The 57,671-nt window shown below is 42.5% G+C and carries 49 protein-coding genes (1 of these 49 running past the window's edge); 18 read left to right on the forward strand and 31 right to left on the reverse strand.

Translation table 11 applies throughout. The annotated features are described in order from the left end of the window. Together AC1DQW_RS17880 and mnmE are read right to left on the reverse strand one after the other, a co-directional pair. Window positions 1–1,085: ligand-binding sensor domain-containing protein (locus AC1DQW_RS17880; RefSeq protein WP_477455327.1), on the reverse strand; the 1,085-nt coding region annotated here is incomplete at its 3' end. A gap of 421 nt (window positions 1,086–1,506) precedes the next feature. Next, the gene (gene mnmE, locus AC1DQW_RS17885) at window positions 1,507–2,940 is read right to left on the reverse strand and encodes a tRNA uridine-5-carboxymethylaminomethyl(34) synthesis GTPase MnmE (RefSeq protein WP_477455328.1); all 1,434 of its coding nucleotides are present in this window, start codon (window positions 2,938–2,940) and stop codon (window positions 1,507–1,509) included. 143 nt (window positions 2,941–3,083) lie between these two features. Between mnmE and AC1DQW_RS17890 the strand changes: the two genes are divergently transcribed. From AC1DQW_RS17890 to AC1DQW_RS17905, 4 genes are all read left to right on the forward strand, one after another. Next, complete coding sequence (locus AC1DQW_RS17890) at window positions 3,084–4,142, forward strand: nucleoid-associated protein (protein WP_477455329.1); 1,059 nt, start codon at window positions 3,084–3,086, stop codon at window positions 4,140–4,142. Between the two features lie 46 nt (window positions 4,143–4,188). After that, window positions 4,189–4,392 (forward strand): hypothetical protein, encoded by a 204-nt coding sequence (locus tag AC1DQW_RS17895; protein ID WP_477455330.1) that lies wholly within the window; start codon window positions 4,189–4,191, stop codon window positions 4,390–4,392. A gap of 27 nt (window positions 4,393–4,419) precedes the next feature. Further along, window positions 4,420–4,866, forward strand: a complete 447-nt coding sequence (locus AC1DQW_RS17900) for a PIN domain-containing protein (protein WP_477455331.1) — start codon at window positions 4,420–4,422, stop codon at window positions 4,864–4,866. A gap of 129 nt (window positions 4,867–4,995) precedes the next feature. Continuing rightward, window positions 4,996–5,280, forward strand: a complete 285-nt coding sequence (locus AC1DQW_RS17905; RefSeq protein WP_477407112.1) for a hypothetical protein — start codon at window positions 4,996–4,998, stop codon at window positions 5,278–5,280. 68 nt (window positions 5,281–5,348) lie between these two features. Here the strand turns inward: AC1DQW_RS17905 and AC1DQW_RS17910 are convergent, their stop codons facing one another. From AC1DQW_RS17910 to proS, 4 genes are all read right to left on the reverse strand, one after another. Next, window positions 5,349–7,349, reverse strand: coding sequence for a KUP/HAK/KT family potassium transporter (locus tag AC1DQW_RS17910; RefSeq protein WP_477455332.1), 2,001 nt, complete (start codon window positions 7,347–7,349; stop codon window positions 5,349–5,351). Window positions 7,350–7,789: 440 nt separating this feature from the next. After that, complete coding sequence (locus AC1DQW_RS17915) at window positions 7,790–8,620, reverse strand: TIGR02757 family protein (protein WP_477455333.1); 831 nt, start codon at window positions 8,618–8,620, stop codon at window positions 7,790–7,792. A 102-nt stretch (window positions 8,621–8,722) separates the two neighbouring features. Beyond that, complete coding sequence (locus tag AC1DQW_RS17920) at window positions 8,723–9,862, reverse strand: cystathionine gamma-synthase (protein ID WP_477455334.1); 1,140 nt, start codon at window positions 9,860–9,862, stop codon at window positions 8,723–8,725. An 84-nt stretch (window positions 9,863–9,946) separates the two neighbouring features. Further along, the gene (proS, locus tag AC1DQW_RS17925) at window positions 9,947–11,419 is read right to left on the reverse strand and encodes a proline--tRNA ligase (protein ID WP_477455335.1); all 1,473 of its coding nucleotides are present in this window, start codon (window positions 11,417–11,419) and stop codon (window positions 9,947–9,949) included. A gap of 97 nt (window positions 11,420–11,516) precedes the next feature. Here proS and AC1DQW_RS17930 point away from each other — a divergent pair, with 97 nt between their 5' ends. Further along, entirely contained in the window at window positions 11,517–12,443 is a 927-nt protein-coding gene (locus AC1DQW_RS17930) for a hypothetical protein (protein WP_477455336.1), read from the forward strand. A gap of 18 nt (window positions 12,444–12,461) precedes the next feature. Continuing rightward, window positions 12,462–13,940, forward strand: coding sequence for an OmpP1/FadL family transporter (locus tag AC1DQW_RS17935; protein ID WP_477455337.1), 1,479 nt, complete (start codon window positions 12,462–12,464; stop codon window positions 13,938–13,940). Between the two features lie 87 nt (window positions 13,941–14,027). On the opposite strand, the gene AC1DQW_RS17940 is transcribed toward AC1DQW_RS17935, so the two are convergent. The 3 genes from AC1DQW_RS17940 to AC1DQW_RS17950 all read right to left on the reverse strand — a co-directional run bounded on the left by AC1DQW_RS17940 (window position 14,028) and on the right by AC1DQW_RS17950 (window position 18,247). After that, window positions 14,028–14,711, reverse strand: a complete 684-nt coding sequence (locus AC1DQW_RS17940) for a hypothetical protein (protein WP_477455338.1) — start codon at window positions 14,709–14,711, stop codon at window positions 14,028–14,030. Then, window positions 14,708–17,437 carry an MBG domain-containing protein gene (locus AC1DQW_RS17945; protein WP_477455339.1) on the reverse strand — a complete coding sequence of 910 codons (2,730 nt, stop codon included), beginning with the start codon at window positions 17,435–17,437 and terminating at the stop codon, window positions 14,708–14,710. Before AC1DQW_RS17945 ends, AC1DQW_RS17940 begins: the two co-directional genes overlap by 4 nt. Before the next feature lie 276 nt (window positions 17,438–17,713). Beyond that, complete coding sequence (locus AC1DQW_RS17950; RefSeq protein WP_477455340.1) at window positions 17,714–18,247, reverse strand: lipocalin family protein; 534 nt, start codon at window positions 18,245–18,247, stop codon at window positions 17,714–17,716. A gap of 105 nt (window positions 18,248–18,352) precedes the next feature. On the opposite strand from AC1DQW_RS17950, the gene AC1DQW_RS17955 reads away from it, so the two are divergent. Further along, the gene (locus AC1DQW_RS17955) at window positions 18,353–19,174 is read left to right on the forward strand and encodes an SDR family oxidoreductase (RefSeq protein WP_477455341.1); all 822 of its coding nucleotides are present in this window, start codon (window positions 18,353–18,355) and stop codon (window positions 19,172–19,174) included. A gap of 79 nt (window positions 19,175–19,253) precedes the next feature. Here AC1DQW_RS17955 and ftcD read toward each other — a convergent pair whose 3' ends face one another. The 5 genes from ftcD to AC1DQW_RS17980 all read right to left on the reverse strand — a co-directional run bounded on the left by ftcD (window position 19,254) and on the right by AC1DQW_RS17980 (window position 26,139). Continuing rightward, window positions 19,254–20,942, reverse strand: a complete 1,689-nt coding sequence (gene ftcD / locus AC1DQW_RS17960; RefSeq protein ID WP_477455342.1) for a glutamate formimidoyltransferase — start codon at window positions 20,940–20,942, stop codon at window positions 19,254–19,256. A 66-nt stretch (window positions 20,943–21,008) separates the two neighbouring features. After that, complete coding sequence (gene hutI / locus AC1DQW_RS17965; RefSeq protein WP_477455343.1) at window positions 21,009–22,238, reverse strand: imidazolonepropionase; 1,230 nt, start codon at window positions 22,236–22,238, stop codon at window positions 21,009–21,011. A 188-nt stretch (window positions 22,239–22,426) separates the two neighbouring features. Further along, window positions 22,427–24,100, reverse strand: a complete 1,674-nt coding sequence (gene hutU, locus AC1DQW_RS17970) for a urocanate hydratase (RefSeq protein WP_477455344.1) — start codon at window positions 24,098–24,100, stop codon at window positions 22,427–22,429. Next, entirely contained in the window at window positions 24,078–25,637 is a 1,560-nt protein-coding gene (gene hutH / locus AC1DQW_RS17975; RefSeq protein ID WP_477455345.1) for a histidine ammonia-lyase, read from the reverse strand. Before hutH ends, hutU begins: the two co-directional genes overlap by 23 nt. Beyond that, window positions 25,630–26,139 (reverse strand): MarR family winged helix-turn-helix transcriptional regulator, encoded by a 510-nt coding sequence (locus tag AC1DQW_RS17980; RefSeq protein WP_477455346.1) that lies wholly within the window; start codon window positions 26,137–26,139, stop codon window positions 25,630–25,632. Before AC1DQW_RS17980 ends, hutH begins: the two co-directional genes overlap by 8 nt. A gap of 237 nt (window positions 26,140–26,376) precedes the next feature. On the opposite strand from AC1DQW_RS17980, the gene AC1DQW_RS17985 reads away from it, so the two are divergent. The 3 genes from AC1DQW_RS17985 to AC1DQW_RS17995 are packed head-to-tail and all read left to right on the forward strand — an operon-like array spanning window position 26,377 to window position 27,438. After that, window positions 26,377–26,619 carry a DUF6364 family protein gene (locus tag AC1DQW_RS17985; RefSeq protein ID WP_477455347.1) on the forward strand — a complete coding sequence of 81 codons (243 nt, stop codon included), beginning with the start codon at window positions 26,377–26,379 and terminating at the stop codon, window positions 26,617–26,619. Further along, entirely contained in the window at window positions 26,609–27,031 is a 423-nt protein-coding gene (locus AC1DQW_RS17990) for a type II toxin-antitoxin system VapC family toxin (protein ID WP_477455348.1), read from the forward strand. The genes AC1DQW_RS17985 and AC1DQW_RS17990 overlap by 11 nt, the downstream gene beginning before the upstream one ends. Further along, a complete protein-coding gene (locus AC1DQW_RS17995; protein ID WP_477455349.1) occupies window positions 27,031–27,438 on the forward strand; it encodes a DUF2251 domain-containing protein in 408 nt (135 codons plus the stop codon). The genes AC1DQW_RS17990 and AC1DQW_RS17995 overlap by 1 nt, the downstream gene beginning before the upstream one ends. Window positions 27,439–27,445: 7 nt before the next feature. Here AC1DQW_RS17995 and AC1DQW_RS18000 read toward each other — a convergent pair whose 3' ends face one another. Continuing rightward, a complete protein-coding gene (locus AC1DQW_RS18000) occupies window positions 27,446–27,958 on the reverse strand; it encodes a YdeI/OmpD-associated family protein (RefSeq protein WP_477455350.1) in 513 nt (170 codons plus the stop codon). 167 nt (window positions 27,959–28,125) lie between these two features. Between AC1DQW_RS18000 and AC1DQW_RS18005 the strand changes: the two genes are divergently transcribed. Beyond that, on the forward strand, window positions 28,126–28,554 hold the full coding sequence (locus AC1DQW_RS18005) for a nuclear transport factor 2 family protein (protein WP_477413389.1): 429 nt from the start codon (window positions 28,126–28,128) through the stop codon (window positions 28,552–28,554). 257 nt (window positions 28,555–28,811) lie between these two features. Here AC1DQW_RS18005 and AC1DQW_RS18010 read toward each other — a convergent pair whose 3' ends face one another. From AC1DQW_RS18010 to AC1DQW_RS18020, 3 genes are all read right to left on the reverse strand, one after another. Then, window positions 28,812–29,300 carry a cytidine deaminase gene (locus tag AC1DQW_RS18010; protein WP_477455351.1) on the reverse strand — a complete coding sequence of 163 codons (489 nt, stop codon included), beginning with the start codon at window positions 29,298–29,300 and terminating at the stop codon, window positions 28,812–28,814. Between the two features lie 241 nt (window positions 29,301–29,541). Then, window positions 29,542–31,437 (reverse strand): DNA topoisomerase IV subunit B, encoded by a 1,896-nt coding sequence (locus AC1DQW_RS18015; RefSeq protein WP_477455352.1) that lies wholly within the window; start codon window positions 31,435–31,437, stop codon window positions 29,542–29,544. Window positions 31,438–31,541: 104 nt separating this feature from the next. Then, entirely contained in the window at window positions 31,542–32,201 is a 660-nt protein-coding gene (locus tag AC1DQW_RS18020; protein ID WP_477413395.1) for a hypothetical protein, read from the reverse strand. A gap of 312 nt (window positions 32,202–32,513) precedes the next feature. On the opposite strand from AC1DQW_RS18020, the gene AC1DQW_RS18025 reads away from it, so the two are divergent. Then, window positions 32,514–32,807: a GNAT family N-acetyltransferase gene (locus tag AC1DQW_RS18025; RefSeq protein ID WP_477455353.1), complete on the forward strand. Its 294-nt coding sequence runs from the start codon at window positions 32,514–32,516 to the stop codon at window positions 32,805–32,807. 75 nt (window positions 32,808–32,882) lie between these two features. Further along, window positions 32,883–33,677, forward strand: a complete 795-nt coding sequence (locus AC1DQW_RS18030) for a class I SAM-dependent methyltransferase (protein WP_477455354.1) — start codon at window positions 32,883–32,885, stop codon at window positions 33,675–33,677. Between the two features lie 69 nt (window positions 33,678–33,746). Here AC1DQW_RS18030 and AC1DQW_RS18035 read toward each other — a convergent pair whose 3' ends face one another. The 3 genes from AC1DQW_RS18035 to AC1DQW_RS18045 form a co-directional block, all read right to left on the reverse strand. Then, the gene (locus AC1DQW_RS18035; RefSeq protein ID WP_477455355.1) at window positions 33,747–35,921 is read right to left on the reverse strand and encodes a carbohydrate binding family 9 domain-containing protein; all 2,175 of its coding nucleotides are present in this window, start codon (window positions 35,919–35,921) and stop codon (window positions 33,747–33,749) included. A gap of 93 nt (window positions 35,922–36,014) precedes the next feature. Then, window positions 36,015–38,429, reverse strand: a complete 2,415-nt coding sequence (locus AC1DQW_RS18040) for a glycoside hydrolase family 31 protein (RefSeq protein ID WP_477455356.1) — start codon at window positions 38,427–38,429, stop codon at window positions 36,015–36,017. 222 nt (window positions 38,430–38,651) lie between these two features. Further along, on the reverse strand, window positions 38,652–39,263 hold the full coding sequence (locus tag AC1DQW_RS18045) for a class I SAM-dependent methyltransferase (RefSeq protein ID WP_477455357.1): 612 nt from the start codon (window positions 39,261–39,263) through the stop codon (window positions 38,652–38,654). A 115-nt stretch (window positions 39,264–39,378) separates the two neighbouring features. On the opposite strand from AC1DQW_RS18045, the gene AC1DQW_RS18050 reads away from it, so the two are divergent. Together AC1DQW_RS18050 and AC1DQW_RS18055 are read left to right on the forward strand one after the other, a co-directional pair. Continuing rightward, window positions 39,379–39,738 (forward strand): MmcQ/YjbR family DNA-binding protein, encoded by a 360-nt coding sequence (locus AC1DQW_RS18050; protein ID WP_477455358.1) that lies wholly within the window; start codon window positions 39,379–39,381, stop codon window positions 39,736–39,738. 84 nt (window positions 39,739–39,822) lie between these two features. After that, a complete protein-coding gene (locus AC1DQW_RS18055; protein ID WP_477455359.1) occupies window positions 39,823–41,904 on the forward strand; it encodes a TonB-dependent receptor in 2,082 nt (693 codons plus the stop codon). Window positions 41,905–42,053: 149 nt separating this feature from the next. Here the strand turns inward: AC1DQW_RS18055 and rodA are convergent, their stop codons facing one another. The 6 genes from rodA to purH all read right to left on the reverse strand — a co-directional run bounded on the left by rodA (window position 42,054) and on the right by purH (window position 49,701). Next, a complete protein-coding gene (gene rodA / locus AC1DQW_RS18060) occupies window positions 42,054–43,322 on the reverse strand; it encodes a rod shape-determining protein RodA (protein WP_477455360.1) in 1,269 nt (422 codons plus the stop codon). 1 nt (window position 43,323) lies between these two features. Continuing rightward, window positions 43,324–45,336 carry a penicillin-binding protein 2 gene (mrdA, locus tag AC1DQW_RS18065; protein ID WP_477455361.1) on the reverse strand — a complete coding sequence of 671 codons (2,013 nt, stop codon included), beginning with the start codon at window positions 45,334–45,336 and terminating at the stop codon, window positions 43,324–43,326. After that, window positions 45,333–45,851 carry a rod shape-determining protein MreD gene (mreD, locus tag AC1DQW_RS18070; protein WP_477455362.1) on the reverse strand — a complete coding sequence of 173 codons (519 nt, stop codon included), beginning with the start codon at window positions 45,849–45,851 and terminating at the stop codon, window positions 45,333–45,335. The genes mrdA and mreD overlap by 4 nt, the downstream gene beginning before the upstream one ends. Then, window positions 45,851–46,675, reverse strand: a complete 825-nt coding sequence (gene mreC / locus AC1DQW_RS18075) for a rod shape-determining protein MreC (protein WP_477404691.1) — start codon at window positions 46,673–46,675, stop codon at window positions 45,851–45,853. Before mreC ends, mreD begins: the two co-directional genes overlap by 1 nt. Before the next feature lie 95 nt (window positions 46,676–46,770). Further along, entirely contained in the window at window positions 46,771–47,793 is a 1,023-nt protein-coding gene (locus AC1DQW_RS18080) for a rod shape-determining protein (RefSeq protein WP_090651245.1), read from the reverse strand. A gap of 378 nt (window positions 47,794–48,171) precedes the next feature. Further along, complete coding sequence (gene purH / locus AC1DQW_RS18085; protein ID WP_477455363.1) at window positions 48,172–49,701, reverse strand: bifunctional phosphoribosylaminoimidazolecarboxamide formyltransferase/IMP cyclohydrolase; 1,530 nt, start codon at window positions 49,699–49,701, stop codon at window positions 48,172–48,174. Between the two features lie 286 nt (window positions 49,702–49,987). Between purH and fabG the strand changes: the two genes are divergently transcribed. The 3 genes from fabG (at window position 49,988) to AC1DQW_RS18100 (ending at window position 53,590) form a co-directional block, all read left to right on the forward strand. Then, window positions 49,988–50,731, forward strand: coding sequence for a 3-oxoacyl-[acyl-carrier-protein] reductase (fabG, locus tag AC1DQW_RS18090; RefSeq protein ID WP_477406067.1), 744 nt, complete (start codon window positions 49,988–49,990; stop codon window positions 50,729–50,731). A gap of 253 nt (window positions 50,732–50,984) precedes the next feature. Beyond that, the gene (locus tag AC1DQW_RS18095; protein ID WP_477455364.1) at window positions 50,985–53,069 is read left to right on the forward strand and encodes a hypothetical protein; all 2,085 of its coding nucleotides are present in this window, start codon (window positions 50,985–50,987) and stop codon (window positions 53,067–53,069) included. Between the two features lie 92 nt (window positions 53,070–53,161). Continuing rightward, on the forward strand, window positions 53,162–53,590 hold the full coding sequence (locus tag AC1DQW_RS18100; protein WP_477455365.1) for an endonuclease domain-containing protein: 429 nt from the start codon (window positions 53,162–53,164) through the stop codon (window positions 53,588–53,590). Window positions 53,591–53,719: 129 nt separating this feature from the next. Here AC1DQW_RS18100 and AC1DQW_RS18105 read toward each other — a convergent pair whose 3' ends face one another. The 4 genes from AC1DQW_RS18105 to eno form a co-directional block, all read right to left on the reverse strand. After that, on the reverse strand, window positions 53,720–54,043 hold the full coding sequence (locus tag AC1DQW_RS18105) for an FtsB family cell division protein (protein WP_477455366.1): 324 nt from the start codon (window positions 54,041–54,043) through the stop codon (window positions 53,720–53,722). Window positions 54,044–54,169: 126 nt separating this feature from the next. After that, window positions 54,170–55,498 carry a DEAD/DEAH box helicase gene (locus AC1DQW_RS18110; RefSeq protein WP_477455367.1) on the reverse strand — a complete coding sequence of 443 codons (1,329 nt, stop codon included), beginning with the start codon at window positions 55,496–55,498 and terminating at the stop codon, window positions 54,170–54,172. Window positions 55,499–55,711: 213 nt separating this feature from the next. Further along, on the reverse strand, window positions 55,712–56,242 hold the full coding sequence (gene lspA, locus AC1DQW_RS18115; RefSeq protein WP_477455368.1) for a signal peptidase II: 531 nt from the start codon (window positions 56,240–56,242) through the stop codon (window positions 55,712–55,714). 138 nt (window positions 56,243–56,380) lie between these two features. After that, window positions 56,381–57,671: the 3' portion of a phosphopyruvate hydratase gene (gene eno, locus AC1DQW_RS18120; RefSeq protein ID WP_477413424.1), read on the reverse strand. Its footprint extends 5 nt past the window's final position; 1,291 of the gene's 1,296 nt are visible here — the last part of the coding sequence; the start codon falls outside the window, past its right edge; it ends in the stop codon at window positions 56,381–56,383.

Raw genomic sequence — 57,671 nt, forward strand, 5'->3', positions numbered from 1 at the left:
TCTAAATGCCTGAAAAGCGGGAACTTGATAATATTTTTATGATAATAACTTATTCCCTTTTTATTAGTACCGGCCCATATAATACCTAAGTTATCCTTATAGAGTGTTGCGGTGTTTTGCCTTAATGAGGTAGGGTCATCTCCCTTATTTAGCAGATAGGTGATTGTCGCATTCTTTTTATCCAGCACATTTACCCCCCCATGGTCAGTTGCGATCCATATCAAGCCATCATTAGCCTGAACAATGTTGGTAATAAGGTTCGTTTTTAACTTTATCCCGGCTGATTCTTTATCAATATGCCTGAAAGTCCCTGTTGAAGGCTGGTAATAAAATAGGCCCAAATCATTGTACGGCAAGTAAAACCATAAATCACCATGGCGGTCGACGAGCAGTGCATAACGATCTTTCTTATTATTAGTTACCCTGTTAAATATGCTGGTGCGATAGCTGATCCTGTTAAGTTTAACATCAAGCATCTCCACCATTCCGTCAGTATAAACTATCCAAATATTGCCTTTAACGTCAGACGTGATATCCGCAATGGAACCTGGGTATAACGAGCCCCCCCCGTTAACACTGTGAAAATAACGCGTCGTCTTTTTGCTTATGGCGTTATATCTGTAAATGCCCGAATCGGCATATAAAAACCAAAAGTCTGCAGCGCTGCTGCGTTCAATTTTTTGAGGATCATTAACGGGTAGCTTCAAAGGACGTGACAATAATGACATATCATTATTAAACCGTTCTGTTTCCGGATCATAGAAACAGAAGCCGGGGGGAGTTGATATCCATAATTTTTTATCAGGGCCTTCAAAAATGCTTCTTATATAATCGAAATTAATAGAATTTTTGTTACTTGCGTCGTGCCTGAATACTTTAAAGTTATAACCGTCATACCTGTTGAGACCGGAAGAAGTACCAAACCACATAAACCCCTCAGAATCCTTAAAAATGCTGGTGATCTGACTGTGCGACAGCCCGTTACTTATATCAAGGTGCGAAAAACGGTATTGATTGCTTTGCGCAAAATTGTTCGTGTAAGCAAAAAACAACACTGAAACGACAATATAAAGTTTTAAATGCATTAAAATTTAGTTGAGATCTTCGAAATCGGGACCCTGGCCCTCAGCAAGCCGGTACACTTAGATAGTATAAAAGTAAGATAAAATCGTAAAAGTGGCAATTCCTTATCTACCAAGCGTTACTTCCCCCTCATTTTTGCGGCATTTTGTATTGATTAGTGCTATTTAGTGCCATTTAATCATTTATAGTCACAATGATTAAGATTGATTAAAAATGAGGAACAAATAGTAATGTGAGGAACAAATAGTAATGTGAGGAACAAATAAGGAACAACAAAAACGAATTTCAGTAACAAAATACGAAAATATACCGATCAGTCTTATTTGTAATTGCCTGAATACATGATGCTTAAGGAAAAGCAAATGGGATTTTTATTTTCTAAAATAAATTTACAAATACTCGATTATCAGTTATTTACGTCAGCTACTTACCGATACAAAACTTACTAAATATATTTTCCAGCAAATCATCGGTAGTAACCACGCCAGTAATCTCGCCCAGGTAGTGAAGGGCCTGCTTAATATCCATCGACAGAAAATCGGAAGTAATACTGCCGTCAATACCGCCTAAAACCCTTACCAGCGACTCTTCGGTTTTTTGAAGCGCCTCCAGGTGGCGAATATTGGTTACCAAGGTTTCGTCGCCGCTGAGCTGATCTTTGATGGCAGTGGTATAGATCTTGTTTTTAAGGTCGTCTATATGGAGTTTTTCTTTGGCTGAGACGAAGATAGTCTGAGTGTCTGGAAGTCCAGATGTCCGGAAGAACCCATCTATCCCTTCTAATTTTCCCTCTTTCGGACTTCCCGCACTTATTAAGTCCATTTTATTAGCCACCATAAGCATACCTACACCTGGCTTTTGCAGGCTTTCAAGGTCACTTTTAAGTTCTTCGAGGGTAATTAATTCAGCATCAAAAACATAGATCAACAGGGCCGACTGGCTTATCTTCTCCATGGTGCGCTGTACCCCTATTTGCTCAATTGCATCTGTAGCCTCGCGGATGCCAGCCGTATCTATCAATCTAAAATTGATGCCCTGTATATTCAGCACCTCCTCAATGGTATCCCGCGTAGTGCCAGGGATATGGCTTACAATGGCCCGTTCCTCGTTCAATAAGGCATTCAGCAGGGTCGATTTGCCTGCGTTCGGCCTGCCTGCTATAACGGTATTTACACCGTTCTTGATGGCATTACCGAGCTCGAAAGATTGGATCAGCCTGCCTACTATTTTGGTGATCTCATGGATCAGGCCTTTCAGTTGGTCGCGGTTGGCAAACTCAACATCCTCTTCGGCAAAGTCAAGTTCCAGCTCAATCAGCGAAGCAAAATTTACCAGTTGTTCGCGCAGGGTTTGCAACTGGGTACTAAAACCGCCCCTCAGTTGCTGCAAAGCCACCTGTTGCGATGCTTTGGAGTTGGAGGCAATCAGATCGGCAACAGCCTCGGCCTGGGATAAATCGAGCTGGCCGTTGAGAAAAGCCCTTAACGTAAACTCACCAGGCTTTGCAGAACGTGCCCCTTTTTTGATGAGCAACTTAATGATACTTTCAATAATATAACCCGAAGCATGGCAGGAAATTTCAACCACATTCTCGCGGGTGTATGACCGTGGCGCCACAAACAAGGAGGCCAGCACCTCATCCAAAACCAAATCGCCATCCACAATATGGCCGAAATGAATGGTATGTGAAGCTTGCTTAGTTAAATCCTTACCCTTCCAAACGCTGTTGGCTATGGCAATGGCATCGAACCCCGAAAGGCGGATCACCGCAATAGCGCCCATTCCGTTTGGGGTGGCAAGGGCAACGATAGTATCTTCGGAGTTGTGAGTTGTGAGTTGTGAGTTGTGAGTGTCCATAGTCGATGGTCAATAGTCCATAGCAAAAGGACTAAGGCACAAAAGTCGCAATTTAAGATCAATCTTCCTATCATCCTTTTGTAACCTAACTATAGACCATCGTCCATGGTCTATGGACTAAAAAAACTACCTTTGTCCCTATTATGGTAACTTTTTTTGAAGCTTCGCTCGATACTATTTCGGTACATCATGTTGGCAATCCATTGCAGGATGAGATGTACTCCTTGTCAGATAATCCGCTGGAATTGAAGGATGATATTATCCCCAATTTGTTGATGCAATACTTTTTAAAACCTTTTGAAAAAGCCAACGAGGTTTACCACCTGATGCACAGCAGCGGCGATCTCGCCCTTAACGAACTGCACAACTTTGCCACACAGGTATTTGAGGATAAAGAAAAGTTTCATGAGGCATCTGAAAAGATTGCCAAACACCTGTACAAAGTAACCACCCACCCCAACATCAAAGGCGGCGAACTTTATGTGGTGTACTTTAACAAGGTACAAATTGAAGGAAACCCACTGGATGCTATCGGCATTTTTAAATCAGAGAATAAAGAGACCTACCTGAAAGTTTACCCGGATAAGGGTGGTTTCCAGGTTGATTATGAGCAGGATGCCATCAACATCAACAAACTGGATAAAGGTGTTTTGATCTTTAATATCGAAAAAGAGAACGGTTATAAAGTAGTTGTTGTTGATAAAACCAATGGCGGACAAGATGCTGCCGTGTATTGGAAAGACGAGTTTTTACAACTCAGGATCCGTAACGACAGCTATAACCAAACCAGCAATACCCTGGGTATCTACAAAAATTTTGTTACCCAAAAGCTCGACGACCAGTTTGAAATGAGCAAGGCCGATAAAATTGACCTGCTTAACAAATCTATGAAGTATTTTAAGGAGAAAGAAACCTTTGATATGGACGAATTTGCCGGCGAAGTAATAGGCAACCCCGAAGCCATCGAATCGTTCAAAAATTTCAAGAACCAGTACGAGCAGGAGTTCGACAGCCCCATTGCCAACACCTTCGAAATTTCAGGCAATGCCGTAAAAAAGCAAGCCCGCGATTATAAAAGTGTACTAAAGCTTGATAAAAACTTCCACATCTATATCCACGGCGACAAAGAGCTCATTGAAAAAGGCTTCGACGACGGCAAGGCGATGAACTTTTACAAGGTTTATTTTAAGGAAGAAGCGTAGAGAATATAATCCCTATTTTAAGTATATTTGGATAAAGGAAAATAAAATGATCATTGAAAGAAACAGCAAAGAAGTCATCATAAGATTACCAGCCTCGGTTAATACTGATGACCTGCAGGATTTTATTGATTATGCCCGCTATAAAGAACTTACCTCAAAAAGCAAGGCTACCCAAAAAGAAATTGACGAACTGGCCAAAATTATTAATAAAGATTGGTGGGCAGAAAACAGAAAGCGCTTTATTAAATAACTATTAACTGTCATTCTTTATCTGATAATGAAAGTTGTAGTTGATACCAATATTATATTTAGTGCCCTCTTAAATCCAGGAAGTAAAATTGGAAAGATTGTTATTAATTCTAAAAATCACCTTCAATTTTATACTTGTGATTTCTTAAAAACCGAGCTTTTAAAACATCGTAATAAGTTACTTAAGCTCACTAAACTTTCTACTCGAGAACTTGAGGAATTAGAATTTTTAATCACCAAGCGTATTACATTTGTAAACGAAGGTTTACTACCTGTAAAAATTATTATGGCTACAGAAAAAGTGTTAGAAGATATCGATTTAAACGATACTCCTTTTGTTGCTTTAACTAAACACATCAAAGCAAAACTTTGGACCGGCGATAAAGAGTTGACTATAGGTCTTCAATCAAAAAAATTTATCGACACACTAACAACCAACGATCTATCTGATCTATTGGATAAATTGGAAGCGTAGAGACATATGTATAATTCAAAATCGTGAAGGTTTATCAAAAAATATCCTATCTGATAAACCTTTTTTATTGTTTTAAGTCCTACCTGCAACATTCAAACAATTTTTAGTTAACCAAATCACAACATCTAAATGAAAAGATCATTTATTATTTTATCCCTTCTATTTATCATTACAAGCTGTAAAGTCCCCAATTATGCAATTGGAATGGGCGAAAAAGAATTTACAGCTTCTCAAAAATACAATTTAGACTTAGTTGAGGCATCCCGGGGAAGATCCGTTTATAAAAGGGCTGTTGAAACTGATGGTAAAAGAGTAATCGCCAACATGTACTATTATTTTGCAGATGGCAAATTAGTACGCGCGGAACGTGTTGAATGCCCGCCGGAGATTATTATTGAACAAAGAAAAAGCTAAACGCATTAATTGCGTTATTACCAGGCTTACAGCATATGGTATTCTGTAAGCCTGGTTTATTTAAAGAGCTAATCCACCTCAACCAAACTACCTGCTCCGTAAGTAACCGCGTCTATCCTCTTCAAATGTAAATTAGTAACCGGTTTCACCACCAGTGGTATTTTTTCTATCCGGGTTTCGCTGGTATCCAGGCCGAAGGCTTTGGCTTCTGACTGGGCCAGTTTTTTGATGGCGAAATAACTGTTGAGGATAAAGCCTTCGCTTACACTGAACAGGTTGTTATAACTCAGGAATTTCTCCATGATCACAAACCTGAAATCGGCTGGGATCTTATATTCGTGAAGCGATGGGTAGTTACTTGTAATATCAATTTCCTGGCGCTTCACCATATCCTCTACTACATTGCGGAACAGCACGTTCACCCGCGGCTGGATCCTGAACCCTAAACGGTATTCAATGCGGATAACCTTGCCGGGCTCAATCTGGTCTACACTGTATTCCATAGTATAAGGTTCGGCGGTAGTTTCAATATGCACAAACCAGTAAGTATCGGCACGTTTGGGGCGACGGCTCATGATAGAGTAAATGATTTTTTCTTCTATTTGCTTACTGTTATTGGCTTTTGTTAAATAAATAAGGTGCGTGGCATATTTGTTAACAGTAGTATCAGCACTAAGTGCATTCAGCAGGGGCAGCTTTTCTTTGATATCAATAAAATTAAGGAAACGATTATTGATCTTGCGGGCCCTGAACCAGATGTACATAGTAAAGATCAACCCAACCTCGAAGCCTACAAAGAACAGTCTCTTTAATATTTTAACCGCGTTGGCTACAAAAAACGAGAACTCAACCGTTAAAAACACGCACAGTACAATGGTTACCAGCCACACGGGCCAGTGCTTTACGTAGCGCATAAAATAGTACATTAAAATGGTTGTGCTCAGCATGGCAATAGTGATGCTGAAACCATAAGCAGCCGTCATGGCGCTGGATGTGCGAAAATACAGCGAAACCAAAATACAGCCAACGCACAGGATCCAGTTAATACTGGGGATATAGATCTGTCCGCGAATGTTTGATGGATATTTGATAGTGATCCTTGGCCAGAAATTCATACTCACCGCCTCGCTGATGAGCGTAAACGAGCCGCTGATTAAAGCCTGGCTGGCAATGATGGTAGCCATGGTAGCCAGCGCAATACTCGGGATCAGGAACTGGTGGGGCACTATCTCGAAGAAAGGATTTACCCCGGTAAAATTCTTGGTTGGTGCCTGTGACAATACCCATGCGCCCTGCCCAAGATAGTTGAGGACAAGTGTGACTTTAACAAAGATCCAGCTTACCTGGATGTTTTTGCGGCCGCAATGACCAAGATCGGAGTATAATGCCTCGGCACCGGTAGTACACAAAAACACCGCGCCTAACAGCCAGAAACCCTGGGGGTGATCCATTAGTAAACGCGCCCCATAATAAGGGTTCAGGGCTTTAAATATACCGGGAGAATGTATCACCTGGATACCACCTAAAATGCCCAGCATCAAAAACCAAATTAGCATAATGGGGCCAAAAGCCGAGCCAACCACTTTGGTACCAAACTGCTGAAAAAAGAAAAGCAGGATGATTATGGCAATCACAATTAATAAAATAAGGTTATTACCCGGGATGATAACATCCGAAAAGTAGGGCACCAGGTTCAATCCCTCAATAGCCGATGTTACCGATATAGGCGGGGTAATTATACCATCGGCAAGCAAGGTACCTGCACCAATGATAGCCGGGATAGCCAGCCATTTGCCATAGCGCCTTACCAGGGCATACAGGGAGAAAATCCCGCCTTCGCCCTTGTTATCGGCCTGCAGGGTTATTACAATGTACTTAAAGGTTGTTTGCAGGGTAAGTGTCCAGAAGATACAGGAGATAGAGCCTAAAACAAGGGAGGAGTTAACCTTACCGCCCTCAACCAGCAGGGTTTGAAAAACGTAAAGGGGAGATGTACCGATATCGCCAAAAATGATACCGAGGGTAACTATCATACCCGCGAAAGTGATGTGCTTAACGTGCGAATTCATTTAATTAAGATAAAAATCAGGGGATTTGCAATGCGGTGATCCGGCTGCTTCAGAGAACATTGCCAGCCATACTGGTTTTTGGCAGCCGCAACAGGAAATAATATCACCATAAACTAATTTTACTAATAAATCCGCATGGCCAAAATACATGCCGACGATAGTCTTAATTTACTAATTAGCTATTTTACAAATACTTACCTGTTTTAAAGCAAATATAGTTGAGATGATAAAACCTATCATTTTGATAGGTTTTATCATTTTGATAGGAAAGAAGGGAAAGGCATGTTCAAGATATTTTTTACGAAATTGACCTAAAAACTACAGGATTATGCCGAATTTATTTCGGCATCCACATACAAAGTGCACAACATAATGGCTACCCTGTCTTGTCAGATCCTGAAACAAGTTCAGGATGACTTCAGTATAATGAAAATCAAACCCTAAAACTGTACGCCCCAGCGCTCTTCAATCCCCAGCCCAAACAATGCAAAATCATACTTTACGGGATCAAGCGGATCAAATTGTTTTAGCCTTTCGGTTAGTTCAACGGCGGTTTGCCAATCGGTTTGTTTGCGGGTGATGAGGAGGAGTTTGCGGGACACCCGATCCACATGCAGATCAAGAGGGCAAATCAGGTCTGCAGGTTTAATGCGGTTCCAGATGCCGAAATCTACACCATTATCGTCCTTGCGAACCATCCAGCGTAAAAACATATTGAGCCTTTTACAGGTTGATTTTTGTGAGGGCGAGGATACGTGTTTTTTGGTGCGATGCGGGTAATCGGGCAGAGAGAAAAAATACGAACGAAAGTAATTTAGATGATCTTTGGCCTCCCATCCACCTAAAAGGGGAGCTTTTTGATTTGCCTCCTGTTGTTCCCCCTTCAGGGGGTTAGGGGGCTTGGGAATAAAGGCATCTTCCAACGAGTCGAACCGTTCATAATGATATCTGAAAAAGCTAATGAAGTACAGCGTATCAATATCATTAAAGGTACGGTGCTTAAAGCTAAGGAGCTTTTTAAGATCGGGTTCTTCGTGGTTGATAATGAAATCGTAGGGCGCACCATCCATCAGGGTGATGAGTTCCCTGCATTTTTTGATAATGGTAACCCGCTGTCCCCAGGCCAGGGTAGCCGCCCAAAAACCCATGATCTCAATATCCTGCTTTTTGCTGAATGAGTGCGGGATAACTATAGGATCGTTCTCAATAAACTCCGGACGGTTGTATTGGGCGACTTTAGCATCGAGAAAGGATTGGAGGTTTTCGATCATTACATATAAAAAACGTCATTGCGAGGCACGAAGCAATCCCCGATTTGCTAAGTGGACTTGCATGTAGGGGATTGCTTCGTGCCTCGCAATGACGGGTAGGTTTTAACTCAATGCCTGACGAAGGTCTTCCAACAGATCCTCTATATCCTCTACCCCTACGCTTAAACGCAGCAGGTTATCAACCACACCGGCTTTTTCACGTTCGGCTTTGGGGATAGATCCGTGGGTCATGCTTACAGGGTGGTTGATCAGGGATTCCACACCGCCTAATGACTCAGCTAAAGCAAATACTTTAAATGATGATGCTATGCGGAATGTTTCCTGCAAATCAGCACCTTTTAGCACGATAGATATCATACCGCCAAAATCGCGCATCTGTTTTTTGGCAACTTCGTGATTTGGATGATCAGTAAAGCCCGGCCAGTAAATCTTTTCTACTTTGGGATGTGTTTTTAGGAATTCGGCTATCTGGCGGCCATTTTCGCAATGGGCCTTCATACGCAGGTGCAGGGTTTTTATGCCACGCAGCACCAGGAAGCTGTCCATAGGGCCAGGCGTTGCACCGCAGGCATTGTAAATGAACCAGAGCCTTTTGTACAATTCCTCATCGTTCATCATCAGGGCGCCCATTACCACGTCGCTATGCCCACCGATGTACTTGGTTACGGAGTGCATTACCAGGTTGGCACCCAAATCAATAGGATTTTGCAGGTATGGCGAAGCAAAGGTATTATCTACCACAAAAAGCAAATTTTTCTCTTTGGTTATTTTGCCTATAGCCTCAATATCCACAATTTGCATGGTTGGGTTTGTAGGCGTTTCTATCCAAACCAGTTTGGTATATGAGTTGGTATACTCGGCAACAATCTCGGGATCAGACAGATCCAGAAAATGAAACTTGATGCCATAGTTAGCATAAATCTTTGTAAAAATGCGGTACGAACCACCATACAGGTCATTACCGGTAATCACCTCATCGCCCGGCGATAACAATTTCATTACGGCATCGGTTGCACCCATTCCGCTTGAAAAAGCCAGGCCGAATTTGGCATTCTCCAATGCGGCCAAACAATCCTCAAGCGCTTTGCGGGTAGGATTGGTGCCACGCGAGTACTCATAGCCCTTATTATCACCCGGCGATTTTTGCCAGTAGGTGGATGTCTGGTATATCGGCGTCATGATAGCGCCTGTAGTTGGATCGGGCTCCTGCCCTGCGTGTATTGCTTTAGTTGCGAATTTCATTTCAGTTGCGTGTTATGTGTTGCGGGTTGCGGGTTACTTGTTACGCTTTTCACCCGCAACACGCAACCGGCAACACGCACCTAATTAATATGCCCGTGCAAACAAAACCCTCTGCGTCGACGGCTTGCCCGTCAAAATGCATTTCCCCTCTTCCTGTTTGTTATCCAAAGGTATGCAACGGATTGTCGCTTTAGTTTCCTCTTTTATCTTTTGTTCGGTTTCGGCTGTGCCATCCCAGTGGGCGCTCAGGAAACCTGGCTGCTCATCCAGCAGTCGTTTAAACTCCTCGTAGGTATCAACCTCGGTGGTGTTCCCCGCGCGGAAATCGAAAGCTTTTTTGTAGATATTGTTTTGAATTTCTTCTAATAAAGCTTCAATATATTGGGTCAAACCTACCTGGTTAACAGTCTCTTTGGTTTTTGTATCACGGCGGGCCAGTTCCACTGTTCCGTTTGTCATGTCGCGGCTGCCAATGGCAACGCGCAATGGAACGCCTTTCAACTCGTACTCGGCAAATTTCGCTCCGGGGCGGTGGGTATCGCGATTATCAAATTTCACAGAAATACCTTTACCCTTCAGTTCCTTTTTTAAAGTATCTACATAGGCAGATATATTATCCAATTCTTCCTGATGCTTGTAAATAGGCACAACTACAACTTGTATAGGGGCCAGTTTTGGTGGCAGTACCAGGCCGGCATCATCACTGTGAGCCATAATCAGCGCTCCTATTAAACGGGTAGATACCCCCCATGAGGTTGCCCAAACATGTTCAATTTTATTTTCTTTATTGGTAAATTTCACATCAAACGCCTTGGCAAAATTTTGCCCCAAAAAATGCGATGTACCGGCTTGCAGGGCTTTACCATCCTGCATTAATGCCTCAATGCAATAAGTGTCCAAAGCACCGGCAAAACGCTCATTGGGGGTTTTACGGCCTTTTACTACAGGGAGGGCCATCCAGTTCTCGGCAAAATCGGCATAAACGTTAAGCATCTGCTCGGTTTCGGCTATAGCTTCTTCTGCTGTGGCATGGGCAGTGTGGCCTTCCTGCCATAAAAACTCGCTGGTGCGTAAAAACAAACGGGTACGCATTTCCCAGCGCATTACGTTGGCCCATTGGTTAACCAGGATAGGCAGGTCGCGGTATGATTGAATCCAGCCTTTGTAGGTGTTCCAGATAATGGTTTCGGATGTTGGGCGAATGATAAGCTCTTCTTCCAGTTTGGCATCCTCATCAACTATAATATTTCCGTCACCATCGTTTTTAAGGCGATAGTGCGTTACAACAGCGCATTCCTTGGCAAAACCCTCAACATGGCTGGCTTCTTTACTAAAAAATGATTTGGGTATCAACAGCGGAAAATAGGCATTGCTATGCCCAGTATCTTTAAACATTCCGTCAAGCACGGCCTGGATCTTTTCCCATATAGAGTAACCATAGGGTTTAATGATCATACAGCCCCTAACCGGCGAATATTCGGCCATGTCAGATTTAATTACTAAGTCGTTAAACCATTGCGAATAATCTTCGTCTTTACTAATAACACCTTTGCTCATATTGATTGAATAGAATTTGACTTTGCAATTATTGTATATTGCGCTCAAATTTATAAATTTAAAACTTATTCGAACCCGAACTTTTACAAACCTGAATATGAAACGGAACATTGCAATAGGAATTTTTTTCTTCAGTGCCTTTGCACTGAGTTCCTGCTCTACCCAAAAACTCGCTACCACCGCCAATACCGACGACGTTTATTTTTCAAATGCCAAAGCCGGTGATGAGCCTATTTACGCTACTCAGCCTGTTTACAATCAAAATGATGCCGATAATCAGCAACAGGAAGAAGATAGCGATGATTACTTTTACTATGATGATTATGCATCGCGCATAAACCGTTTCAGTTATTACTCTCCGTTTAGTTATTATGATAATTTATATTACGGTTACAGCAATCCATATTATAACGGCGGCTTTAGCTTAGGCTTTAATTACGGCCCGTATGGCTATGGTTACTCACCATACGCTTATGGCGGCGGCTTTGGCGGCTGGGGTTTAGGATATGGTTATGGTGGCTGGGGATTAGGTTTTGGCTCCGGATACGGCTATGGCGGCTGGGGATTAGGATATGGGTATGGTGGCTATGGTGGTTTATACGGCTGCGCCTTTTATGGCGGCGGGTATGGGTATCCAGCCTATGTATCATCGGGTACGCCGCGTCCTGTACGCGGTACGGGTAGCCCTTTAAGCGGGCGTGGTTCGGTAAGTGCTTATGGTCGCGGTACACGTATTGGCGGTCCGGCATCAAATTCAAGTTCAAGAACAGGCATAGGTTATATACCTGGTGGCCGGGCAAACCGGACTACCGATGGCATAACCCGCGGTAATTCGAATAACAATAATAACAGTTACTCCCGCGATTCGCGCCCGGTAAGGCAACAGGATACCAGGCCGGCAACGCAAAGTGTTGATCGTTCACAACCTACTCCATCATCTCCATCAAACTCGGGCAGCGGCTCAAGAAGCAGCGGCGGAAGCAGTAGCAGCGGCGGTGGTGGCGGCAGACCAGTTAGACCATAATTTTATCAGCATATATCTATGAAAATTAAATATTTACTAAGTGTAATTGCTATAGTAGCATTTACTGAAGATAGTTTTGCGCAGTATTCGCAGGATGCTATACGCTTCAGCACCTTTCAAACCGGGTCAACATCACGTATTAAGGCAGTAGGCAATGCAGGAACAGCTGTAGGCGGCGACTTAAGCTCGATAAGCGGCAACCCCGCAGGCCTGGGATTTTTTACCCACTCGGAGGTAAGCATAACGCCCGAGTATAATGGCTCAAAGGTAAATTCTACTTACCTTGGCCAGTTTGGTACCGACAGCAAGAATAACCTGAATTTTAGTAATGCTTCGGTGGCAATTTACCAGCGGTTAAATACACCAAAGGGCCGCGATAAAACAAAAGGATGGGTAAGTATTAATTATGGAGCCGCTTACAGCCGTACCAATAATTTTTACGAAAACATAACTTACGGCGGTAAAAACGCATCCAACTCGATAGGTAATTATTATGCCGATATTGCCAATGCAAATGGCCAGGTAAGCGAGGGCGGACTTGATGATTGGGCTTATCAGCAAAACCTGATTGATAGTTATAGTACTACAGGAGGCGGGTCTGAATACCGCAGAAATGCATTTGGCACCGTAGACCAGTTAAGCAATACTATACGCTCGGGCGGGCAATCAGAAGTAAACCTTGCTTTTGGAGCCAATTACAGCAATAAACTGTATTTAGGTTTAGGTGTATCATTATCAGATATAAGGTATAACTCATACAGTGTATTTAACGAAACAGGCAATGCAAACATACTTGTAAATAATATCGGCACCGATGTAGGCTTTAATTCGGGGTTTGTGCAGGATCAGATCACCAAGGGATCTGGCGGTAATGTTAAGTTGGGTTTAATTTACAAACCGGTTAATGCCCTGCGCCTGGGTGTTACAGTTACCTCGCCAACATTTTATACTATCGACGACTCCTACGATGAAAGCCTTTCAACCAAATTCAATAACGGAAGCAACTTTAGTAATGGTCCGCAGGATTATTCTTTATCCTACAACATGCGTACGCCATTTAAATTTACTGGTGGCGCTGCCATATTTATTGGTAAATACGGTTTTATTTCTGGCGATATAGATTACATTGATTATACTACCACCCACATCAGCAGCAACGACAGCTATACCGCCGATTTTGACAACGGTAATATTAAAGCGCTTTACCGCTCAACCGTAAACGCCCGCGTGGGAGCCGAAGCCCGTTTAAACAGCATGTTTTACCTGCGTGGCGGCTACAGCATACAAGGTAGCCCGCTTAAACAAAATGGCAGCGATATTAAAACCATAACCGGCGGCGTTGGCGTAAGGTTTGGCAGTTACTATGTAGATGCTACTTATGCACATTTAAGCGGCAACCAAACAGTTTACCCTTATGAGATAGGCGCGGCAAGCCCATCGGCAGCTCTTAAAAAGACAAATAACAATGCTTTCCTTACTTTAGGGTATGCATTTTAACGAACAGCAATAATTATAACAAAAGCGCCGCCGCATTATAAAATATGCAGGCGGCGTTTCATTTTTAAAATGACTTTAGATTACATCCTATTTCTGAACGAAAAAATTATAAGTGCCCGAGTCGGAGATATTGCCGTTTGCATCTATGGTAACCACGCGCCAGTAATAGGTAGTATTTGCTCCAACTGTTACATCATTCAAAAAACTATCAGTAATATGGTTTCTGAACAAAGTGGGGTTGTTTGATGGGCCGAAATACACATCGTAAGCAACGATATTTGAACTTACCGAACTTCCCTTCCACGTTAGATTTACTTTAATAGTACCCGAACTCATGATAGCGCCAAACGCGGGCGCGGTAATTTCTGCGGGGAAAGGTGCATAAGTAACAATCCCTGCACCAGCGTTGTAAAATTTCCAGGTATCGCTTTTGCTTACAACTGATGACTTATTTGATTTAGAGCTGATGTACCAGGAGTACGGTGTGTTACGAAGCAGTTTTGCCGTTGCATTAGTTGCTGATACGGTTTGGGTAGTTGCTGCTTTTGTTAAAAGATTGGTTATCGTTAAATCATACTTGTCTGTATTTTGCGATGAATTCCATGAAAAAGAAACCGAACTTTCTGTAGCCGACAATACTGTTCCCGTAAGACAGGGCTGATCTTTTAAAGGCGCAGATAAAGTTGCAATGCCCGGTGGGGGTGTGGGTTCTTTTTTTCCGCATGATACAATAGCCAATATTGTTATTAAACTTAAAATACGCTTGATCATTTTTTTACAATTTTATATCCGGATTTATTATTATCGAGGTTTAAATTAAGGTAGTATACCCCATTTGGAAAGCCCGACATATCAAACTGCATCACGCCCGACTGATTTGTATATTTACTATTAAGCATCGTTTTGCCACTCATTGTGTTAACTATGTTTACGCCTATGTTATTAACAGTTTGGTTACCAATATTCACGTTAAGCACATTTTGAAATGGATTGGGAAATGGAATAATTTTATCGGCCACTACAATAACTTTTTCTACTACGCCCTGGCATAAGTTATCGGTAGTGATACTTAATTTATTGTATCCTGCGGCAAGCGGTAAGCTTATTTGCTTTTCAGTTGTGTTATAGGTCATACTGTTTAACACTATCCTGAAAGAAGTTCCGCCATCCAACTGTAAATTCAGGTTATTTAGCTTTTGATCAACCGTTGAATAAACCGACAGGTCCTTAGGTTCGGTAACCTTTAACTGGAAACATTGGCTGTATATTTCACCGTCGACCGAAAAACAAATACTGTAGTTACCCGGCGAAAGATTGTTTATAGAAAGTGAATCGGTAAAAGGATAGGATTTGTTAATGTTATTGCCCGAAAAAGCTGCAGAATATTTGAGCCGCTGCTGCGCAGCTATGTGAATAGATCCATTATTGCTGCCTTTACAGGTTGCACCGGCAATACTTATTTTAAAGTTACCAGGTGGCAGCTGCAACTGCGATAAAACACTGGTATACAATGAATACGTGGTGTAATTATTAGCAGTAATTGCTACCGAATATCCTCCCGTTTTTGTAGCTACATAGGTACTGGCCGTGGCCCCGCTGATGTTTTTTCCATCTGCGGCCCATTGGTAAGTATAACCGGTAGTTGGGGAAGCCGATAGAGTAACACTGCCCCCGTTAACAATAGTAGTTGAACCCGTGGCTGCAATAACAGGTACAGGGGCCACAATAAGCTTACCGGCAACATAGTTAAACGAATAATTTTTAGCATCGGCTCCTTTTACCGTTATGGGATAAGTACCGGCTGCCGAACCCGAAGTAGCTGTTGTACTAATGGATGGCCTGGTAATTAATACAGTTGTATCCTCGGCATAAACAAAGCCTTTGTAATTGGCCGTTAAAGGCGGATTATCTTTTAGCGCTGTTTTTATTTTATCATCGGCAGTAACGGTTAAAACCGCTTTATTAACCGTTAAAGGCTGACTAACCGGCGTAGCGGCCTTATAATTGCTATTTCCATCCTGATTGGCGGTGATAGTAGTGGTGCCTGCGCCGGTAATATGAATTTTGTTGCTCACAATAGTTGCAACAGCAGGATTGCTGCTGCTGTATTTTATGGCAATCAGCGTATCGGTACTTGTTGCCGGTGGCGCATAATCAACATTGCCATAGCTAAGCGGCGATAGCTTATTAAACGTAATGGTTTGGGTAGCAATACCAACACTGATATTAATTTTATTGTTTGCCGAGCCACTATTATTATAGGCTGTTATTACATAATCTTTGGCGGCGGTAACCGTTGTGGGAGTTCCAACAATTGTGCCTGTACTATCAATACTTAAACCAGCGGGCAGGCGGGGGCTCACAGTATAGCCATTAACAGCTACTTTCCGAATCCGGTCGTTACCCTGATCGGCAATCAACAGGTTGTTCTGCCCGTCAAAGGTTAAACCCATACTTCCCCTATAGCTGCTTAAAGTATCGGTAGCATCGTTAAAAGTTCTGTATGAGCCACCAGAAAATGGATGCGACCCTATTTGTTTACCATTACCATCAAACTGTATTATACCAAAATCCTCTACAGTTGACAGGTATACCCGGTTTAAGTTATCAACAGCAATACCGTAAGGTGATGTATAGGTAGTATCAGTAAAATTGCTAACCCAGCCCGGATTACCAGGAATAACCTTCCTTATACAGTTATTCCCCTGATCGGCTACATATATTACTCCATTCTTATCAACCGCGACGCTGTACGGTATTTTAAAAGTTGCTCTTGTGGTAATTCCGTCTGCACGTCCGGGCGCACCTGTACCGGCTATAGTAGTTACATCTCCCCGTGGCGAAATCCTCCTTATCTTGTTATTATAAGTATCTGCTACTATGATATCGCCCGATAGCGGATCGAAAACTAAGCTATAGGGAAGGTTAAAGCGTGCTGATGTACCGTTTGCATCTTTATTTCCATAGTTCACACTACCGGCAAACGTACTTACGAAACCGGTTGGTGTAATCTTCCTGATCATGTTATTGCCAAAATCAGCTACATACACGTTATCGTTTTTATCTACTGTTACTCCTGTAGGATAATTAAATCTCGCAGCGGTATCCTGTCCGTTTTTTGCGTCTTTTTTTGGGTTCCCGGCAAATGTACTTACCAAACCTTTAGCCGAGATCTTCCTGATCATATTTAAATTGGCATCTGCCACATACATATTTCCTTTACTGTCAAAAGCAACGCTTACCGGGTTTTCAAAACGGGCATATTTGGCCAGGGTGTCTTTATAGCCATAAAAACCGCTCCCGGCCAGGGTACTTACTTTTGAATAAACCTCATCGGGGATAGGGCCACCGGTACTTTTAGGGGCTACCGGACTTATTTTAGTACCAACAGTAAATTTTTGCGGAGTGGCATAACTGAAAGCCGGAATTTGGGCATAACTATTTTTTGAAAAAATAAGCAGTATTACAAAAGTTACTAAAAAGTAAATTTTCTTCATATTATCGGTTTAGGAATTTACAAGAAAAGTTTGAGTTAAAATTTTATGGAAAAATATCCAAAAAAACCATAACTATCAAATGGTTAAACAGAATGTTTTAAACATATTAAATGCGTATATTTTAATTGGTCAAATTATTTATCGGTTATCATTAATCAAAATTACAATACAGCCTTATTAAAATATCCGGGTACAATGTGCTGTACAATTAAAACAACAATGGCCTAATCGTTCCCCGATTAAGCCATTGTTGTTTGTTTATTTAATATAAGCCCGTTATATCCCCGAAAGGTCTCCTATCTGCTCGGTTTTTGCCAGCCGCCTGATGTCAAATCCCTTATTTGCGGCCCTTACCAAAAGCTGGTTGTAAGTTTGCTCGTCCAAAGTTGGGCGCCGGCTCATGATCCAAAGTAACTTACGATTGGGGTGCCCTACTACCGCATAGCTGTAATCTTTTGCCAAATCAACTATCCAGTACTTACTTTTGCAAAGCCAGGAAAACTGAACGGCCAGCTTCGAGTTTGTTCCTTTATCGGTTACAAAGGCTTTACCTTCGGTTACCTTAAGCTTGTCGTTTTTTATAGTGCGGTTTTTTACTATTACGCTGCCATCTTTGTTTAGTCCGTAAGTTGCCGAAGTACATGAGCCAGCCTTTTCAAAAGGTTGAGGGAACGCGGCTATCTCGAACCAGGTACCCAGGTACTTTTTCAGGTCGACATAGTTAACGGTTTCCAATGGTTTTTCCCTGGCTTGCAATGCTAACGCAGCTAAGCCCAGTACAACAGAAGTTGCCAAAATCTCTTTCTTCATGTAACCATAACGATTAGCACCTCCAAAAAGTTTAACCTATAAGCACATATTTAGCCCTCATATCTCCCTCAAATAATTAATTACCTTTGTCCCAAAGCATTAAAATTGGATATAATAGCCACATTTCTCGATAAAAAAGTTGTCAGCATATTAGGCTGTGGCTGGTACGGACTGGCACTGGCCAAGGCACTGATCAATGATGGCATGAGGGTAAAAGGATCAACCACATCGCCCTTCAAATTAGCGTCGCTTTTAGCTGATGGTATCGAACCTTACCTGGTGGATTTTTCCGTAGGTAGTGAAACCTGTGATGCCGGATTTTTTGAGTGTGATATACTTTTAATTGCTATCCCGCCTAAAACACGATCGGGCGAAGGAGCAAATTTTATTTATAAGATACAACAGATCATTAATGCCATAAAACAGCATGGTGTTAAAAATGTAGTGTTCATCAGCTCAACAGGAGTTTATGCCGATCTGAACGGTGAAGTAGATGAAAATACCGATCCTCAGCCCAATACCGAAGCCGGTAAAATATTATTCGCTGCCGAAAACCTTTTCAGGGATGAAGAAGTATTTAAAACCACCATTATCCGTTTTGCCGGATTGATAGGGCCTGGCCGTAACCCCGGCAGATTTTTTGCAGGTAAAAAAGGTATCCCCAATGGTAGGGCACCGGTTAACTTAGTACACCTGGATGATTGTATTGGGTTAACGAGGGCAATTATTGATAAAGATGCTTTTGGGTACCTATTCAATGGCTGCTCACCAGATCATCCTGCAAAATCAGATTTTTATACAAACGCTGCTTTAAATTCAGGATTTGAAAAACCGGAATTTATTGCAGAATTAAAGGAATGGAAGATTGTTAAAAGTGTGAATGCAGAGATGGTACTGAAATATCAATTTAACGCCGGTATTCAATAGAAAATTTTGCGTTAAGGTAAAAAGGTTGACTGTTCCACCGTTCCGGTGGAACACCCCAGGCGATGATATAACGCAGATGCTATAACCCTATCTTCCCATTCACCAATTCGATGATCTCGCCTTCCAGCGCAATGGCTTTTCGTTCAATCTCCTTACCCCGGTAAATTATATCTACCACATAATCTTTATCCTTATAACCCGAAGCGTTGATCTTTACATTCATGAAAGCGCCCAATACCGCTGTACGCGCACAAAGTGCAGCCACACCTGCATCGGTTATGGAATTAGGATTACCTGTCAGCACCATTGCTTTTATTACTTCCATACTGTTCAACACTGCCTGCATCACTTTAAAAGGAATCTCGATAGCGTACCTGGTAGCCTCCTGGATCATCTGATCCCTTGCTGCCTTTTCCTCATCGGTTGATTTGGGCAGACCGAATGATTCCATGATCTTATTAAAGGCCGCGGTATCCAGGTCGACCAAACCCAATAGCTCATTTTTGTATTGCTCGGCTTTCTCCGCCCAGTCGCTAAATTCCATCCAGCGACTATCCCAACCTTTTTTGTGTGAACTGAGGTTGGCTACCATCCCAGCCAAAGAAGCGCCCAAAGATCCTACATAAGCAGAGATAGAACCACCACCCGGGGCAGGGGTTTCACTGGCAGTTTCATCGGCAAAATCACTGAGGCTCATACTAATGAGCTTGCTATCAGCCTTATCTTTCAATAGATATTCAATAATGCGTTCTCCGGGAATAAACGGACCAAGCTCATCCAGCCCCATTGATTTTATGGCGATCCTGATCAGTTCCTTTTCGCTTACCCCAACAGAACGTTGTTGCTTGCGCAGGAAGTACTTACCGGCATCCAGCATAGCTTTCAAAGGAATCAAACCCACCAGTTCGCTGCCCGTAACGCGGATACCGCGCTCATTGGCTTTGGTGCAAACCTCGTCGAAAGCTTTATGTACAGGGGTTACCTCAATATTAGTGAGATTCATGGAGATTTGCGCTATACCATATTCTTCTATATACCAACCAATAGCTTTTACCGCTTTTAATGAGCCGGGGACAGATTTAGGCTTACCGTTCTCGTCCGTTATAATTTTACCGGTAACCGGGTCGCCCTCGCGCAAAACACGGCCGGCCTCGCGTACATCAAAAGCAATGGCGTTTGCCCTGCGGGTTGACGTAGTATTGAGGTTTACATTATAAGCCACCAGGAAATCGCGGGCGCCTATCACCGTTGCACCACGCTGAACATCATTCTCTGCCGGACCAAAATCGGGTGCCCACTCCGGCAGTTTTATCTTCTTGAAAAAGCCTTCATACTCCCCTGCCCTTATTACCGACAGGTTACTCCGGCTTTTATTGGGTTGTGCATTCTCATACAAATAAACCGGGATCTGCAACTCCTCACCTACCCGTTTTGCCAGTTGCCTGACGTACTCCGCAGTCTCCTCCATGCTGATATTACTGATCGGTATCAGCGGACAAACGTCCGTAGCACCCATTCTTGGATGTTCGCCCTTTTGCTTGCTCATGTCAATCAGCTCACCGGCTTTTTTAATAGCGCGGAATGCAGCTTCAATCACATTTGAAGGCTCGCCCACAAACGTCACCACTGTACGGTTGGTGGCTTTACCGGGATCGACGTTCAGTAGTCTCACCCCATCAACCGATTCCACCTCATTGGTGATCTGTTTAATGATATCAAGGTTTACGCCTTCGCTAAAATTGGGTACGCATTCTATTAGTTGGTTCATTAGTTCACTCTTTTATTAGTTCATTGGTATTAGCGGCGAGGCCACAAATGCAGAGAGACATTACATTCATCTGTCAACATTTCCTTCCGCCCATACCATTACAGGTTTTAATTTGCCTTGCTGGTATAATATTTCCCGGTAATCATCGCATGGGTAAGCCTGCATATCGGCAAGTTTACCTTTGCTTAAAACACCACGGTCGTTTAGTTTCAGGGCCTGCGCCGCACGGGCGATTAGTCCTGCAAAAACCTCGGCAGCACACAGCTTTTCGGCAGCAGCCATTACCGCGGCTTGCAACAACAAATCGCCCATTGGCGCCGAGCCGGGATTCCAGTCGCTGGCTATGGCAAGGCAGGCACCGGCATCTAACAGTTTTCGGGCAGGTGCATAACGCATCCCCAAACCCAGCGACGCGCCGGGTAAAGTTACAGCTACGGTCTCAGAGTTAGCCAATAATTTTATCTCATAATCGCTGCTGGCCTCTAAATGGTCTGCCGAAGCTGCACGTGCTTTGACAGCCACTTCGCTGCCACCTGTTGTAAATTGGTCTGCATGAACAGTTAGCTCAAACCCCATTTGTTTGGCTTTAGCCAGGTAGTTTAATGCATCGCTTGTGTTAAACGCGCTTTGTTCTATAAAAATATCAACCCGGTTACTTAAACCTTGTTGTTTTATAACAGGCAGCAGATCATGTAAAACATGGTTTAAATAATCCTGGTGATTACCTTTAAAATCTTTAGGTAACATATGCGCCGCGAGGCATGTGGATATGAGGCTTGCATTGGTTTTATCGGCTGCGGCTTTTATCGCCCGTAACTGTTTTAATTCCGCATCAATACTTAGGCCGTAGCCTGTTTTAACCTCGATGGTGGTCACTCCTTCGGCTAAATGGCGTTGTACCCGTTTTACCAGCAGCGCCGTTAGTGTAGCCTCATCAGCCGCGCGGGTTTGGGTAACCGAATCCCAGATACCACCGCCCAATTGTGCTATTTCCAAATAGGTTTTACCACTGTTACGCATGGCGTAGTCTTTTGCCCGGCTACCGGCAAAACAAATGTGTGTATGGCAGTCAATGAAGCCGGGAAGTAACACGTAAGGCCCCGTAATTTCTTCTATTTGTGCCGATGGATAGTTTGACCGCAGTTTATTGAAATCATCAACAGTTATGATCAGTCCATCCTCAACCAATACACCTCCTTGCTGGATGATGTGCAATTGCTCGTCCTTTAAAGCACCCTTTAATGGCAGCCCTGTTAAAGGAAGTATTTGCGTGAACGGACCTATTAGTTTTTTCATATTAGCTTGTTTCGTCTATTGCACTCGTCATTGTGAGAGCTAAAATCCCCGGACTCTGAAGGATGAATGACAAATCGGCGAAAGACTTAGCAGTTTTGAATTACTTCGTAAGTCTGGAATTCTCCAACTTGCCATAGGTAGGTACACAGCAATGACGAGTTTTATAAAAGCTTTAAGCTTTCGGCTTCCTACCACACCTTCAACCCAAACTTATCTGCCCACTCCTCTGCTTTATCATACCCCGCATCGGCGTGGCGGAAGATTCCCAAAGCAGGGTCGTTATATAAAACACGTTTTAAGCAGGTGGCGGCGCGTTCGGTACCATCAGCCAGTACTACCATACCGGCGTGCTGCGAGTAGCCCATACCTACCCCACCGCCGTGGTGAAACGAGATCCAGGTGGCACCACCCGATGCATTGGCCATCAGGTTGAGGAGCGGCCAGTCGGATACGGCATCCGATCCATCCTTCATCGATTCGGTTTCGCGGTTAGGCGATGCTACCGAGCCGCAATCCAGATGGTCGCGGCCTATTACTATCGGACCTTTTACTTTGCCGCTTGAAACCAGGTCATTAAATATCAGCCCGGCTTTTTCACGCTCGCCCATGCCCAGCCAGCAAATGCGGGCGGGCAATCCCTGGAACGAGATCTTTTCCTGCGCCTTTTTGAGCCAGGTAAGCAATGGTTTATTTTCGGGGAATGCTTCCATCAAGGCCCTGTCGGTTGTATAAATATCTTCCGGATCGCCCGACAAAGCTACCCACCTGAACGGTCCCTTACCTTCACAAAACAAGGGGCGGATATAAGCCGGTGTAAAACCCGGAAAGTTAAATGCATCCTGCTCGCCGCCTTGTTTGGCAAACTCGCGCAGGTTATTACCGTAATCAAAAGTTACGGCGCCTTTCTTTTGCAGATGGAGCATAAAGCCAACATGCCTGGCCATGCTTTTTAACGACAGGCGCTTATATTCGGCAGCATCGCTTTTTCGCAAAGCCGCTGCTTCATCTAAAGATAAACCATTCGGAATATATCCATTCAGCGGATCATGTGCCGATGTCTGGTCGGTTAAAATATCAGGGATAATATTATCATTCAATAATCTTTCCAACAGATCGCCGGCATCGCTTACCAGCCCTACAGATAACGTTTCTTTTTTGCTGATTGCTTCTTTTACCCAGGTGATAGCCTCATCATACGAATAGGTCATGCGATCGATGTATTGGGTATCCACCCGTTTCTGGATCCGGGTTGCATCTACATCTGCACCTAAAAAAACACCGCCCGCCATAGTTGCCGCCAATGGCTGAGCGCCACCCATGCCGCCCAAACCGGCGCTTACAATGAGTTTACCCGTAAGGTCGCCATTAAAATGTTGGTTGCCGCACTCTACAAATGTTTCATAGGTGCCCTGTAAAATACCTTGCGTACCTATATAGATCCAGCTGCCTGCGGTCATTTGCCCGTACATCATCAAGCCTTTGGCGCGTAATTCATTAAAATGCTCCCAATTGGCCCACGCAGGCACCAGGTTACTGTTGGCTATCAAAACACGTGGCGCTTCGGGGTGACTCCGGATGATACCTACCGGTTTGCCCGACTGCACCAACAACGAATGATGTTCATCCAGCTCCAGCAGCAGCTCAATGATTTTCCTCAGCGACTCCGGGTTACGGGCCGCCTGGCCAATGCCACCGTAAACCACCAATTCATCGGGATTTTCGGCTACCTGGCCATCAAGGTTATTAAGCAGCATCCTTAACGGCGCCTCCGTTTGCCAGCTTTTGGCGTGCAGCTGCATGCCACGCGGTGCCTTATACACCGGGTGGCTGGCATAGGTTTTAATAAATTCCGAACTCGTCATGACTGAGGTTTATATGATTATTAATGGCTGCATTATTGGCCGTAGCCAAAAATGAACCATCGGTAATGATTTGATATAACTGGTTGATGTCATCCGCGAACACACGATCGTCCTGTATAAATGGCACGTGCTGCCTCACGTATTTATGAAGCGCCTCTATAACCGGGGTCGATTTTAACGGTCTTCGGAAATCCATAGCCTGCGATGCGTAAAGCAATTCGATGGCCTGGATATATTCAATATTATCAATAACCATATGTAGCTTACGTCCGCTGATGGAACCCATAGATACATGATCCTCCTGCCCCAATGAAGTAGGCACACTATCGGCGCTGGCCGGGAAGCACAGGGTTTTATTTTCGGTAACCAGCGCGGCAGTAGTATACTGGGGTATCATTAGGCCCGAATTTAGCCCGGCATCATGGGTGAGCAATTTGGGTAAACCGTAACGGCCTTCGCTCATGAGATAGCAGCGCCTATCTGCAATATTACCCAGCTCGGCAGCGGCAACAGTGGCATAATCAAGCGGCAGGGCCAATGGCTGCCCGTGAAAATTACCCCCGCTGATGGTATCATCGGCACTAAAAATAACGGGATTATCGGTAACAGAGTTCAACTCAATTTCGGTGAGTTCTTTTAAATGAAGCCATGCATTACGGGATGCTCCATGCACCTGTGGCATACAACGTAACGAGTATGGGTCCTGCACCCTATTGCAATTTAAATGCGATGTATTGATCTCTGATCCGTTTAATAAAGTAAACAGGCGTTTTGCTACCATCTGGATACCCTTGAACGGCCTAAGCGCATGGATACGTGAATCAAATGGCCTTGTAGACCCCATCAGGCCTTCTAATGACATAGCACCTATCAGGTCGGCCCGATTCAATGCATCATCAAGCCTTTGCACCGCTTTTATAGCAAAAGCTAGTATAAACTGTGTACCATTAATTAATGCAAGCCCCTCTTTAGGGCCTAATACCAATGGCGACAAATTGTAATTTTTTAATACCTGCGCGGCGGGCTTTCTTTCGCCTTGCTCATAAACCTCACCCAAACCAATTAATGGTAAAAATAAGTGCGCCAGTGGAGCCAGATCGCCTGAAGCACCTACAGAACCTTTTTCGGGAACGATGGGGATAATATCATTATCGATATGCCAGATGATGCGATCTAATGTTGCAGGTGCCACGCCAGAGAAACCTTGGGCCAATGCCTGAACTTTGGTGATCAGCATCAACTTAGCAATTTCCTGCGGGATGGGTTTGCCTACACCAACGCTATGGCTTTTGAGGATATTACTTTGAAGCAGGCTGGTATCAGCCTCAGAAATGTGCGTATCACACAGCGGACCAAAACCCGTATTGATCCCGTAAACCGGCTTTTGGGCATGTACAATTTTTGCTACCTCGCCCCATGAGGCACGAATAGCCTTATCGGCATCAGCACTAATAACACCTTTGATTTTACCGGCTGCAAGATCAAGGCAAATACCGATAGTTAAATGGTTGCTGCCATAATTGAATGTACTATTCATGATTGGCGGATTTTAGTTCGGTTACTAATTTTTCGCTAATACGTTCTGAAAGGTTAACCGATCGAAATGTTTTTTCGAGCGCAGTTATGGCTGGAAGTAATTGTTTCGATGATGGATCATTGTCGATGAGTTCGGTCATAGCCTTACTGATCGCCTCCCACATAGGCAGAATCCGGGCTAATAACTTACGGCCGCTATCGGTTAAAGTTACCAGCTGCCTGCGGCCATCATCGGCACAGGTGGCACTGGTAACCAGTCCGCGGTTTTTTAAATTGGTAATAAGCTGACTGGCCGCCGGGTGCGAAACCTCGATCTGCTCGCTTAGTTCCTTTATAGATAAAGCATCATTCTTCGACAATAAATAAAACACCGGGAACCAGCTGGCATCAAAATCAATCCCCTCATTTTGGTAGGCACGGTTAATTTCGGCTAAAAAAGCTTCACTCAATCGCCTTAACCTACTACCCAATACCAAATAACCCAGGCTTTGATATAAATTCATAGTGCAATTTATATAAGTGCTTATATAAATCCAAATGTTTTGGGAAAGAAATTTTCAGGGATTAAAAAAGACAGGTGAAAACATTCGCATTAAACTAAAAACCAGCCCAATAAAACTTGCGAAGCCAATACCGCGCCAAATGAAACCCATTTATTGAAAAGATATTAACGCCCTATAAACAGGTATTTTTAATTCGACATCATACGCACCTATTTAAAATATGCGTATATTTACTTTATGAAAACAAGACTTAATTTGACGATAGAAGAGAGTTTGCTGGAAAAGACAAAAATATATGCCCAAAAACAGCACATCAGTATTTCTGAGTTAGTGGAGGGCTATTTTAAAAATTTGACCAAAGTTCCAAAACAAAAAAATATTGTTGATCTTGTTGAGCAACTCTCTCCACCAGATATTGACCCAAATGCAGATTTAAAAGAACTTTATTACCAAAATCAGGCAAAAAAATATGGCATCTAAAATATTTCTGGATGCCAACATACTGCTCGACTTTATCCTTAAACGTGAAGATCATTACAAAGAGGCTGCACAAGTTATGAACTTGGTTGTAAATAACAAGGTTCAAGCATTTATCACATCATCGGTTTTACATATTGCAGGTTACTGGATTGGTAAGGCCTACGGCAATGTTAAAGCAAAAGAACTCCTTTTAACTTTGTTAATTGATGTTGAAGTTATTGATATTCCGCACCAGGTTGTACTATCTGCTTTGCACTCTAAAATCGACGATATTGAAGATGCTCTTCAATACTATACGGCAATTCATCACAAGTTAAACTACTTTATATCCCGGGACAAAACACTGAAAAAAGACAGTATTACTGTATTGCCTGTTTATATGCCCCATGAATTTTTAAGCATTTTTATTTAATGATTTTAGAAGTAGAAGAAGAATTTATTGTTGGCGAGGACACGTTTTTGGATAGTGTAACGCCCGCAAAATCTCATGGCGTTGTTTTTGAAGATGACTTAACTACAGGATATTTTTACGCGATAGGAAAACTGCCCGGCCAGGAAATTCTTGATGCCCTGCATATTTACAATGTTGCCGATGTAACCTATAAAGCCAGGCACTGTAATATTAAAATAGCATGGACGGATGACTGGCAGTTTGCTTCCTTATTAATTAATAACTACTGCCACGCCATATTTGATTTTAAAAACAAAACAGGCTATTCGCGCAATGCTTTCCCGCCCAGTAATGGCAAATGGAAAACTAACAATGAACGAACCGTGTTGACGGACGAATTAATAGAGGATTTGCTGATGGGGAAATAAGCTTCCCTCACTCCCTTGCCCGCTTCAATTCCCGCAGCATCATCGCGTAATCCATCCGCCTTACCATAGCGTTTATGGTACTGGCAATCCTGTTGGCACGGGTGGCATCGGCTTTGGCGCTATCTATCCATTTAATAAAGTAACCGCGGTGGCTTTCGGCCAGGCTGTAAAAAAAGGCTTCACCTTCGGGTTCGTATTCAAAGCATTCCAATAGGTCGGCAGGTATGGTAAATTTAAAGTCGTCATCAGGTTCCAATTGTACTTTGAGCATGGCACCCCGGCCTTTGTGCAGCAATTTGCATATCTCGCGCTTTAGCGCCATTATAAAGTTGCCTTCACCCATAGGCATCAACGCCATACCACGAACCTGCAGGTTATCCAGTTTACCCTTTACCCTGAAAGATTTTTTATTCCCTGGTTTCATTTCCTGGGCTATATCGGCCGGGATTTCAATATAGGTCCACCCCGTTTTTTCGCCCTGTTCAGCAAATTGCAAAATAATGGTATTAAAGTCGACCATATTATGTGTTTATGATATTTCTGTTGCTAAATATTTAATAAAAAATACCAATTGTTAAATGTTTGTTAAATCGTATAAATCCATTGATTCTCCTGTAACGAATGGAATACTGCTGCTGTCTTATAGATATAAATTAAGAAATAAATAACCTCAAAAACAACAACGATATGAAAACCTTAAAATCAATAATCGCAGCCTTAGCTTTAGTAATAGTATGCGGTGTAGCAAAAGCAAACGTAACCACAGAAGGCGATAACTTAACCCGCAACTTCGCTATTAATACCTATGTAGATGCCATGACCCGTGGTAAAGTTCAGGGTTTTAGCGATGTGGTAGACCAATCGGCTAAATTCAATTTATTGCGCGGTAAAAACGTATTAAGCTTTACCAAAGGTGAAATGATTGAATCGATAAAAGCCAATAAAAATACCGAGCAAAATTGCACCACCAGCACAACAATAATGGAAAGCAACAGCGATATGGCCGTGGTAAAGGTTGACATGCAGTTTGATGGTTTTGTACGTACCAACTATGTAACTGTAGCCAATACCGGCAAAGGATGGAAAATCACCAACGTTTACAGCGTTTTTAAATAAAGATAGTTTTAGTTTAGTGTTTAAAATGTAAGTAAGTAAAGGCCCCGCCTGGCGGGGCCTTTTTTATTATTTAAAAAAACACTAATTCCACGAATTGATTCGAATTACACGAATTTTTATTAGTACGAATGGTATGAATTATTTCGAATGACACGATTTAGGATCCATTGATTTCGTCTGCCAGCCAATAATTGGCACCATCAAATTAGTGAAATCGGCTTTAATTTGTGAAATTTGTGTTTATTTAGTTTCATGGATTATGTGGTTAATCTTTCTTCATAAAACAAAAATGGCAGCTGGTTTTCGATACCTTTAATTACCCAAACTGCCCCCTGCTCTGCATATAATATAATTTTGATGGGCTTGTTTTGTTTTTTTTCCACTTCGGCTAAAACCTGCAGGCATGAGCCACATGATGTTACAGGCTTAGTGAGCATGAACTCATCTGTTTGTGCTGTTACGGCCATACTTTCAACCGGGTCATCAGGATGATTGGCTCCCCAATAAAACAACGCAACCCGCTCGGCACATAAGCCCGAAGGGTAAGCCACATTTTCCTGGTTGCTGCCATAAATAATACGGCCGCTTTGCAGGCGTAACGCAGCCCCTACTCTGAATTTTGAGTATGGCGAATGAGAATTTTTTAAAGCTTTAGCTGCCTCAAGGCACAGCTCATAGTCTGGTTTATCCAATTGCTTTATTGAATCGTGTTCTTCAAAAGCTATTTTTATTTCGTGCTTAGTCATGGCCTCACCCTGCCCTCTCCAAAGGAAAGGTTCTTTTTAAATGTTTATATAAAAACTATCCCCCATTCCATTAACGAACGGGGGATACAAGGTAAAGATTATTTTAATACGATAAAGGATTTTGCAGGATTCAGCGGAATTATTTTGTCCGAACTTGAATTCATCGAATTAATGAATTATCAGAATTTTAGAAGCATTGAATTCTGCGAATTCATTAATTCTAAAAATTCCGCTTCAGAAACTACACTGCAACCGGCAATGCCACCCCATCAGCCTCTTCGGCAACCAGCGGGTTAATGCTTTCGTCATCTTTTTCAACCCTCAGGTTGTTTACAATGTGCATCTGGCGGGTTGGCGTGTTTTTGCCCATAAAATATTCCAGCAAGCCTTTAATGTTGGCATCTTTAAGAATCACCGGGTCAAGGCGGATATCTTTGCCTATAAACAAGCCAAACTCATCGGGCGAGATCTCACCTAAACCTTTAAAACGGGTTATCTCCGGTTTGTTTCCCAATTTGGTAATAGCGTTGCGGCGTTCTTCATCGCTGTAGCAATAAATGGTTTCCTTTTTATTTCGCACACGGAATAAGGGAGTTTGCAAAATGAACACATGCCCGGCCTTCACCAGATCGGGGAAGAACTGTAAAAAGAAGGTCATGAGCAGCAAACGAATGTGCATACCATCCACATCGGCATCAGTAGCTATCACTATATTGTTGTAACGCAGCGCATCCAGTCCATCCTCGATATTAAGGGCATGCTGCAGCAGGTTAAATTCTTCGTTTTCGTAAACTACCTTTTTGGTTAGTCCGTAGCAGTTAAGCGGCTTACCCTTTAAGCTGAATACAGCCTGGGTCATTACATCGCGCGATTTGGTGATGGATCCGCTGGCCGAGTCTCCCTCGGTAATGAACAGGGTGGTATCCTGGCGGCGCTCGTGGGTATCTTCAAAATGCAGTTTACAATCGCGGAGTTTACGGTTGTGCAGCGAGGCTTTTTTAGCACGCTCATTAGCCAGTTTTTTAATGCCGGCAATATCCCTACGCTCACGTTCTGATTGCAGGATCCGTTTCAGCAAGGCATCGGCAGCAGCTGGATTTTTATGCAGGTAATTATCCAGTTCCTTTTTCAGGAAATCGTTAATAAAACCACGTACCGACGGCCCTTCGGGACCAATATTTTGCGAACCCAGCTTGGTTTTTGTTTGCGACTCAAACACCGGCTCCTGTACTTTAATGGCTATAGCGGCAACTATGGAGGCGCGGATATCCGAGGCATCAAACTCCTTTTTATAAAACTCGCGGATAGTTTTCACCACAGCTTCGCGGAAGGCAGCCTGGTGAGTACCGCCTTGCGTAGTATTTTGGCCGTTTACAAAGGAGTAATATTCCTCGCCGTATTGTTGTCCATGGGTCATGGCTATTTCAATATCATCGCCTTTTAGGTGGATGATAGGATAGCGCAGTGTTTCTACATCGGTATTTTTTGTCAGCAGATCATAAAGACCGCGCTCCGAAAAATATTTTTGACCATTAAAATTAAGTGTTAAGCCCGAATTAAGGAACACATAGTTCCAAATCATGCTATCTACAAATTCTGGTATAAAGCGGTAATTTCTAAAAATGGTATCATCGGGTATAAAGTTGATAGCGGTGCCATTGCGCTGGCTGGTTTCCTTTTCAGGCTCATCTCTAATCAGTTCGCCTTTTGCAAATTCGGCCAGTTTGGTTCGGCCGTCGCGGTACGATTGTACAATGAAGTTGTTTGATAAAGCGTTTACCGCCTTAGTACCCACACCATTCAATCCTACCGATTTCTGGAAGGCCTTGCTATCATATTTACCACCTGTATTTATTTTAGACACGCAATCAATCACCTTACCTAAAGGAATACCCCTACCATAGTCGCGTACGGATACTTTATGATCGCTCATATTAACTTCAATAGTGCGGCCCGATCCCATTACAAATTCGTCTATGGAGTTATCAATGATCTCTTTAAGCAATACATATACCCCATCGTCATAAGCCGAGCCATCGCCCAGTTTACCAATATACATGCCGGGGCGCAAACGGATATGCTCTTTCCAATCGAGTGAGCGGATACTATCTTCGCTATAATTAACTGGTTCTGCCATTTATTATGTAGAATTTTTAAACAGGCGCAAATTGCACCCAACTGCAAAAATATAGTTTCGGCCTTGAATTGAGCATTCAAAACTGTCAACTTATTAACATTATATTACCTGGGTTTAAACTGGAGGCAGTTACTGGCCCTGTCAATGTTCCTGAAAAATTCCGGATCTTTTTCATTCGTAAAACATACGGCCGTGATGGTGCCTGTATGGTTGCGTTGCAGGGTGATGAGCAAAGCGTATTTGTAATGCTTTGTTTCGGGCAAATCAAGCAGGTTAAGCAGGTATGATTTACCTGCATCTGCCCTGTAACGGGCCAATACATTTGCAGGGATGGCGCGAATAAAATTATCCATCTCGCCGGTAAATGCCGCGGCTTGCGCTTTTCCCATTTTAAGGTATGACGAATCGGGGTTTTCCTGCTCGTGGTTACGCTCGTAGCTAAGCCAGTTTTGCTTTAATGATTTTACCTGGAACCAGATCTCAAAATCCTGACCGGGAATTTCCATAGCGTAGTCAAAAGAAAAATCTTCATTATTTATGGCGGGGATCTCTCTAAAGCCTTTGGGAAAGGTAAAGCTAACATTGGCCTGGGCCAGGAGTTTCAAAAATTCGTTAAACTGGCGGGTTCCATTAACCTGCTTTAAAGCAGGCGCGGGTTTTCTTTTAGGTTTGGCCAAATACCTGGACTTCTTTACCTGAGCTGTCACATCGGTAAGGCATAGTAAAAGCATAACCTGAAGTATGATGCGTTTAAGTTGCTTCACAATAGTTTTAATTATCAGTTGAAACCAGGGGATGTTCCTACATGTAATTTTATAAAAATAGAAGCACAATTCAAAATTAATTGAAATTTTAAAATTTAAACAACTAAGTTAATATCAGCTGCTTGCCTTCGATAAATAGTTTTATAAACGCATTTCCATCATTTTTATTGATGGATGTGAAACATCGGCATAAAAATACCGTATCTAAGTGGCTTTATAAATTTTGTTACTAATTTAGTTTCGATACAGATAAAAAAGCAAAAGCTGTTAGTTCAAATTCATACTACCAACAACTATAAAATATAAGCACACATGAGATACCAGGACATTCCACTTATTAATAATGAAGCTTTACATAATTTTGAATTAATTATTGAAGGCAATCGGGCATTTATTGATTACAAACTAAAAGGCGATAAGATCTACCTGATTCATACCGAAGTACCCGAAGAAATGGAAGGCATGGGTGTTGCTGCCGCTTTGGTCGAAAAAACATTTAATTATATAGAGAATAACCACCTTAAAATGGTGCCTCTTTGTGTTTATGTAGCCGCATTTTTAAAACGCCATCCCGAATGGAACCGATTACTGGCTGTACAAGTATAATATAAGCCATATGTTTTTATTTTATTTGATGGCTATTGCTAAGTATGATACATTACTTTAGCATAAAATATTTATATGCTCGCAAAACTATTTCGAAACCTGGTTGATTTTTCGCCCAAATTGAGTTTACAGCTTTGGCAACTATTTTATGAGTTTGTAGCCCACAGGTTTAAAAAACTAACCAACTGGAAGTATATGAATTATGGTTTTGCAGATACCCAGGGCAAAGTAACCGATGATTTTGATACACTAAGTGAAAACCTTTACCACCATTTGTTTAGCAAGGCCCAGCTTACCGGTAAAAACATTCTGGAAATTGGCTGTGGCCGTGGCGGTGGTTGCGAACTGATGCTGGCCCATCAATCTAAAATGGTAACGGGGCTTGATTTTTCTGAAAACGTGATCAGCTTTTGTAAACAAACCTATCAGCAGCCTAATTTAAATTTTATAGCCGGCAATGCAGAAAGTTTACCATTTGATAATAATAGTTTTGATATCATTGTTAACCTTGAATCATCGCACTGCTATGGTAATCGCGGTAATTTCTTTAAAGAAGTGGCGCGTACACTTAAGCCTGGGGGATTTTTTTTATATGCCGATTTTATGGGCCGCGTACATTATCCAAAACGACCGGCCCAGCTAACTGAATGTGGATTGAAAGTTATAACCGAACAGGATATTACGCCCAATGTGCTGCTGGCCATGGAACTGAGTGCGCCTTATAAGGAGGCCATGATCAAAAAAAATGTGATTAAGCCCTTTCGTAAACCCATTAATGATTTTGTAGGCGTTCCCGGATCAAATATTTATAATAAGTTTAACAGCGGCGAAACCATTTATTTTTCGATGCTGTGCCAAAAGGGTGACTAAGTGAGTGTTTGATTGAGTTCGACATAATATGTTCACCCTGAATCTTGTTCCCGGTAACACTTTACCGATTTATAAATTACACCAATAAGTCCACTTGATAACCAACTGCCTGTTTTTGATGGTATAGGGCGATGGTATGGAATTATCGCCATAAACAATAAATAAATCTGATGCCGGTTTGTACCGCCATTGCAGGCGTACATTGGTATTCATGTTTTTTACCTGTCCGTTGTACTGTACGTAAGTGGTAAAATAAAGTGTATTGCTCAGGGTAATATCTGCCTTTGGGCCAATTAGCCAAAAACTGGTATTGCCATAGGGTTGCGGCAGCCTAAGGTTAATGTACGAGCTGTTTAATGCCAGGTTAACATAAGGCTGAAACCGGTAACCCAATTGCCCGGTAATACTTGTACGGTTGCCATCCAGGTAATATCCACCATGCAGGGCATCAATCAAATAAGTAAATAAAGCCTGTGGCTTGGATGTAAACTGTACATCAAGTGTTTGCCAATGGTGTTGTGAGCCAACAGCCAGGGGTGTTTTGCCGGTATTGGTAGGATCAAAAGGCACCAGCAGCTTTATATAAGTATCAATACCAGATACCGAAAACGTATTGCGGTTGCGCAGGGTAATCAAATAAGTTAGGTTACTCTCATTATCTGTACGCTTAAAGTTTTCGTTGAAGTAGTAATTACTGGTTAATTGAATCCCATGAATGAGCACATTGCCCCCTTTAGGGAAAAAGTTGTGCAATATCAACGGACTTATCTTGTTATACCCTACGCGTGGCACATACCCAACACCGGCAGTATAATGTTTACCAACATACTCATCCTGTAAATAAAGTGTCCAATATTTACTTAAGTATTGTAGATGGGCGGCGGCTACTATGTCGTGTCCCTTTACGCCTGGTGTAAACGACTTTAATCCTAAAAGTTTACCTGTCCATAAATTACTTGGCGATGCCAGATTATACTCCATACCAATGTTACGGTTATAGGTGTTTCCGGGCGTTGCGGTACCCGTCGCATCTTTATTAATGAACATAAAAGCTATGTTCGACCGGCCGAACATTCTTCTTTGCAGGGTGAGCACACCATAGTTTTGTGCAGGTTGCGCAGCATCATTCGCTTCTCCGGTTTGGATATCCATTAATCCTACGCGCCAGTCCCGGTCAATTTTACCGGTGAGCCTTGTACCAAACCTTATAGGCGCATTTAACCCGATACGCCGTGAAAAAAATGGACGGATATCGGCATAGCCAAAATTGGCGAACAGATCGCCATTCTCTAAAAAAAACTGGCGCTTCTCCGGAAAAAAGAGCTCATACCGATTAAGGTTAATTACCTGCTGATCTACATCCACCTGCGAAAAATCGGGGTTTACGGTAAGGTCGAGATTTAAAGATGATGTGAGGCCAATCTTGGCGTCACCGCCAAAATCCTTTCGCCAGTCAGTTTTGGTTTTAGCAGTGTAGTCTTTAGATACTCCACCAAGTGCGTAGGGAATAATGGAGATATTTGTACCGGCGTCCGGCGGTAATTCGTCCCAAACCAATGAACCTGTATATGCCAGCGATGCAGTAGGGAACTGCCTTGGCACCGGCGCCCAGCTTGATTTTTCGGTGGTTTTTAAATCATTGCGGCTAAAGTTGATACCCCACAAACCGACACCTTTTTTATAGCGAATGCTTTTAAACGGAATAGCGGCTTCAAATACCCACCTATCAGGATAGTTCTTCACCACCGAAGTCCATTTGTTATCCCAGCTCAGGTCAACCTTGCCACCTTCGTACATGGTGCCATCCCACTGGGCTCCGGCGGCATTTGCCCCAAAACTAAAACCATCGGTACGGGCATCAAATGGATCAATAAAAACCAGGAAGTTATCGTTTTTTTGAAAGTTAAAATCACGTTTAAGCGACTCAACCATGTATTCGCCTGTGTCGGCAGTATAACAAACTGCAATAAGGTAAAGATTATTGTTATCAAAGGTCATCCTTACCTCGGTATGCACTTTGGCAAGGCTGGTATCCATAGGTGTCACCATGAAAAAATTATTGGCAGAATCTGCCTTGAGCCAGGCATCATCCATAACACCGTCAATAGTAATGGGCGATGCAGCCCTGCGAATGTGGTATTGATACCCCGCGTTCTTTTTTTGAGCTGATGAAGAAAAACACAAAAAGCATAAACCCGGCAGCAATAAAATTTTTAATAGTAAAGCCGGTTTTATGCCCTTCAATTTTTAATAGTTTAAATTAGTGAGAAGTTTAAACATGCCTCAGCCCGCATTTTATTGCAGGCTGAGACATGTTTTTGTTCCGAAAGATAATAATTACATATTAATCACTAAAGCTTTACCTGCATATTTAATTATTTTATCGGCTTTGGCTGTTAGTTCAACATCCGATCCGTGCGATCCTTTCACCATTACGATATTGAAAGTGCGATTTTTAAGCATGCCCGGGAAATGACCTTTTGTATCAGAGATCGTCAGTTTACGGGTTTTATCATTCCAATTGAAGGTAAAGGTTGCAAACTGGCCTTTTTCGTAATTGTAATTATCGTTCTCATCTTCATAAAACCTGAATGTACCATCGGCACCAGGATATATTCTCAATTCAATATTGTCAGCCGGTTTCTCCGTAGCATATTCCATATGCGGTCCCATCGGGATTATAGAACCTGCTTTTACGTATAAAGGTAAAATCTCGATAGGTGCAGCAGCGCTAATGGTTTGGCCCCCATCTAGTACTTCGCCATTCCAAAAGTTGTACCATTTGGTACCTGCTGGCAGGTAAACCTGACGGGCCTTGGCTTTTTTGTCGGCATCAGCAGAAGTGTATAATTGCTCGGTAACAGGGTTAACCATAAATGCCGGACCAAACATGTACTGATCTGGTATACTGTAAACCTTTTGGTCGTTCCTGAAATCGAATGGCAAGGCACGCATCATGGTATAGTTTTCGGTAGTTGAACGACCAGCCAATGAGTAAATGTAAGGGAGTAAACGGTAACGCAGCTTATCAAAATTTAACAGTATGGCTTTGGTATTGTCATCCCAGTTTGAGCTAAACAATGCGCGCTCACCTTTACCGTGGATACGGAAGATAGGACTAAATGCCCCAAACTGAAACCAACGGGTAAACAGTTCGCGCTTGTCGGGCTGCGACCAATCGGCAGCTTTCCAATGAAAATGGTAACCACCGATATCTGATGTCCAGTAAGGTAAACCAGATGCGCAGGCATTTATGCCTTGTGGTACCTGGTTCTTGAAATCTTTAAAAGTACACTCAATATCGCCCGACCATAAGGTTGATGCATTACGTTGTTCACCGGCAAATGATTGCCTTACTAAAAAGAATGCGCGCTTGTTGGGGATATCCCTGCGCCAGCCCTCATAAACGCCTTTGGTATGCTGCAATGAATAAGTGTTAAAGTAATCAATACCCTTACCAATACTGAAATTGCTTTGGCGGCGGGCATCCTGTAGGGCACCATTATCCGGCTCGCACTGATCAATCCACCAGGCATCAAAACCATAGCGTTTAACCAGGCTGTCGCGCGCCTGTTGCCAGTAAAGTTCGCGGGCTTTGGGGTTATGGGCATCGTAATAAGTATCAAAAGTGTGGGTAACTACGTTATCCCAGGTAATATCAGTTAAGCCACCCATTTTTTCTAAAGCATCATAATTTGGTGTGCCTTTGCCAAATACCGGCCATATCGAGATCATGGCATGAATGTTTGCCTTGTGCAATTCATCAACCAATTGTTGTGGGTGCGGATAACGTTCGGGTTTCATCACATGCGAGCCAATTGGCAAAGGATCCCAGTAATACCAATCCTGCACAATCACATCAACCGGGATATGATTGTTACGGTAATTATCTTTTACACCAATGATCTCTTTTTCGCTCAAATACCTATCCTGCGATTGGAAAAGCCCGAAAGCCCATTTACCAAACATTGGTGCACGGCCGGTTGCGGTGCGATAAAGATCGATGATATGATCAAACGTTGGACCATAGAAAAAGAGGTAATCAACCTGTTTACCGCTTTCAGATACGTATTTGAATTTAGTATTACTGGCTTCGGCGCCATAAAAATTAGATGCCGAATAATTATCCCAAAGTAAGCCATATCCCTTGGTTGATAGCAATACCGGGATAGCGCCGGTAAGATACTTTATCAGCAACTCCTGGTTGCGGCCTTTATAATTGATGGATAAAGAATCAAGCGGATGACAGCCCAAACCATACAATGCCTCGTTTGATGGTGAGGTGAATTGCGTGCTTACATTATAGGTGCTGATACCGGCGATGGTTGCCGGGGTTATGGTTTTATTTTCGCTATCCTCAGCAGTGATAACTTCTCCTTTTAAATTGGTATAGGTAATGGCGTTGGTAGCCTTATCTATCTTTATTTTTAATTTTGCCGTTGAAATTACCACCTCAGTTTTGGTTTCGGTAACCTGGTAAACAGTTGGCGTTTTCCAACCATTAACCACTACCAATGACGGTTTGGTTTCAAAAGCATTAAAGATGGTATACTTTACTTCAATGATATCATCCCTGCGTATAAGTACTTTCATCAGGCCTTTGTCTAAGGAAAAAGTAACACCATCTGCACCTTTTTTAAAGGATTTAATGGTAGCATTTGCAGGGATTGTTGCCATACCTCCCGCAAGCAAAAAAATCAACGCAATCGATTGTTTTATTTTTGCATTTAAGGTGAATAATTTTTTAAACATATTGAACAGCAGTAAATTGGTTTATAAGTAAGTGTAAGATTGACACCCGTTTTGAAAACGTGAATATAGTTACTTTTTTTTAATGCAGAAAAATATTTCTGCAGTGCTATTACCGGAACAATAAACATCTTGTTATCCTAAGCGAATTATGCCAGCAAATAAGCGTGTAAACGAATAAATAACCCAATCACTACGCACGGCAAAAAGAAAAAAACTTGGAGGTTATTGCTTTTGCAAACACCAGGTGGTCATACAACGCAGGTTTTGCACGTTGGTAGTTTTTATAGGTTCATAAAGCATGGCATTTAATTCATGCGTGTAACGCAACAGGATATCTTCATTTACCAGGAAACGTTCGGAACCATCGGGTAACAGGTAGCGGCTATTGCCTGTAGCTATTACTAATTCTTCTATACCAATGTCTGATGCCAGCCTGGCAAACAGGTACCCACCCGGCTTTAGCACCCGCCATAAAGAGCGCAACATGCTGTCAAAATGCAGCTCATTTTTTGCAAAGTGCAACACAGCACTACATATCACCAGGTCAAAAAAGCTATCAGTAAAAGGCATATCTTCTACTCCTGAAACGCTAAAATTATCCAAAGAATTTTCGGGCGACAATGAGGCTGATAATTGTTTTATCGTGTCAATAGCCAGGGGACTTTGATCAACCCCATAAACCTCATATCCATTCTGCAGAAAATATACCAGGTTACGCCCGGCACCACACCCGGCATCAAGTATGATTTTGCTGTTATCAAACCGGCCTTTTAATAGCTGATCGAACAGGTAAATATCAATATAGCCAAAAGTTTGCTGAAGGTTGTTTTGCATAGGTGAAATTAATGCTTTTTAAGGAATCCCCGAATCTGCTGGTTTGAAACCAATAACAATAACTTAAATTCAAATGGTTTTAACCTAAGGCTTCCACTTTTTACTAACTTTAGTTATGGCAACAGACATGTCTATCTTCATGCAGTTTCTTCGCAGCAGCCTGTTGCCTTTACCGGGAGTTACCCAAAAAATGCACTTTGATGACCCTGCCTTTTATGTAAATAACAAGATTTTTACCAATGTAAAATTAAAGCATGAACTGCTGGCTATTTATACCACCGAACGTGAAAAATGGATGGCTCTCGACCCACATACCTTTTTTATTACCAATCATTACACTAATTATAAATACATGCTGGTAAGACTCGAAACTGTATCGCCCGATGATCTTAAAACATTGTTAATTACCGCTTACCTGGCCCGGGCCACCAAAAAGCTGGTGAAAGAGTATGAGACAATGAGAATAGACGAATAATTATTTGTTATAGCTAACTTGTTACCAAAACACCATATAGGTTTAAAAGTTAAAAAACATACTTTTGCTTTTCCAAACCGCTATATGATAAAATTCTACTTCCCCTTTTTTCTTGTACTCACTTTTGCCATAAATGTCAGTGCACAAACCCAAAAAAATATTCAAAAAGATAGTATTAAACATCTCAATACAGTAACGGTACATGGCTATTTAAGTGAGCAGCCTGTGCTAAGCGTACCCGCTTCGGTAAGTGTGCTGGGTGCGGCGCAACTAAAATTGCAGCCAGATAATTCCTTCGTTACCGCATTAAACACGGTGCCCGGCATAAGGGCGGAGGAGCGTTCACCAGGCAGTTACCGTTTATCTATAAGAGGTAGTTTACTGCGGTCGCCTTTTGGAGTAAGGGATGTAAAGATCTATTTTGATGAGATGCCGCTTACAGATGCCGGCGGCAATTCTTATTTAAACACCATTGATATTGGCAGTATAGGGAGTATCGAAATATTAAAAGGGCCGGATGGCAGTTTGTTTGGCGCTAGCTCTGGCGGTGTAGTTTTATTAAGCCCGATAAACAGGTATAGCGATAGCAGTTATTTATCTGCTGGAATAAATACAGGCAGCTACGGCTTGTTTCATGAAAAAATTGCCTTGCAGCAACGCTCGGGCAATAACCTGTTTAACATCAAACAAAGTTTCCAAACCTACCATGGATACAGGCAGAACAGCGATATGCATCGTAATTATATACAGCTTGCAGATAAATGGAACTACAGCGGTAAAAATGAATTAAAGTTTTTAGGTCTCTACTCCAACCTTGCCTACCAAACGCCCGGTGGTTTAAACCTGGCACAGTTTACAGCCAATCCCCGCCTTGCCCGGCAGCCCACTGCTACTTTGCCCGGAGCAATACAACAACATATAGGTATAACTACAAAAATGTATTTAGGCGGCTTGGTTAACGAATACCATTTTACCGACCGGATAAGGAATGTGCTATCGGTATTTGGCAGTCATGTTGATTTCGCCAATCCATTCATCACCAATTATGAGCAGCGCAACGAAAATACTTACGGCCTGCGCACCTATTTTGAGCTGACGGGTTTACCACATAAGAACCTTAACTGGAAGGCGAACCTGGGCATAGAGTGGCAACAAACCAATTCGCAGATCAGCAACTACGGCAATAATAAAGGCGTAAAGGATACTATCCAAACCAGCGATAATATCCATACCAATCAGCATTTTATCTTCGGCCGTTACTCGGCAGATATGTTTAAACGCCTGCACCTGGAGGCTGCGTTAAGCTTAAACTGGTACGGTTATGATTTTAAAAATATTTACCCGCTTAACCAAAGTAGTTTTACCAACAGCAATTTTACACCGCAGCTGATGCCGCGACTGGCATTATCCTACCAGGTTACAAACAACTTTATCTGGCGGGCATCAGTAAGCCGGGGATACTCCACACCAACTACTGCCGAAGTGAGGCCAACCGACAATATTGTAAATACTGCATTACAAGCCCAAACCGGGTGGAACTATGAAACCGGTTTCCGCCTGCGCAATCACGATGAAACTTTACTGTTAGATGCTTCTGTATTTTACTACCGTATTAATAACGCTATTGTACGCCGTTTAAATGCCAATGAAACCGAGCACTATATAAACGCGGGAGGCACCAATCAGCCTGGCTTTGAACTATCGTTTACCGATTGGCTTATTCGTCAGAATGATACCCATTTTATACGTGGCCTGCAGTTCAATGAAGCGTATACCTACAGTAGATTCACTTTCAGAGATTACACTGTTACTTCTGCTACCTATTCAGGTAATCAATTAACGGGAGTACCCAAACATGTTTTCGTATCAAGCCTGCAACTTAAGTTCCCTGCTGATCTTTCTTTGTTTGCACAGCATAATTATACCTCCAAAATACCGCTCAATGATGCCAATACCGTTTATGCCAAACACTATAACCTGCTACAGGCAAGGGTAAGCTGGCAACCGCTTATAGGCCATAAAACCCGTTTAGAGATTTTTGCCGCTGCCGATAACCTACTGAATGAAAAGTATAGCCTTGGTAATGATTTGAATGCTGTGGGTAACCGATATTATAATGCTTCGCCGCTGAGGAATTATTCGGGTGGGATGAATGTGCGACTGTGACCGCTGATCCAGTCTGAACCGGAATCGAGTTAAAGAATGTTCAGGATTTTACCTAAATTGTTTGTCATTTTTCTGAAATCTGAAATCTGAAATCTGAAATCTGAAATCTGAAATCTGAAATCTGAAATCTGAAATCTGAAATCTGAAATCTAAATAATTCCCATCCGGTTTGAGTCCAGTTTGATAAGGACGAACAGCAGGATTGTAAAGCTGAGTAATGAAGATCCACCGTAGCTAATGAACGGTAGCGGGATACCGATAACAGGCACGATGCCAATGGTCATGCCGATGTTGATTACCACGTGGAAGAATAGCACCGATGCTACTCCATAACCATAGATGCGCGAAAATGGCGATCGCTGTCGTTCTGCAATATAAATAACCCGGAGGATCAAAAACAGGAATAGCCCCATAACTACTAATGAGCCTGCAAAGCCCCACTCCTCGCCTATGGTACAAAAAATAAAGTCGGTACTTTGTTCAGGAACAAAGGAATATTTGGTTTGTGTACCCTGCAGGTAACCCTTACCCCACATTTTGCCCGAGCCAATGGCTATTTTTGATTGGTTTACATTGTAACCCTTACCGCGTAAATCGGTGGTAATGCCCAGCAGAATGTTGATCCGCTCGGTTTGGTGAGGCTTCAAAACATGGCTGTAAATAAATTTTACGCTAAAAATAAACGATATTGAGATAGCCAAACCGATAAGCATGGTGGTAATGAGCTTGCGGTTACGTTTAAATAAAAATATAACCAGGGCTGTAAATGCCACCAACCCAATAATTATGCTTAGTGGATTAAACAAAAGCGCAACCACAAAAAGCGTTATTAAAAGACCCGAGACCACCAGGTAATAAGGTGATAAACCCTCGCGGTACAATACAAAAATAAGTGAGCAAAAAACGAGTGTCGACCCGGTATCTGGCTGTAGCATAATAAGCACCATCGGGAAACCTATGATAGTTGCAGCTGCCATAAATGCTTTTGGCTCAGCAACGCGTATATTAGGCCCGCTCAAATAACGGGCTAAAAGTAAACAGGTGGCAAATTTGGCAAACTCCGAGGGCTGCAGCCTGAAACCACCGCCCATATTGATCCAGGCCTGGTTACCGCCAACATTTCTGCCAATTACCAGTACCACTATAAGCAACAGTACAGTTATCGCATAAAAAGCAGGAGAAAGCGCGCTAAAAAACCTGCTTTCCAAGAGCAGGATAACCATTCCTACAATCACAGCCACAATTATGTATATAAATTGCTTACCATAATTGGTAGCTCCATCTATAAAACTGGGGTGCCTTTCATCAAATACGGCCGCGTGAATGTTGAACCAGCCAATAGTACACAGTACGAGGTACAGGAACACCGTTACCCAATCAACATTAAAAAAGAAACTACGCTGATTATTACTACTCATATTACTTGCCCGTTCCCCGGTTTGCTAAAAGATTAACCCAGCTACCCGGCTTTTTATTGTTTGCTGTTTTTAACCGGGCAGCTTTTTTTACAGAATCAGCCTTAAACTTTTTGATTGAATCGGCTTTTGCAGCCCGGATACTATCACGCATCCGCTCTTTTTTAAGGTCGAGCGCGTAAAGGGTAAGATCGGGCAGACGATCGGCGTTTGCAAAATAATCCACCGTAATTCCCGATTCACGGGGAGTAATCTTTCCTTTTAAATATTTTTCAACTATAAAGCTGGCAATAGGCGCGGCCCAATGCGCACCTTCTCCCGAGTTCTCAACTACCACCGCTATCGCAATTTTAGGGTTGTCTCGTGGGGCAAAGGCAACAAACACCGAATTAGCTTCGCCACGTGGGTTTTGGGCTGTGCCGGTTTTTCCGCACATGATAATGCCCGGGATCTTTGATCTCCTGGCAGTACCATCCTCAACCACGGCCTGCATCCCGTTAATCACGGGGTCAAAATATTGCGAATCTATGCCAACGTAATTTCTTTTGGTATACTCTGCTTTAATTACGTTTTCTGTTCCGATAGCTTTAATTAAATGTGGTTTATAAAAAAAACCCTGGTTAGCTATGGTACATTCAATATTGGCCATCTGCAATGGCGTTGCTAAAAGCTCTCCCTGGCCAATGGCAAGCGAAATAATTGTGCTTGAGCGCCATCCGCCTTTTTTATAAATATTATCGTAATGCAAAGGAGTTGGCACATTGCCCCTGCCTTCGGCCGGCATGTCCAGATCAAGTCTTACGCCCAATCCAAATTTATTTACGTTGGCACGCCAGTTAGCAAATGTCGTTTCGGTCCGTTTTGCCCCATACCTGTCGATGATCCTTTGAAAAACCATCGAAAAATAACCATTACAAGATTCGGCTACGGCCCTGCTTAAATTAACCGAACCGTGGGCTTCACCGTTATTACACGGCACCAGGCGATTACCGGCCCGGTAATGCCCGGTACAATAATAAGTATCCTGTGGCGTGATGATGCCCTCCTGCAAGCCGATGAGTGCGCTTAGTGGTTTAAATGACGAACCCGGTGGATATTGCGCCTGTATGGGCCTTATGAAAAATGGCTTATAGGGATTATTATACATTTTGGCCGCGTTATTGCCACGCTCGCGCCCTACCATCAAATTTGGGTCATACGTTGGGCTACTTACGTAACATAGTATCTCGCCGCTCGACGGCTCAATGGCTACTATACTGCCCAGCTTATTTTTCATAAGCTTTTCGCCTAACTTTTGCAGATCGATGTCAAGCGACGAAGTGAGCCGCTCGCCGGTACGCGCAACGGTATCAAATGCACCATTGGCAAACGATCCTTTTTTTATTCCGCGCGAATCAACCATTATATTTTGAACACCGCGTTGCCCGCGTAATACATTCTCATAAGCTTTTTCAACGCCTGTAATACCAATGTAATCACCAAGTCGGTAATACCCGTTTGAGCGACTAATATCCCTGTCATGTACCTCGCCTATATAACCTAAAAACTGCGCAGCCACCGAGTCAGGGTAAGCACGTACAGTACGGCGCTGTATATAAAAGCCAACAAAATCTCCCATTTTTTCCTGCAGGGAGGCAAACAGTGTAGCCGGTACCTGCTTTTCAAATGGCGAATCTTTACTGGGAGAGTATTTTACGGCTTTAGTCCAGCGTTTATCAAAACCGGCCTTATCAATGCCAATCATTCTGCAAAACTCAAGGGTATCAAAAGGTTTTACATCCTTTGGGTTAACCATGATATCGTAGATCGGTTCGTTTTGAACCAGTATTTTGCCATTCCTGTCCAATATCGGTCCCCGCGCGGGGTATATAATAGCACTGCGGATAACATTTTTGGTGGCATACAGTGCATATCGTTCATCAACTATCTGGATATAGTAAAGCCTGGCCAGCAGGGTAAAAATTATAGTAATAAAAATACCGGTTACAACGTAGCGACGCTCAAAAAATTTATTCATTTACGTTCTTTCCTTTTGAAAAATAGCAGTCCCGAAATCAGTATCAAAAATACCGTAAATATTGAACTCAAAACAACACGGCTTAGTGTGTATTGTATTTCAGAAATCCTAAATACTTCAAGGTTTAGCAGGAAAAAATGATGAGAGAAAGTGAGTATTACTATATAAGCAAAAAACCACCTGATACCCATAATGCTTAAGGTTGGTTCGGGCTCATTATCAAAGCCGTCTTTTTGCACAGTTATATTTATAAATAGTATGCGTACCAGGGCAAGCACCGCACATGCAGCCGCGTGCAGCCCGGGTGTGTCATAAAATGCATCTACAGTAAGCCCTAATATAAACGCCAACGCAAACAGTAATACATTGGGTGTCTCAAACGGCAGCAGCAAAATAAACATGATATAGAAATAAGGCGTAGCCAGGTTATAAAAGGTGATGTTTTTGAGCAGGAATACCTGCATAAAAACCAAAACCAAAAAGCGGATGGCATTAATAATAATAATACGGCCCATTATTTATTTTGTACGGCCTCCAATCCCGCCTGCTCCTGTGCAAATTTGTTAACTACCACGTATACGTATTGTAATTTTGTAAAATCAACTGATAAGTTAACCTCCACATTGAGCAGTAAACCGCCCTCCTTTGCATGTAAATTAGTTATTTTACCAAACGGTATGCCCGTAGGGAAAAGCGAATAACCCGATGCTACCACTTGTTCACCCAATTTTGGCTTTGCTTCGTTTTGCAGGCTGAGCACCCCTTTATGCGGATCGAGATTACTTACCCAGGTAAATGAGCCAACGGCTTTATCATCTGCCAGCATTGCACTAAACTGGCTTTTTGAATGCAGCAGCGATTTAACAATGGCGAAATGATCTGTAACATCGGCTACCATCCCCACAACACCGGCACCGCTAATTATACCCATATCTTTTGCTACCCCATCCTTGCGGCCCCTGTTTATAGTGATGTAATTATTGGATTGATTGGTGGAATTATTGATAACCCTGGCCACTATGTAGGTATATTGTTGTTTATAAACAGTATCTGTTACCTTATGCTTCTCAACTGTATCAACATAAAATGAACTCTTGAGTATTCCCCGCAACCTGGCATTCTCACCTGCCAGGCTGTCGTTTTGTTCTTTTAGTGATAAATACCCTTTAAACTGGCTTACCTGTGCATATAAACTACCGGTAACCTGGTTTTGCGAATTAATGAAAGTAGCTTTTTGAAAAGAGTTGTATTTGATATAAATAAGCAACGCGCTTACTTCAAAAATCAGGAATAAAAAAAACGCGTTATACTTAGTGATAAATATCAAGAGGTTACGCATTGTGGGATAGATTTGAGATATGAGATATGAGATATGAGATTAAAAACACTGTAAGTCAATGTCTCAAATCTCATATCTAAAATCTCGTATCTAATTTACTGCATTAAAAATTTAAAATTACCTATGTTTTTCAGGGCGGTTCCGGTTCCGCGTACTACGGCACGCAACGGATCTTCGGCTACATGAACCGGCAGTTTTGTTTTGGCTGCCACACGTTTATCCAGGCCACGCAATAGGGCGCCACCTCCCGTTAAATAAATACCAGTTTGATAAATATCCGCCGAAAGCTCGGGCGGGGTAATTTCCAACGCTTTTAATATTGCTTCCTCAATCTTCGAGATCGATTTATCCAGGCAATGTGCAATTTCGGTGTATGATACCATGATCTGTTTTGGCACACCGGTCATCAAATCGCGACCCTGTACGGCAAAATCAGCCGGGGGATCTGCTAATTCCGGTAATGCAGCGCCAACTTCTATCTTAATTTTTTCTGCAGTACGATCGCCAATCATTATGTTGTGCTGCCTGCGGATATATTGAACAATATCAGAGTCAAAGTTATCTCCGGCAACACGGATAGACTGATCACAAACAATCCCCGATAAAGCAATAACCGCAATCTCGGTAGTACCGCCACCAATATCAATGATCATGTTACCCATAGGTTCTTCCACATCAATACCAATACCCACGGCTGCAGCCATTGGCTCATGTATCAGGTAAACCTCCTTGGCGCCGGCTATTTCGGCCGAGTCGCGCACGGCACGTTTCTCTACCTCGGTTATACCCGATGGAATACAGATTACCATACGTAACGAGGGGAAGAACCAGCCTTTACCCTGGTTAATCATTTTGATCATACCGCGTATCATGTGTTCAGCGGCGTTAAAGTCGGCAATTACACCATCTTTAAGCGGACGAACAGTACGGATATTATCATGTGTTTTACCCTCCATTTGCATGGCCTGCCGGCCAATGGCGATAACCTTATTTGTAGTCCTGTCGAACGCCACGATAGATGGTTCATCAACAACAACTTTATCATTATGTATAATGAGGGTATTTGCAGTACCCAGATCGATAGCAATTTCTTGTGTAAAAAAGTTAAATAAACCCATCTAATGTTTCCCTTGAAATAATCTGCAAAGTTAAATAATAAACTACACGAATTTCACGAATGATTATCCTGTCGGCGAATTTTCACGAATTAATGCAGGTTGGTAATAATAACTCCAATTTTCCTCTTATCGTATTTTTACTACCTCTATTCTTGCTTTTTTTTGCTATGTAATCCGCGTAAATCTGCAGTTGTGAAAATACGTTTTAATTAATGTAATTCGTGTAATTTAATTAGTGAATATTCTGCCTTACCGGCAATATTCGTAACTATTTTATTCGCGAAACCCACCAGCAATTCAAATCATGAATTTCGAAATAATTCGTGCGATTCGTGTTTGTTAAATTCCACTCAATTCGTGTAATTCGTGTTTATCAAATTAGTGTTTAAAATGACGTACCCCGGTAGTAACCATCGAGATGTTTTTTTCGTCGCACATGGCTACAGATAGCTTGTCGTTTATTGACCCACCTGGTTGTAATACCGCTGTAATACCTGCCTCGGCAGCCAGTTCCACACAATCAGGGAAGGGGAAAAAAGCGTCAGATGCCATCACTGCGCCATTCAGATCGAAACCAAAGCTGTGGGCTTTAATAACTGCCTGCCTTAATGAATCAACCCTTGACGTTTGACCAACACCGCTCGACATCAGCTGGTTGTTTTTAGCAAATACAATCGTGTTTGATTTGGTATGCTTTACCACTTTATTGGCAAAATACAAATCTTTCATTTCCTGCTCGGTTGGTTTGCGGTTAGTAACCGGGGTCATTTGTGCCGGTCCTTCAACAACCGCGTCTTTATCCTGCTCAATAACACCGTTCAGCAAGGTTTTAAATTGCTTAACTGGTAATTCTACTGGCTGACGAACTAAAATAATACGGTTCTTTTTAGCCTGTAGTATTTGAACCGCCTCGTCTGTGTAGGCAGGAGCAATCAGTACTTCGTAAAATATCTTGTCAATCTCGGTAGCGGTAGCAGCGTCTATTTCATCGTTAGCTATAATTACGCCGCCAAAAGCCGAAACCGGGTCACAGGCCAAAGCATCTACCCATGCCTCTTTAATAAAAGAGCGTGATGCAATGCCACAGGCATTGGTATGTTTTAATATGGCGATAGTTGGCTCGCCGGTAAACTCATCAATTAGGGCTACAGCCGCGTCAACATCTACCAGGTTGTTGTATGAAAGCTCTTTACCATTCAACTTGTTGAACATGGCATCCAGGTTACCATAAAAAGTACCTTTTTGATGCGGGTTTTCGCCGTAACGTAAGGTTTGGCTGGTTAGGATGCTTTGTTTAAATACCGGCAGCGGCTCTTCCTGGTTAAAATACTGAAAAATGTGGGTATCGTAGTTTGAGGTAATATTGAATGCCTTTTGCGCGAATGATTTGCGTTGATCGATAGTGGTAACACCATCCTGTGTTTTCAGGATTTCTTCCAGTACGCCGTAGTCGTCTTTTGAAGCAACGATGGTTACATCTTTGAAATTTTTTGCACCCGCGCGGATCAGCGAAATACCGCCGATATCGATCTTTTCGATCACGTCTTCGGCGCCTGCGCCTGATTGTACGGTTTCTTCAAATGGATAAAGATCTACAATAACCAAATCCAGTTCAGGGATTTCGTATTCGGCCAGTTGTTTCTCATCGCTATCAAAACTTCTGCGGGCCAAAATACCACCAAACACCTTAGGGTGCAGGGTTTTAACGCGACCACCTAATATAGATGGGTATGAGGTAAGGTCTTCAACAGGGATTACATTTACCCCTAAATTACGGATAAAAGTTTCGGTACCACCGGTTGAATATATATTAACACCAAGGCGATTTAACTCGAGAATGATAGGCTCTAAATTATCTTTGTAGTAAACAGAAATTAAAGCATTTTTTATTTGAACAGACTGGCTCATTTACAGTGATTTTTTGAGCCGCAAAGGTAGTGATATTTTTCATTAGTCGGGAAGTCGGAAAAGACCAAAAGTCAGAAAAGATCGAAAGTTTTTTTCTTATTATTTCTCTGAGCAATCTTTTGATATTCACCATGTAACTACGATTATCTTTTCGAACACAAATAACAGAAATTTGAAGAATTCCTCCTGAACTCATGAACATCTCAAACTTACCAACTTCCGGACTTTCCGACTTTCGGACTTTTCACAATAATTAACTAACTTCACCGCCCGAAATAGTACATAAATGAAATTATTAGAAGGAAAAACCGCACTTATCACCGGTGCATCAAAAGGAATAGGGCGTAAAATAGCCGAAAAGTTTGCCGAGCACGGCGCTAATGTAGCTTTTACGTATTTATCATCTGTAGAAAAAGGCCAGGTCCTTGAACAGGAACTACAAAGTTTTGGCACGCAGGTAAAGGGCTATCGTTCTGATGCATCTAAATTTGATGAAGCCGAAAAACTGATCTCCGATATTATAGCCGATTTTGGCACCTTACATATAGTAGTTAACAACGCCGGCATAACCAAAGATGGTTTATTGATGCGCATGACCGAAGAAGCATGGGACGAGGTTTTAAACGTAAATCTTAAATCTATCTTCAATGTTACCAAAGCAGCTTCCAAGATCATGATGAAGAACCGCAATGGCGTGTTCATCAACATAAGCTCGGTTGTGGGTGTACAAGGTAATGCGGGGCAGGCTAACTACGCAGCTTCAAAAGCTGGCATCATCGGTTTCTCCAAATCAATGGCTAAAGAATTAGGCTCACGTAACATACGCACCAACGTAGTTGCTCCCGGCTTCATTAAAACCGAAATGACCGAAATACTTGACCCTAAAGTGGTTGAAGGCTGGGCGGCGGCTATCCCGCTTAAACGCGGCGGTGAAACCGAAGATGTAGCCAATGCCTGTGTTTTCCTGGCATCAGATATGGCAACCTACATCACCGGGCAGGTAATTCCTGTTGATGGCGGGATGCTATAGTTAAGTCAAAATTCAAAAGGAAAAAGTCAAAAACAAACGGCGGCCATCCTTTTTTCAGAATGCTACAGGACAAGTAACCCGCATGTGGTATGCTAAAGCAAGTTCAGCACTACTTATAGTTAACCAAAAAGGCAAGCTTTTCTCTTGCCTTTTTGGTTAATACCTACTACCTTAAAACTAATTCCGCTCATTTCACAATAATTTCGCATTTTGCAGGTGAACGTAAAACGAGTAGCGTGTTACGTAAACTTATATGCAGTTTTCACTTACATGGGGTTCAGTTTCGGGATGGTGGGTACCCGCCTGTTTGGTGCTGGGGGTATTATACGCCTGGCTGTTGTACCGGCAACCTGTTAACCTGAGTAAATTTTTCAGGTATGGACTTTCGGTTATCCGGGCGTTGGTGATATTTTTTATCGCGATGTTCCTGGTATCTCCATTAGTGAAAACCATAAAGTACAATCCGCAGAAACCATTGGTGTTAATTGCACAGGATAATTCCGCATCTATCAAGGCGTTTAAAACTCCCGGCTTTAACGCTGATAAACTGGTTACCGACCTGGCTAAATTGAAGCAGGACCTTGGCGATAAATATGATGTACAGGAGTTTAATTTTGATAAAGACTTATACAATGGCCTCTCCAATAAATTCAATGGCAGGCAAACCGATATAGCCAATGTCCTGCGCCAGCTGAACAACAAATTTGTAAATCAAAATATCGGTGCTTTAGTTTTGACTACCGATGGCTTATACAACCAGGGTAATGATCCGCAATACGAAGCCAAAAACATAAAAACCAGCATTTATACCATCGCCCTTGGCGATACCGTTGCTAAACGCGACCTGCTGATAGGCAACGTAAACTATAACAAAACCGCTTTTTTAGGTAATAATTTTGAGGTGGAGGTTTTGGCTGCTGCTTACCAAAGTAAAGGCGAAAACATGCGTTTAACCGTTACCGAAGATGGCAAACAGGTTTTCGCTCAAACCACCCCGGTAACAGGCACTGATTTAAAAAAGCTTGTTCCCATTAAATTAATGGCGGATAAAAAGGGATTAAGAAAATTTACCATCAGTATAACCCCTGTTAAAAATGAGTTATCCACCCAAAACAATACGGAAGTTATTTATGTAGATGTGTTGGACGCCCGCCAAAAGGTGCTAATGCTGTACCAAAGTGCACACCCAGACATTACGGTTATTAAACAGGCTATTGAAACCAACAGGAATTTTGAGGTAAAAACTTCGCTGTTGGCAGATATCGCTGGGATTAAATTGGCCGATTATAGCCTGATAGTACTTTACCAGGTAAATGCAGGTGGTTTTGCACCGTTAAAAAGTTTCATCGCCAGTAGCAAAACACCGGTTTGGTATGTTATAGGTTCGCAAAGCGAGCTGCAGACTTTTAATGCCGAACAAAGCGTGGTAAAAATAAGCGCGGGCCGAAGCGAAACCCAGGAAGTTTACGCTCTACCCGAAGCTGGCTTTTCGGCCTTTACCCTATCCGATTCATCACGAAAAAAGATCAGCACTTTGCCACCCTTACTGGCGCCTTTTGGCAGCTATGGAACATCCGCAGCAACTACCATTTTATTACGGCAAAAGATTGGTGCTATAGCTACCACCTATCCCCTGCTTGCTTTTGGCGATGAGGCAGGTCGCCGCACAGCCATATTGGCCGGTGAGGGTATCTGGCGCTGGCAATTAGCCGAGTTTCAGAATTACGGCAACCGTAATGCAACCGATGAACTATTGAGCCAAACCGTACAATATTTAACGGCAAACGCCAACCGCCAGCGCTTCCGCGTATACCCGGCCCGTAATGTGTTTGATGAAGGTGAAAATGTGATCCTGAACGCCGAACTATATAACGATGCCCTCGAACTCATTAATACACCAGATGTTAAGATCGACCTGAAAAGCGTTACAGGTAAAAATTACAGCTTCCTTTTCAGTCGCTCCGGGCAAAGCTACCAGTTGGATGCGGGCACATTACCTGTTGGCGAATACGCCTACAATGCTTCCACACAAAATGGCAAAAGCCTGTTTAAAGCCACCGGGCAGTTAACCGTTAAAGCCCTTAACCTGGAAACCCGCCAAAGCGCGGCCAACCACCGGTTACTAAACTCACTCGCTAAACAAAGCGGCGGGCAAATGTTGCAACCAGGCCAGATAAGCCAACTTGCCGATATGATCCGCAAAAATGACAACATCAAAATCGTAGTATATGAAGACAAGCATTACAGCGATATTATTGATGTAAAATGGCTGTTTGTGTTGATACTCCTGCTATTGAGTGGCGAATGGTTTTTAAGGAAACGCGAAGGAGAGGTTTAAGAAATTCATGCAAAAGTTCGGGCCACGTGCGATTCTCTCCCAACGGGAGGGTGCAGGGAGGGGTCTCTTAAAGCGACATAAACAGCACTATCATGGCTAAAAAGATCATTCCATACAATCCTATTTTAAAAGCCTTAGCTCGAAGGCTCCGCAAAAACATGACTGATGGTGAACTATTATTATGGAATGAATTAAAAAACGATAAACTATTAGGGTTCGATTTTGATCGTCAACGCTTTATTGATAATTATATAGTTGATTTTTACTGTAAGGATCTAATGCTGGCTATTGAAATTGATGGCATGTCGCATAATAATGAAGAAGCATTTACCAAAGATGAAATAAGACAGCAAAAATTAGAAAGCTTTGGAATCCAATTTTTACGTTTTACAGAATCCGAAATGAAAAACGACATGCTTAATGTGTTAAGAACTCTTGAGTGTAAAGTAATTGAAATTATCAGGGATAATTCCGCTATTAAATTACCGAAGGGTTTTGACCTGGATTTATTAAAACAATAGCATTTGCTTTAATGTTGCAGAAACCCCTCCCTGCACCCTCCCGTTGGGAGGGAATCGCACAGGCCTGGCTTTCACAAAAAAAACGATAGGTCTAAACCCATCGCTTTTAAAATATCTTATATCTTGATTCTACTTTTCCGTTTTCTCCGGCACTACCAGGTAAACATCCTCATTCTCTTTTTTCATGAGGTATTTTTCGCGGGCGAATTTTTCCAGTTGCTGGCGGTTTGAGCTAAGTTCGTTGAGCTCTTTGGTTACCTGGTCGGTTTGGGCTTTATAAAAATCACGTTCCTGGGTTAGCTTGCTTACCTGGCGGCGATACTCGTACTGCGAGAACAGGTCGTTTTTATCAAAAAATATCATCCACACTAAAAAAGCCAGCGTAACCAAAAAGAATTTATTCTTAAAAAGGTCAATTAAGCGTTTCATCGATACGAGCCCTGTGAATTTCATTTAAAGCTATTTATTTTTTTTGAGCGAAACAAGTTTTTTTTGGCTCATCAGTTTATTGGTGAAAAGTTTAAAACAAGCAAAGCAGTTAACCAATTGCAAAGACCAATGAACCATTGAACCAGTGAACTACCTTCTGCCCGAAGAACGGCTCGCTCCACTCATGCCACTACTGCCGCCCGAGCGGCTATTGCCACTGCGCTGGCCGCCGCCACCACCTGATGGTCTGCGACCACTGCCGCCCCTGCCATTGTCGCGCTTAAAACTGCCCGATCCTTTTTTTGAATCACCGGCTATCAGCCTTGCAGTCATAGCCGCCGGGCTCATTGGGTACGGGTGCCCTTCTTCAACAGGGATTTCTTTTGCTATCAGTTTATGAATATCTCTTAAAAACAGAATCTCTTCCTCATCGCAAAAAGAAAGCGCTATACCATCCGCACCGGCACGGCCTGTACGGCCAATACGGTGTACATAGGTTTCGGGAATATTTGGCAACTCGTAGTTTATTACGTGGGTAAGCTCATCAATATCAATACCGCGTGCGGCAATATCGGTAGCTATCAGCACCCGTGTAGCACGGCTTTTAAAGTTGCTTAATGCCCGCTGGCGTGCGTTTTGTGATTTGTTGCCATGAATAGCTTCGGCAGTTATGCCAACGCGTACCAGGTCTTTCACCACTTTATCGGCACCGTGTTTTGTACGGGTAAACACCAGGGCTGTTTTAATTTCTTTATCTTTTAATATGTGGATGAGCAATGATTTTTTGTCATTCTTCTCTACATAATATAATGATTGCTGTATGGTATCGGCAGTTGACGATACCGGTGTAACTTCTATCCTTTCTGGATTCGTTAATATGGTATCAGCCAGATGCTGAATTTCCTTAGGCATAGTAGCCGAGAAAAACAGTGTTTGTCTTTTTGCAGGAACTTTGGCGATGATCTTTTTCACATCGTTTACAAAGCCCATATCCAGCATACGGTCGGCCTCATCAAGTATCAGCATTTTAACGTGCTCCAGATGTACAAAACGCTGATTCATCAGGTCTAATAAACGACCAGGAGTTGCTATCAAAATATCAACACCACGACGTAAAGCGTCAACCTGCGGATTTTGCGATACCCCACCAAAGATCACCAGGTTTTTTAAACCGGTATTTTTACCATAAGCAGTAAAGCTTTCGGCAATTTGTATGGCCAGCTCACGGGTTGGTGTTAAAACCAAAGCCTTGATGGTTTTCTGCTCTTTATGAGCCATCCTATCCTGATACAACAACTGTAAAGTGGGTAATGCAAAAGCAGCGGTTTTACCTGTACCTGTTTGCGCACAACCTAACAGGTCGCGGTGATTTAGTACAATAGGAATGGCTTGCGCCTGGATAGGAGTTGGGGTTGTATATCCCTCAGTTTTTAAGGCCTTGAGGATAGGCTCAATTAATTTTAAATTTTCGAATGACATGATTCTTGTAAATGTGCAGATTTGCAAATTTATGATGTGCAGATGTGCTTGTAATATTATAAATTGATAATGTCCTCATGTTTTAACGAGGCATTAAATTTCTGCAAAGATACAGTTTTAATATCAGATAGTATCAAATGTGCAAATATGCAGATTTTGGAATAGGGGTTCCGATATGCAGATTTGAGATTACAAGTGTGTAATGGCGTATAATTATACTGTAACCGGCTTATCATTGGCAGCTTGCTTCTTCTCTTCCCGCTCACGCAGAAAAGCGTTTAACACCAACATACCTACACCAACCATAATGGCCACATCAGCCACATTGAACACGCCGGTTTCAAAAATGCCAAAATCCATATGCACAAAATCAGTTACGCTGCCGTAAACAGCTCTATCATACAGGTTGCCTATGCCACCGGCCAAAATTGTTATAATACCTGCCTGGTTAAGCAGGTTAAGATTGGGTTTTAATAAAACATATAGTAACCCCCAAATAAGCGCCGCTCCCGGTAAAAGCGTAAGAATTATAAAACGCCATGGATTTTGCAGCGAATTGCCCAGGCTTAAAAAAGCGCCGGTATTTTCAACCCGGGTAATGGTTAAAAAATCCTTTACAACGGTGATGATGATGGAAAAATGGATATGATCCCTTACATATATCTTGGTAACTCTGTCAAAAGCAATAATCAAAGCTAAAAGCAACAATAAGCCCAATCCACGCAAAATCCTTTTCTTGTCCATCAAAATTTTATTACCGGTATTTGTTTATAACGTAACAGGAGTTACTTAATTATCAACCAAAGATATTAGGCTGACAATAGGTTTATATAAAAAAAGAGCCACCTGCTGTTATGCAGATGGCTCTTTAATATGTTTAAATTATTTTTTGTAGAATTTAAAATCCTTACCAATGAATTTTGCATTGCTGCCTAATTCTTCTTCAATACGTAGCAATTGGTTGTATTTAGCGATCCTGTCTGAACGTGAAGCCGAACCGGTTTTGATCTGACCGCAATTTAATGCTACGGCTAAATCAGCTATGGTTGCATCTTCAGTTTCGCCCGAACGGTGGCTCATTACAGATGTATAGCCATTGGTTTGCGCTAAGGTTACCGCGTTTATAGTTTCGGTTAACGAACCAATTTGGTTTACTTTTACCAGGATGGAGTTAGCAGTATCCTCGTTAATGCCACGTTGTAAACGTTTGGTGTTGGTAACAAATAAATCATCGCCTACCAACTGCACGGTTTTGCCCAGTTTTTCGGTTAACAATTTCCAGCCATCCCAATCATCCTCGGCCATACCGTCTTCAATCGAAATAACAGGATATTTGGCAACAAGCTCTGCAAGATATTCAACCTGCTCGGCACTGGTGCGGATAGCACCTTTTTCGCCTTCAAACTTGGTATAATCGTATTTGCCGTCTTTGTAAAATTCAGATGCAGCACAGTCAAAAGCGATGAAAATATCTTCGCCTGGTTTGTAACCGGCTTTAGTGATAGCTTTCAAAATGGTTTCAACACCATCTTCGGTACCTTCAAAGGTTGGTGCAAAACCACCTTCGTCGCCAACTGCGGTTGATAAACCACGGTCATGCAGAATTTTTTTCAGGTTGTGGAATACTTCGGTACCCCAACGTAACGCTTCAGAGAATGAAGGGGCCCCAACCGGCATAATCATAAATTCCTGGAAAGCAATAGGAGCATCAGAGTGAGAACCACCATTAACGATATTCATCATCGGGATAGGCAGGGTATTGGCATTTACACCACCAATGTAGCGGTATAAAGGCTGGCGGCTTTCTTGTGCTGCAGCTTTAGCAACCGCTAAAGAAACGCCTAAAATAGCGTTAGCACCAATTTTGCCTTTGTTTTCGGTGCCATCAATCTCAATCATTAATGCATCGATAGTATTTTGGTCAAAAACATCAATACCTTTTAATTCCGGAGCTAAAATATCATTTACGTTGGCAACGGCCTTTAACACGCCTTTACCCATGTATTTTGATTTATCATCATCGCGAAGTTCAACGGCCTCATGAATACCGGTTGATGCACCTGAAGGTACAGCAGCGCGGCCGAAAGCGCCATTCTCAGTTAATACTTCTACTTCAATGGTAGGGTTACCGCGCGAATCTAAAATCTGGCGGGCGTGTACGTCAATTATTAAG

Source organism: Mucilaginibacter sp. P5_A4 (assembly GCF_056400605.1).

Coding starts and splice junctions, on each gene's coding strand:
- AC1DQW_RS18030 (WP_477455354.1), top strand. CDS start 32,883: ATGCTCGCAAAACTATTTCGAAACCTGGTTGATTTTTCGCCCAAATTG.
- AC1DQW_RS18040 (WP_477455356.1), bottom strand. CDS start 38,429: ATGTTTAAAAAATTATTCACCTTAAATGCAAAAATAAAACAATCGATT.
- fabG (WP_477406067.1), top strand. CDS start 49,988: ATGAAATTATTAGAAGGAAAAACCGCACTTATCACCGGTGCATCAAAA.
- mreC (WP_477404691.1), bottom strand. CDS start 46,675: ATGCGTAACCTCTTGATATTTATCACTAAGTATAACGCGTTTTTTTTA.
- mrdA (WP_477455361.1), bottom strand. CDS start 45,336: ATGAATAAATTTTTTGAGCGTCGCTACGTTGTAACCGGTATTTTTATT.
- proS (WP_477455335.1), bottom strand. CDS start 11,419: ATGAGCAAAGGTGTTATTAGTAAAGACGAAGATTATTCGCAATGGTTT.
- AC1DQW_RS18095 (WP_477455364.1), top strand. CDS start 50,985: ATGCAGTTTTCACTTACATGGGGTTCAGTTTCGGGATGGTGGGTACCC.
- AC1DQW_RS18045 (WP_477455357.1), bottom strand. CDS start 39,263: ATGCAAAACAACCTTCAGCAAACTTTTGGCTATATTGATATTTACCTG.
- AC1DQW_RS18100 (WP_477455365.1), top strand. CDS start 53,162: ATGGCTAAAAAGATCATTCCATACAATCCTATTTTAAAAGCCTTAGCT.
- AC1DQW_RS17945 (WP_477455339.1), bottom strand. CDS start 17,437: ATGAAGAAAATTTACTTTTTAGTAACTTTTGTAATACTGCTTATTTTT.
- AC1DQW_RS18025 (WP_477455353.1), top strand. CDS start 32,514: ATGAGATACCAGGACATTCCACTTATTAATAATGAAGCTTTACATAAT.
- AC1DQW_RS18080 (WP_090651245.1), bottom strand. CDS start 47,793: ATGGGTTTATTTAACTTTTTTACACAAGAAATTGCTATCGATCTGGGT.
- AC1DQW_RS18055 (WP_477455359.1), top strand. CDS start 39,823: ATGATAAAATTCTACTTCCCCTTTTTTCTTGTACTCACTTTTGCCATA.
- AC1DQW_RS17920 (WP_477455334.1), bottom strand. CDS start 9,862: ATGAAATTCGCAACTAAAGCAATACACGCAGGGCAGGAGCCCGATCCA.
- AC1DQW_RS18050 (WP_477455358.1), top strand. CDS start 39,379: ATGGCAACAGACATGTCTATCTTCATGCAGTTTCTTCGCAGCAGCCTG.
- AC1DQW_RS17930 (WP_477455336.1), top strand. CDS start 11,517: ATGAAACGGAACATTGCAATAGGAATTTTTTTCTTCAGTGCCTTTGCA.
- lspA (WP_477455368.1), bottom strand. CDS start 56,242: ATGGACAAGAAAAGGATTTTGCGTGGATTGGGCTTATTGTTGCTTTTA.
- hutU (WP_477455344.1), bottom strand. CDS start 24,100: ATGACGAGTTCGGAATTTATTAAAACCTATGCCAGCCACCCGGTGTAT.
- AC1DQW_RS17935 (WP_477455337.1), top strand. CDS start 12,462: ATGAAAATTAAATATTTACTAAGTGTAATTGCTATAGTAGCATTTACT.
- AC1DQW_RS18110 (WP_477455367.1), bottom strand. CDS start 55,498: ATGTCATTCGAAAATTTAAAATTAATTGAGCCTATCCTCAAGGCCTTA.
- hutH (WP_477455345.1), bottom strand. CDS start 25,637: ATGAATAGTACATTCAATTATGGCAGCAACCATTTAACTATCGGTATT.
- AC1DQW_RS17910 (WP_477455332.1), bottom strand. CDS start 7,349: ATGAATTCGCACGTTAAGCACATCACTTTCGCGGGTATGATAGTTACC.
- AC1DQW_RS17895 (WP_477455330.1), top strand. CDS start 4,189: ATGATCATTGAAAGAAACAGCAAAGAAGTCATCATAAGATTACCAGCC.
- AC1DQW_RS17990 (WP_477455348.1), top strand. CDS start 26,609: ATGGCATCTAAAATATTTCTGGATGCCAACATACTGCTCGACTTTATC.
- rodA (WP_477455360.1), bottom strand. CDS start 43,322: ATGAGTAGTAATAATCAGCGTAGTTTCTTTTTTAATGTTGATTGGGTA.
- AC1DQW_RS18015 (WP_477455352.1), bottom strand. CDS start 31,437: ATGGCAGAACCAGTTAATTATAGCGAAGATAGTATCCGCTCACTCGAT.
- AC1DQW_RS18010 (WP_477455351.1), bottom strand. CDS start 29,300: ATGACTAAGCACGAAATAAAAATAGCTTTTGAAGAACACGATTCAATA.
- purH (WP_477455363.1), bottom strand. CDS start 49,701: ATGAGCCAGTCTGTTCAAATAAAAAATGCTTTAATTTCTGTTTACTAC.
- ftcD (WP_477455342.1), bottom strand. CDS start 20,942: ATGAACCAACTAATAGAATGCGTACCCAATTTTAGCGAAGGCGTAAAC.
- AC1DQW_RS17980 (WP_477455346.1), bottom strand. CDS start 26,139: ATGAATTTATATCAAAGCCTGGGTTATTTGGTATTGGGTAGTAGGTTA.
- AC1DQW_RS17915 (WP_477455333.1), bottom strand. CDS start 8,620: ATGATCGAAAACCTCCAATCCTTTCTCGATGCTAAAGTCGCCCAATAC.
- AC1DQW_RS17940 (WP_477455338.1), bottom strand. CDS start 14,711: ATGATCAAGCGTATTTTAAGTTTAATAACAATATTGGCTATTGTATCA.
- AC1DQW_RS18005 (WP_477413389.1), top strand. CDS start 28,126: ATGAAAACCTTAAAATCAATAATCGCAGCCTTAGCTTTAGTAATAGTA.
- AC1DQW_RS18000 (WP_477455350.1), bottom strand. CDS start 27,958: ATGGTCGACTTTAATACCATTATTTTGCAATTTGCTGAACAGGGCGAA.
- mnmE (WP_477455328.1), bottom strand. CDS start 2,940: ATGGACACTCACAACTCACAACTCACAACTCACAACTCCGAAGATACT.
- AC1DQW_RS18105 (WP_477455366.1), bottom strand. CDS start 54,043: ATGAAATTCACAGGGCTCGTATCGATGAAACGCTTAATTGACCTTTTT.
- AC1DQW_RS17950 (WP_477455340.1), bottom strand. CDS start 18,247: ATGAAGAAAGAGATTTTGGCAACTTCTGTTGTACTGGGCTTAGCTGCG.
- AC1DQW_RS17995 (WP_477455349.1), top strand. CDS start 27,031: ATGATTTTAGAAGTAGAAGAAGAATTTATTGTTGGCGAGGACACGTTT.
- AC1DQW_RS17890 (WP_477455329.1), top strand. CDS start 3,084: ATGGTAACTTTTTTTGAAGCTTCGCTCGATACTATTTCGGTACATCAT.
- AC1DQW_RS17900 (WP_477455331.1), top strand. CDS start 4,420: ATGAAAGTTGTAGTTGATACCAATATTATATTTAGTGCCCTCTTAAAT.
- AC1DQW_RS17905 (WP_477407112.1), top strand. CDS start 4,996: ATGAAAAGATCATTTATTATTTTATCCCTTCTATTTATCATTACAAGC.
- mreD (WP_477455362.1), bottom strand. CDS start 45,851: ATGGGCCGTATTATTATTATTAATGCCATCCGCTTTTTGGTTTTGGTT.
- AC1DQW_RS17985 (WP_477455347.1), top strand. CDS start 26,377: ATGAAAACAAGACTTAATTTGACGATAGAAGAGAGTTTGCTGGAAAAG.
- hutI (WP_477455343.1), bottom strand. CDS start 22,238: ATGAAAAAACTAATAGGTCCGTTCACGCAAATACTTCCTTTAACAGGG.